Source organism: Streptomyces sp. NPDC090445 (genome assembly GCF_044769385.1).
Lineage (GTDB): Bacteria > Actinomycetota > Actinomycetes > Streptomycetales > Streptomycetaceae > Streptomyces.
In genome coordinates, this window is record NZ_JBIVXV010000004.1 from 357062 (window position 1) to 412201 (window position 55140).

Genomic DNA, 55140 nt, shown 5'->3' on the forward strand with positions numbered 1-55140 from the left:
GCCTGAAGATCCCCCAGGGCGGGACCCTCGCGCCGATCAAGGTGCTCGACATCGCCGAGGTCGTCGAGGATCTCGGCGGCGAGCAGCGCCGCCAGGAGACCAATCAGACGGTCATGATGGCGCTGCAGTCCGAGGTCCTCTTCCCGGAGAACAGCGCCGTCTTCAACGCCCAGGCCGCCGCCCGCATCCAGGCCATCGCGCAGGAGATCAACACCCAGAAGGCGACCCGCATCCGCGTCTTCGGTTTCACCGACGACCAGGGCAGTTACGAGCACGGCAAGGAGCTGTCGAAGCAGCGTGCCGACGCCGTGCAGGCGGAGCTCGCCAAGACCGTCAACGTCTCCGGCGTGGTGTACGACGTCCGCGGCTACAGCGAGGACTACCCGATCGCCGACAACAGCACGGAGGAAGGCCGGAAGAAGAACCGCCGGGTCGAGATCACCTTCCCGCGCGGCGCCGGAAACTAGCTAGCCGCCCGCCCCCGCCCAGGCCGTCCCCGCCGCCCGCATCAGGGCTGCCGCTGCCGCGCCTGCGCGGTGGGCCGGTTCCGGGCCGGGGGTGAGGGCGGCCACGGCCGTGGCGCCCTCGACCAGGATCAGGAGCTGGTCGGCCAGTTCCTCCCGCCCCGGCCCGGCAGCCTCCGCCAGCAGCGCCCGCAGCTCCGCCTTGTGCCGGCGTACGGTGTCGAGGACCCCGGCCGGGCCGGCCGCGCCGAGTTCCCCGTACGCGTTCATGAACGCGCACCCGCGGAATCCCGGCTCCGAGAACCACGCCGCCAGCCAGTCGAAGACGGCCCGCACCGGGTCGGAGGGGGCGGCCGACACCGCGTCCCGCAGGCTGCCGATCCACCGCCGGTCGCGCCGCTCCAGGTAGCCCGCGACCAGCGTCTCCTTGGCCGGGAAGACCTTGTAGAGCCGCTTGAGCGGTACGCCCGACTCCGCGCGGATGCGGTCCATGCCGACGGCCTGGATGCCCTCGGCGTAGAACAGTGTCTCCGCCGCGTCGAGCAGCCGGGTGCGGGCCTCTTCGTCGTCCATGGCGGCAGCGTAGCCCAGAACCCGCTTGCGTGGAGAACGGTCGTTCTCTAGGGTCGGTGCGTGAGGGGAGAACGATCGTTCTCCCACTCTCCGTCCTGCGCTCTCCGCTCGCTGCCGAAAGGTGTGCCTGTCATGACCTCACCCGCCGTACGTCCGCCCCTGCCGCCCTTCACCGAGGAGTCCGCCCGCGCCAAGGTGCAGGCCGCCGAGGACGCCTGGAACACCCGGGACCCCGATCGGGTGGCGCTCGCGTACACCGAGGACTCCGTCTGGCGCAATCGCGACCGCTTCCTCACCGGCCGCGCCGAGATCCGCGCCTTCCTCGCCGAGAAGTGGGAGCGCGAGCTCGACTACCGCCTCCGCAAGGAGCTGTGGGCGTACACCGGCAACCGCATCTCCGTCCGCTTCGAGTACGAGTGGCACGACGCTGCCGGCCAGTGGTGGCGCAGCCACGGCAACGAGCAGTGGGAGTTTGATGACAACGGGCTGATGCGCCGCCGCGAGGCCAGCATCAACGACGTCCCGATCGAGGAGGCCGACCGCCGTTTGTGCTGATCGCCCTGATCCGGACGTGTGGCGTTCGGCGCCGCCCGGCGTTCCTCGGCCGGTCGCGGCGCCGGACGGGAGGAGGCTCGGCGGCCCGGCCCCGTCGAGGCCCGCACCGCCCCGCCCCGCCCCGCACCACGCCGAGGAGGCAGGCCGCCATGACCGAACCGATCCCGTCCGCCGACTGGGAGACCCGCATCACCGCCCGGCCGCCGGCAGCGCAGTCCCGTGAGGACCCCGGGCATTCGTTCCCGCCGCGTCCCGTGGCCGCCGTCCACGTGACCCCCCTCCACCTCTCGGCCCTGGACCGGGAGATCTCTCACGAGCTCGACGGCTACCTGCCCGACGGTGTCGCGGTCCGCGCCGTCCCGCGCCCGGTGCCGCCGGAGCAGGTCCGCCCGCCGTTGTGGCGGCGGCCACCCGGCCGCGCGGGGGACGACGACCGGGGCGAGGGCACGGGCGTGTTCCGGCCGGACGACCGCTTCGAGTTCTCCGACACCTCGTTCCCGTGGCGTACGTGCGGCCGCGTCCAGACCCCGGCCGGCTGGGCGTCGGGGGTGATGGTCGGGCCCCGGCACATGCTGACCGCGAGCCATGCGGTGCCGTGGCTGGCGAGTGGCGGTGCGGACTGGATGACCTTCACGCCCGCCCAGTTCGACACGAGCACCCCGTTCGGCACCACCCACTCGACCCGCGTCTACTCCTGGCTTCGCGCCCACGGCGCCGACGGGATCGACTCCACCGAGGCCGCCTTCGACTACGTCGTCTGCGTGCTCAGCCGGCGCCTGGGCGACACCGTCGGCTGGATGGGCTCGCGGGCGTACTCCACTGACTGGGACGGCAAGCCGGTCTGGGGGCACGTCGGCTACCCCTTCGACATCGGCTCCGGGGCTCGCCCCGTCTACCACCCGCGCGGGGTGATGGACGGGACGGTGGGCGAGAGCGCGTCCGGCCGCACCTCGTTCCGGATCGTGCACCGCAACGACGCGGTGGCCGGCCAGTCCGGCGGCCCGTTCTTCGGCTGGTGGGACGGCGACCCCTGGCCGCGGGTCGTCGCCGGCCAGAGTGCCGAGAACTGGGGCAGGGAGGGCGGCCCCAACGCCGCGGGCGGCGGCTCCGCCCTCCCCGCCCTCATCGACTACGCCCGCTCGGTCGAGCCGTAACCCGCCCGCTCCGCGCCGTCAGCAGGTCGGCTCTCGCGTCGTCACGTATCGAACTCGCCCAGCCAGGAACGGTTCAAGAGGGCACTGGGCAGGTACTCGGACTCAACTTCGATGGAGAGGCCCGCGTCATGCGCGAGGCAGGCGATGGCGAGCGGACCGAGGGCCAGGAAGCCCGCGAGATCGTTCGCCTGCTCCGGCTTGCTCCAGTACGCCTTGTGGAGCTCCAAGGCCTCAACGAGCGCCTGGTGGAACCCGTCCGCGTTCCTCCGCAGGAACTGGTAAAAGAGATGGATCGGCGGGTACAGCACGCACTGCAGCAGATCGCGCGGCACTCCCGTGGCGGTGTCCGGGTGAGACTGCTGGATGGCGAGAGTCAGCTTCTCCAGCAAACCGGGCTGCTCCCGCCAATACGTCTGCAAGGCGTCCACCCAGTGGTAGACGTATTCCTCGGCTTCGACGCCGGATGCCTGTAGGAGTTCCAGGGGGATTTCGCACATCCGGTCCATGCGGGCCTGGTCTCGGCAGATGATGGCGAACCACAGCGTCGTAAGCCAGGTACCGGCGTTTGCGAAGAACTGTGGCCCAGTGGCCGTGACGGTCCGCATTTCATGCGCGATGCGTCCGTTGATCGAGCCCTCGGTGTGCGAGGCGGCATCGAATGCCGTCGCGCCGATCTGCATGGCGGAGACCGTCGCGTCCCATGTGGCGAAGCGGTTGCCGGTTGGATTCAGCGCCTGATTCACCTGTACTTGCAGGAGCGCCTCGTTCAAAGCCATGCCGATGATCGCGGGCGAGGCGTCCAAGTTTCGGACACTCTTCTCGAACTCCTCCGCCAGACGCTCTACGGTCTGCTCGTCGATCGTCGGAATCGGGTGCCGCTCCACAATCACCGTCAAGGACTACTCCTGTCAATATTCTCAAAGAAGAAATCTTCCTCTTTGAAGGTGCCGATGTCGAATCGAAGGCTCTTGAAGCCGCCGTGAGTCGGCCCGTCAGAAACGCCTTTGACGAGTCGCTCACTGCCTGCCTCCCGGCTGCTCGCGCAGGGCCTGCAGGTTCACGGCCCTGGCGGCGTCCTGAGCCTGCTTGGCCGACTCCAGGTCGCCTTCGATGTACTCGTTCGTCGCCTTCACCGCACCGAGCACGCAGGCCTCGATCCGGTCGGACACCGACTGGAACTCGGGCTTTCGTTTCGTCAGGTACTCACCCAGAGCGGCCGCCACAGGGCCCAGGGCCTTTGTCGACACGAACGCCTGACCGGCGGCCGGTGCCGCCCCCGGCGCCACGGGACCCCGCGGCCCCATCCCCGAAGCCGAGCCGGGAACGGCCGTCCCCGCCGCCTCTGCCGCTTCCGACATGGCGGTCATGAGTGTGCTCAAGGCCTTCTCCAGGTCGCCTGCGTTCCCGCCGACCGTCCTCAACTGCCCCTGCACACCTTGCGGCTTGATATCCCACGACGTCATACGCGTCCCGTCCCTCGTACACCCGGCTGTTCTGCATCGGCGGCCGGGCCGGGTCAGCCTGCGACGCCGACCCGGGCCTGCGCGTGCCGGGCCCTTCCGTTGTTCTTCGCCGGCGCCGAGCGCCGCAGCCGGATGCTGTTCTGAGCCTCGTCCGGGGCATTGCTCCGGCACTGCTCCGCGGCGTGGTATTGGTGCACCGCACCGTCCGCCCTGGAGTCCCGGCGGCGGCCTTGATCCGTCCGTCGTGTGCGGCGATGACGAGTTCCGCGTCGCGCTCCTTGGCGAGGTCGTCCACACCGACTCGAACGCAACCCGCCTCGGCTGTTGAACTCGCCTTCCGGTGACCGCACGTCGTTGATCAACTATCGGATCAGCGTCCCCAGGTCCCGTACGAGTTGCGGACATCGGACGTCAGGTTGGCCGGCACCTGTGCCCCCCGTGTCGAACTTCATTCCACTCCCCCGCAGGTGCGAACAGCCGTAGGTATGGGCGTTTTTGTGAACTTGCGTCACTCTGGCCGCTCGAGTCCGACATGCTGTTACGAATGCATGACAATCGGAAGGTGTGAATCAGACGCCCGAGTGCCGCGTGTTGCGCCGGAGTCCTCGGCTCATGCCGACACGGCCCGCTCGGCGCCTGCCGTTCTCAGCGGAAGCGGTGGGCGTGTTCCCGTGCCCAGGCGTCGAAGGAGCGGGGGCGGCGGCCGATGATCTCGTGGACGCTCGGCCGCTGGTCGAGGGTCCACTGCGTGAGTTCGGCGAGCTGGTCGCGGTACTCCTGGAGCGCGTACAGCGTGACGTCGATGCCGTCGTCGGGCCAGCCGCGCCCCCGCCACGTCTCGCGGCTCTCGCCGGGCGTCGTCTCGACGGCGGTGATGTCGCGGCCGACGGCCCTCGCGATGCTCGCCACGCGCGCGCGGGTGGAGATGGGCAGTCCGACCGCTTCGAGGATCCTGCCGGCGTGATCGCCGGTGCGCAGTGCTGCCGCGGCGACGGCCGCCAGGTCGTCCTCGTGGATGAAGGGGTAGTGGCCGCCGTCCGCGAACGCCTCCCGTACGACGCCTTCGGCCTTGATCGTGTCGGCCCAGTCCGCGCCCGTCGCCGGGTAGGTGCCCTCGAAGACCGCGCCCATCACCGCCGACGGGCGGATGTGCGTCCAGTCCATGCCCGAACGCTCGACGGCCTGTTCGACGGCCAGCCAGAACCACGTCTCCGGCGGGTACGCCACCTCGTACTCCGGCCCGTGCGACGACAGCACCACGATCCGCCGCACCCCGGCGGTCCGGGCGGTGTCCAGCACCTCCCCGACCGTCTCCGGAACCGCGCCGGCGAGGAAGACCGACTCCACGCCGTCGAACGCCTCGGCGTATTCCAGCGGGGGCCGGCTGATGGAGCCCTCGACGACCTCGGTGCCGGCGGGCCAGTCGTGGAGCTGGTCGGATTCCGCGAGGACGCGCACACGGTCGCCTGCGGCCGACAGCTGCCGGGCCAGGTGGCGTCCGACGATTCCCGTGGGGCTGCAGCCCGCGCCCTTCCGGGGGCTGACGACGGTCAGCAGGTGCAGTCGGCTGCCGGACGTGTTCGTCGACGGCGTGATTCCGGGCATGGCAAGATCCTCCAACGCGACAGCGGAGATCTTGCGCCGCCCTCGGCAGGTGCCGACATGGACGGGTGCGGATCAGGAGCGCCAACCATACCAGCAGGAAAGAGAGTTCGGGAGAGGTGTGGGCGCCTCTCGCCGGACTTGATCTCCCGGGTGGGCTGATCCGTCCTCACCACAGGCGCAGGAAGTACCGGACGTCGTCGTAACCGTCCAGCGCCCGGCCATCGACCTCCGAAGGATCCGCCTCGGCGCGCGCCGCCAGCGACTCCACCAGCGCGAGGGCCTGGGGGCTGAGACGACCGAAGCGCCGGGCGGTGTGCCCCAGGCACAGGCCCGCCAGCCCGAGCAGCGGGCTGCCCGGCACGGCCCGCGTCCCGACCTCCATGCACCAGTGCTCGACGAACTCCCGGTCGTCGTCGTTCAGTGCACTCCCGACCAGGACGTTCGCGGCCTCGCCCTCCCACGAGCGGTCGCGCAAAGCCCGCTCCAGCGTCTCGGCCACCACGTCGTGGGGCAGCGCGGGCGGGTTGTGGAAACTGCGATGCGCATGCATCCCGCAAGCCTATGAACCCCGCGGCCTCGGCATCCATACGCACCGCGCACTCCCCACGGTTTGAGCGGCCAGGGGCAGACCTTTCGCTCCCCGGTCGCATCTACACCGCCCCTCGGGAGGGCCTCCGCGCGCCTGCCTACGGAAGCTTGAGTTCAGGGCTGCGGATGAGCGCGGCCGACCCTGAGATGCTGACAGCCGTGGAGTAACCGCCGCTCGTCGCATAGAAGTCGGGTGCGGTGTACCGCTGCTCGTAGATCCCACCGCTGGGGCACGGGTACGAGGCACGCGACACGATCGCCGAATCGCTCCAGCGGAAAGCGATGATGTTGATGGTGCATGCAGGGTGCCCCTGAGAGAGGGTGATGTAGGCGTCAGGGCGCCCGACCCCGTGGGAGGGAGCGGAGATGCAGGCCCTCATCCCATCCCACCATGTATGTCCGCCGTAGCCACTGCACCCGCCACCGCTGGCCGCGTTCGCGGGCGTGCTCAGCGCCCCAACGCTGGCCGCCACTGCGCCTGCTGCGACAAGTGCGCGAAGAAGCTTCTTCACGTGTTCCCCCTCTGTGCTCGGGTACGGGAACGCAAAGCGTGCCCACGTACCACTCCTTGATCAGCAGCCTCAACCTAGCGAGGCGCCCGGGGGTCGGATATTTGTTCGTGCTCTGTCTGTCACCTCGCCGGGGTGTCGACGATGCAGTGCCGCGCACGTGTGACTGCCCGGCCCACCAGATTGGGGACGTTGCCGACAACCCGATGCGGCGAGCGCCTGCATCCGCCGCAGGCTTCTGCAGCTGGCCTGAATCGCCGAGGCCGGCGGCGCGTCGATCGGTGGCGTACCCACCCGTCCAGGAGCCCACCGCGGTGCCGACCTCCCGGCAAGCTAGGTGCCGAGGAGGTGGTCGGCCTTGCCGGCCTTGATGTCCCGGATCAGCTGGCGCAGGGCTTCCCTGCTGTCGGTGATGTACGTGGCTTCCTGCCCGGCGACCGCGATGTAACTGTTCCCTTCGCGGTCCACGCCGATGCGGTAACAGGCGCTGCCTTCCGCGCAGAAGGCGTCTTCCCAGGTGATGTCGGCCATCGGTCCTCTCAAAGCTCGTGGGCGAGGTTGCGGATGAAGTCCCGTGACGCCGCCGGTGTCAGGCTGAGTTGCTCCATCCAGTCCAACTGGACTCGGTATTTCGCTAGTTGAGCCTCAGTGTGTAGGAAGTCAGGTCCGTGCGTGCTGTCGATCTGCACGGTGTCGAGCTGGGGAACCGGTCCCTCCAGGTAGTTGACCGTCTGCCCCGCTCCGGGGAACCCGCCGGCCTTGAACGGCTGGACGCGCAGTGTCACGTTGTCCCGCTCCGACATATTCAGCAGGTGTTCCAACTGTGCGCGTACAACCTTGGGGCCGCCGAACTCCATGCGGAGCGCCGCCTCGTGGACGACGGCAACGTACTCGGGTGCCGACTCGCCGTCCAGGACCTGCTGGCGCTCCAGCCGGTGTGCAAGGCGCAACGCCACCGCCGGCTCCGGAAGGGCGGGGACGGCGAACCTGAAGATGGCGAGGGCGTGGTCGCTGGTCTGCAGCAGGCCGGGGACGTGGACCGAGTGCCCGCACCGCATGCGCTGAGCGTGCTGTTCCAGCTCGGCGATGTCCAGTACAGCGGCTGGCAGCGAGCCCCGGTAGCGCTCCCACCAGCCGCGCTTGCCGGGCTGGGCCAGGGCGACGAGGGCGTCGATGTACTCCGCATCCGCGCAGTCGCAGTGGCAGGCCAACGACCGCAGCCGCTCTTCGCTGATGGTGCGGATCCCCTGCTCGATCGCGGAGACCTTCGAGCGGTCGATGCCGAGCAGCCCGGCCGCGGATTCGGCGGAGACGCCCGCCGCGAGTCGCATTCTCCGCACTTCGGCGCCCAAGCGCTTCTGCCGTTCCGTGGGTGTGGTCCTGGGTGGCATGCGTGCAGTCTGCCGTGCACGCCCACCCATTCACCACGAGGTGGGCCAATCACCGGGATCCGGTGGTGAATAGCCCACCCGAGCGGCTACAGTCCGTATCGCACCGCTCACGCAAGGCAGTTGAAGTGCATCCCCGGGCCGCGCCATGTCCTGCTTCGGGGGCGGAGTCACAGCTGCCCGGTATTGCGTAGCCATCCGTGCGCGTCGACCTCACCGCAGCCACGCCAGTGCCAACCGCCGTGTAGTGCTTGAGGAGTTCGAGATGTCCGTGCCGTCTTTCGCGTACCCGTCCGCCGACGACTTTGCCGCCTGCCCGACCTCCCGGGTCGAAGTCGGGTCCGGGCGGGGGCCGTTGCCCGACATGCTGGCCTGCAGTCTCAGCCTGCCGGGGGAGTCCTGGAGTGCGCAGATCGCGCGGTCCGCGGTGGAGGCGGCCCTGCACGCGCACGGGCTCGACCGGCTCGCGCCCGCCGCCGTGCAGGTGACCGGGGAGCTGCTGGCCGCGGCCTGGCGGCTGGACCCCGGCGGTCAGCTGTACCTGTCCGCCCGGTATCGCGATGACACCCTGCGGATCGCTGCGTACGACGGGCACCAGGCCCACGGCCACCCCAGGATCGCCGCGCACTGCGAGGCCCGGCGCCGGGCTGCGCTCCGGCTGCTGCGGGTGGTCGTGCGGGAGTGCGGCGGGGAGTGGGGGTTCGGGGACTCGCGGGAGCCGGGCGGCGGGACGCGGACCTGGGTGACGCTGCCCCGCGCCGGCGCCCTCGCCTACCTCCCCGGCTAGCCCGGTTCGGGTACGTGGCGCTCAGCTGGGCGCGCTGAACCAGGCCCAGGACTCCGGCTGCCTGACGCGGACCAGGACGAAGACCGCCGGCACCAGCCAGGCGAGCCCGAGGGCGGGGATGGGGATCAGCTGGTAGAGCACCCAGGTGAACGGCAGTGCGGTCCAGCCGTAGGCGGCGGCGGAGACGCGCAGGACGGCCTGGCGCGTGGGGAACTTGAGGGCGGTCACGATGCCCCAGGCGGCGAGCGCCAGCACGAGCAGACCGGCGAAGACGATGATCCCGGCGTGGTCCTCGCCCGGGGTGGTGCAGCACGGGGTCGAAGCGTCGCCTTCACCCCAGATGGCCGTGGCGACGGCAACGCTGTTGGTCACCAGGCCGAGTCCGACGACGGCCTGCACCCCGCCGAGGACCATCAGCAGCACCCGAAGGTTCCTGACCTGCGGCGGCATCATCCCGTCGGAGCTGCCCGGTGTGCTGCCGGAGCCGCCGGGGGCGCCGCCGGGTCTTGGATTGCCGCTTGCCCAGGGGCGGCCCTCCGGCACCCGGCCGCCCGGATCTTCCGCATCGCGACTCGTGCTCATCCGCCCCCCAGACACGGCTCACGCGTATACGCGCATGGTCCGGCGACCCGCACCCGTTGTCGAGCCCCTGTTCCGGCCGGATCGCCGCTCGCCGATCCGGCCGGGGCCCGGCCGGTCAGGAGCCGTGGTGGGCCTGGGTGATGAGGTCGATCGCGACCTCCAGGGCGGCCGCGCGGGTCTCCTCCGGGTCGCCCTCCACGTGTTGGAGGAACATCATGCCCGCGTGCAGCGTGAACAGGGCGCTGACGCAGCGGACCTGGTCCGTGAGCGGGCCGTCGTCGTTGCGCAGCACCTCGACCAGGTAGAACAGTCGCTGCTTGACCGTCTCGCCGATGCTGAGCTCCCGCATCGTCGCCTGGTTCTCCTGCATGAAGCGGTACAGCTGGGCGCCCGCCGCCATGGCCTCGCTGTAGCGGCGCAGCACCTCCCGCTTGGTCTCCAGGGTGCACGGCCGGGGCTGCTGCCGGGCCCAATCGATCAGCTCGTCGATGGGCCGCGTCACGTCCTCGAAGACGCTGATGATGATGTCTTCCTTGGTCTTGAAGTGGTAGTACAGCGCCGCCTTCGTGACCTCCAGCCGCTCCGCGATCTCGCGCAGCGACGTCTTCTCGTACCCCTGCTCGGCGAAGAGCTCCAGTGCGACGTCCTGGATGCGCTGGCGCGTGTTGCCACGTCGCCCCTGCGGACTGCTGCTGGACATGCATCTCCCCATGAACTTACTTGACGCCCGGCTAGTGACGGGTCTACCGTCCCCAGTGTAGTGAACTAGCCGGGCGTCAAGTAAGTGCCGAGAGGGTGCTGAAGTGCAGTCGCCCGGCGCCGAGTGATGTGCCAACGGGGAGCGGAATCATGGTCGACAGCGTCAGCAAGACGGTCGAGGCCTCGGGGGAGGTGAAGCCGCGCAGCGTACGGGTCGTCCTGATGGCCCTGATGATCGCGATGCTGCTGGCGATGCTCGACAACATGATCATCGGCACCGCGATGCCGACGATCGTCGGTGAGCTCGGCGGCCTGGAACACCTGTCCTGGGTGGTCACGGCCTACACCCTGGCCACCGCGGCCTCCACCCCCATCTGGGGCAAGATCGGCGACATGTACGGGCGGAAGGGCTCCTTCCTCACCTCCATCGTCATCTTCCTGATCGGCTCCGCGCTCAGCGGCATGGCCCAGGACATGGGCCAGCTCATCGGCTTCCGCGCCGTCCAGGGCCTCGGCGCCGGCGGTCTGATGGTCGGCGTCATGGCGATCATCGGCGACCTGATCCCGCCCCGCGACCGCGGCAAGTACCAGGGCATGATGGCCGGCGTGATGGCCCTCGCCATGATCGGCGGCCCGCTGGTCGGCGGCACCATCACCGACCACATGGGCTGGCGCTGGTCCTTCTACATCAACCTGCCGCTCGGCGCCGTCGCCCTCGCCATGGTCACCGCCGTCCTGCACCTGCCCAAGAAGAAGTCCCAGGGCAAGATCGACTACCTGGGTGCGGCGCTGCTGACGGTGGCCATCACCTCCACCGTGCTCGTCACCACCTGGGGCGGCACCGAGTACGCCTGGGGCTCCACCGAGATCCTCGGCCTGATCCTGCTGGGCGTCGTCTCCGTCGGCGCCTTCCTCTTCACCGAGACCAAGGCCGCCGAGCCGGTCATCCCGCTGCACATCTTCCGCAGCCGCAACTTCACCCTCATGTCGGTGATCGGCTTCCTCGTCGGCTTCGCGATGTTCGGCGGCGTCCTCTACCTCCCGCTGTTCCAGCAGACGGTCCAGGGCGCCTCCGCCACCAACTCCGGCCTGCTGCTGCTCCCGATGCTGCTGTCGATGATGGCCGTCTCGCTCGTCTCGGGCCGCATCACCACCAGCAGCGGCAAGTACAAGATCTTCCCGATCGTCGGCGGCGCGCTCATGGTCGTGGGCATGTACCTGCTGGCGACGATGGACACCGGCACCAGCCGCCTCGTCTCCGGCGTCTACATGGCCGTACTCGGCGCCGGACTCGGCTTCCTGATGCAGATCACCATGCTGGTCGCGCAGAACAGCGTCGAGATGAAGGACATGGGCGTCGCGTCCTCCTCGGCCACCCTCTTCCGTACGCTCGGCGGCTCGTTCGGCGTGGCCCTGATGGGCTCCCTGTTCACCAGCCGGGTCACCGACACCATGGTCGAGCGCCTCGGCCCGCAGGCCGGCGCCGCCGCCGGATCCGCCCAACTCGACGCGGCGAGCCTGGCCAAGCTGCCGGAGGCGGTGCGCGAGGCGTACCAGCACGCGGTCGCCGCCGGTACGCACTCCGCGTTCCTGCTCGGCGCGTTCGTGGCCGTACTGGGCTTCGCGGCTGCCTGGTTCGTCAAGGAGGTCCCGCTGCGGGGCGCCGGTCCGGCCCCGACCGAGGCCGGTGCGGGTGGCGCGGGCGGTGCGGCCGCCGCCGGGAAGTCGGCGGCAGCGGAGCCGGTCGCCCGCTGACGGACCCTCACCGGGCCCACCGGCCCCCCTTCTCACACAGGCCCCGGCCCCGGCGGAGCACCGCCGGGGCCGGGGTCTTCCGTGTGCGGTGAACATGTCGCCCACACGCCCCCACCTGCCGGTTTCGTCCCAGGTCAGGACTTTATTCCGGGAGGTCCAGGACCAAGGTCATCAACCGGTGCCAATGGGGAAATTGGTGGGAACCCGATCCCCGGCCTGCACGTCATGAACCTCAGAGCGCGGCAACGCGGAGAGGGGAGTGGACGGTTCATGGACTTCACGGCACGCATGCGCAGGCTGGGTACGCGTTCCCGGATCGCCATCGCGGCTTCGGCCGCTGCGGTGGCGGCGACGGTGTGGGGGGTGGCGACCCTCGTCGAGCCGAACGGCGCAGCAGACCAGAACCTCTCGCGCGAGCACGACGCACCGGCCCCCGGCAACACCGACGGCAGCACGGGCAACCCCGCCGGCGAGGGTGGCAAGAGCGACGGGAAGACCGACGGGAAGGCCGACGGGAAGGGAGGCGCCCCGGGCGGCAGCGGGCCGCAGATGCCCGAGTCCATAGCCCACTCCTCCGAGAGCGGCGGGAACGCCGTGAACATCACCATCGACGACGGCCCGGACCCCAACTGGACCCCGAAGGTCCTCGAAGTGCTGAAGAAGCACGACGTGAAGGCCACCTTCTGCATGGTCGGCCCGCGCGCCAAGGCCCACCCCGACCTGGTCAAGAAGGTCGTCGCGGACGGCCACCGGCTCTGCGACCACTCCATGGACCACGACACCACCATGGACAAGAAGCCCGTCGAGTACCAGGAGAAGCAGATACTCGACGCGAAGAAGCTGATCGAGGAGGCGGCGGGCGGCGGCGCCAAGGTCGAGTACTACCGCGCCCCCGGCGGCGCGTTCACCCCGGACAGCCGGCGCATAGCCGCCGCCAACGGCATGCGCCCGCTCGGCTGGAACATCGACACGAAGGACTTCCAGAAGCCGGGGACCGCCGCCATCGTCGACGCCGTCAAGCGGAACATAGGCAACGGCCCCACGATCTTGTTCCACGACGCCGGCGGCGACCGCCGGCAGAGCGTCGAAGCCCTCGACCGCGTCCTGGCCTGGCTGGACGAACAGGACCGCCCCACCGGCTTCCCGGTGCGCACCGACCCCGACACGCCCTGACACGCCTGCCACGCCTGACACGCCGTCCGGCGGCGAACGGGTGAGGGTCGGCGGCAACGCGCCCCGCCGGGTGTTCCCTGAACGTACGGGCGCACCAGCGCCCCCGCACCGAGGAACCGACCAGGAGCCCCTGTGACCATCGCCCCGAACAAACTGTCCGACCCGGCCGTCAGAGCCTTCGTCAACGCCGTCAACGCCCACGACGAGGAGGCCTTCTACGAGCTCCTCACACCCGACGCGACCATGTCCGACGACGGCTCCGACCGCGACCTGCGGGTCTGGGCCGACAAGGAGATCTTCTCCTCCGCCGGCCACATGGACGTCGTCACGGAGACGCAGGGCGGCCGGGGCCTCGTCGTCAACTACCGCAACGACACCTGGGGCGAGATGCGGACCGCCTGGAAGTTCACCGTCACCGACGGCGGCCACATCAGCCGCTTCGAAACCGGCCAGGCCTGACCACTCCGGCCCCGGCCCCGGCCCCGGGCCCCGCCCCCGCCAGGGGCCGGCCGGCCCGTGACCGAGACCAGCCCCGCGACTACAGGAGACCTATGGTCGCTCCATGGCCCATACGACGATCCAGGTGACGAAGCAGACGCGCGACCACCTCGCCGCGCTCGCCGAAGAGCGCGGGCTGAGCATCGGGCAGTCGGCCGACGCGCTGGCGGCCGCGCACCCCACCGCCGCGCAGCGGGCCGAGCGGGTCGCCGCGGCGCGGGCGCATGCGCGTGAGGTGATCGGCGTCGACGTCAGCGACGAGGAGTTCGCCTCCCTCGATGTGCTCGGCAACCTGCGGCGCATCGCCGCGCAGAAGGCCCTCGCCAGGCCCGGCAGGAACGCCACGTGATCACGAGAACCGCTACCCGCCCGGCATCCTCGCCATCGGCATCGACACCCCCGGCATGCTCGGCTTTCACTGACCCGGGCCTCGGCGGCGAGCTGCGGCCCGGACCTTCGGGTGGGACGGGCGCTGCGGACCCATCACCTGGGTGGGCGCGGACCCACCGAGAAAGGGCAGTCTGATCACCGGGCCGCGGCCGCGTTCAGGACCGCGGCCGTCAGGGGCTCGTTCTCCGGGGCCGCGCCGCCCGGGAAGGCGTACCGGCGGCGCACGTACCCGTACGCGATCCCCGTCGCCGGGTCCGCCCAGCCCAGGCCGCCCGCCGCGCCGCTGTGCCCGAACGCCCGCGGGCCGACCGTCGGCTGCTGCTCGAAGCCCAGCCCGAAGTGGTCCGACTGCGGGGTGACCCGGTCCTCGCCCGGGGTGTGCAGCCGCGCCCACTCGGCCGCCGTCCCCGGCTCCAGCAGCGCCGGGCGGCCTTCCGCCGCGCCGATCGCCGCCGCGTACAGGCCCGCCACGCCGCGCGCCGTGCCCATGCCGCCCGCCGAGGCCGGGCCCAGCTCCCGCACCCTCGGGTGGTTGGCGAACACCACCAGGTCCATCGGCGGCTCCCGGTGCGCGTTGAACGCCACCGGCAGCAGCTCCGGCAGCGCCGCCCCGCCCTCGGCCGCCGCCGCCAGCTGCTCGGGTGTGGCGCGCATCTCCAGCACCGGCTTCCAGCGGCCCTCCAGCTCCCGCGGCAGCCCCAGGTACAGGTCCAGCCCGTACGGGGCGCGGATCCGCTCCTCGTACACCTCCTGCAGGGACCGCCCGGTCACCCGCCGCACCAGCTCGCCGGTCAGCGCGCCGATGACGAACGCGTGGTAGCCGTACGCGGTCCCCGGCTCCCAGTACGGCCGCGCCGCCGCCAGCCGGGCCGCGATCAGCGCGTCGTCGGCGATCTCGTCGTAGTCGAAGCCCTCCTCGGTGTTGACCAGGCCCGACCGGTGCGCGACCAGCTGCCGCACCGTCAGCCGCTCCTTGCCGTGCCCGGTGAACTCCGGCCAGTACGCCGACACCGGCCGCTCCAGCTCCAGCAGCCCGTCCTGCACCAGCAGCGCCACCACCAGGTGCGCCGCGCCCTTGCTGATCGAGTACACGCCGGTCAGGGTGTCGGGGCCGGTGTCCTCGCCGGCCCACAGGTCGACCACGCGGCGGCCGCCGTGGTGCACCGCCAGCTGCGCCTCGGGGGAGTGCTCCGCGGCCGCGGCGAAGGCGGCGAACGCCTCACGCACCGGCTCCCAGCCCGCCGCCACCGTCCCGTGCACCTGCGTGCCCATTCCGACTCCCTTGCTGTCGCGTGCAGTTGGTCGGCACCCGAAACGGAAGGCGATCATGGGATATTCCGGGGTGCTCCCCGTACGGGTGAAAGCCGGCCACGTCTCGTTCCGGCCCGCCGCGGCCCCCGTTGGACCGGGCATGAAGCGCACCCGCACCGCCGCTCTCGCCCTCGCCGCCGCCGCGGCCGCCCTCACCCCCGTCCTCGGTCAGGCCGCCGCCGCCACCGCCGCGGAGGGCCCGTACCTGCAGGACCCGGGCGGCGGCGAGAAGACGATGAAGTCGATGTGGACCGAGGACGACATGCACAAGGTGGAGGCGCAGCTGCGCTTCCACCCCGGCATCCGGTACAAGACGGTGTCCCGCCCCGGGCACCCCGACGCCCCGGACTACCCGCGCCGGACCGGCGACCCGAAGACCCTGGCCTGGCACCCCGACTTCGACTTCGGCTGGGCGGTGTCGGACTCGATGCTGGTGAAGAAGGCCGTGACGACGAAGGACGGCCGGCACCCGATCGTCGTGCACGCCGTGCTCCGCTCGCCGCGGCACGGCAAGGTGCTGGAGGTGCACAAGGAGCTGGCGGACCAGCCGGCGAAGGGGCGCGCCAAGGTCCCCGGCAACAAGCGGATCGCCTGCGACTCGGGGGACTACACGGTCGAGTGGTCGGTCACCCGCACCGGCTACGGGACGCTCACCGGCTCGATGCCCTGGAACGCGAGCTGCGAGAACCACCGGACGGCCTTCTCGGCCGGAGCCGGAGCCGGAGCCGGAGCCGGGGCCGGCAACGGCTAGCGCGGCGAAGGCGGGGCGGTGGAGGAGGGCCGGCCGTCACGCGCACCTTGTGGGCGCGCCGCGGGCGGCTGGCCGGCGGCCTCGGATCAAGGGCCGCGGCAGTCATTCTGGCGCACGGGACGGCGTGCGGCAGAGGCGTAGATCGTTTTTCGGTCACGGTTCCCCCGGACGGAGGACGAACGGGACCACGGGACAGGCGCCGGCTGCCATGCCGCTCAGCGCTGTTTGCCGGCCTGCTTCGCCTTCGCGGCGATCTCGTCCAGGACGGCCTTGGGGTCGCCGCCCGGCTCGACGGCGCGGCCGACGGTGCGCTTGATGGTGTCGCTGACCTCCACCCACGACGGGTCGTTCACCGGGTAGAGCCGTGCGCCGCGCAAGGCGGTCAGGAACAGCTCGTCGTTCTTGTCCAGGCCGCCGGCCGGGTTGCGGGAGGCCGAGACGGTCGAAGGCAGCAGGTGGTAGCGGCCCGCGAAGTCGGCCAGGTTCTCGTCCCGGTAGACGAAGTCCAGGAACGCCCCGATCTGCTCCTGCCTGCCGTGCTGCCTGAACGCCATCATCCAGTCGGCGACACCGACCGCCGGCGGGGTCTCCCCGGCGCCCATCGTGTCCGAGACCGGCATGGACACGGTGCCCACGCCGATCCCCCTGGCGCGCGCCTCGTGCCAGGATCAGGTCAGCCGGATCGTGCGGTCAGTCGGCGAACTCGCCCGCGTACGGGTCGGGGTCCCCCGTCTCGGGGTTGCGGCCCTCCTGCCAGCGGCGCTGGGCCTTGCGCCAGTGCACGAAGCTGAGCCGCCCGCCGTCCCAGAAGGTGATGCCGACAGGGCTCACGTCGAACTCGTCGGAGCACAGCCGCAGCAGGAACTCCGCCATGCCGTACGGGTACACGGCGAAGGTGTCGGCCGTGTGCCGGCCGATCACCAGGACCGGCCAGCGGTCCGGATCGGGGTCGGCCGCCAGCCAGCACAGGATGTCGGAGCCGCCGGTGACGCCCCAGGCGATGATCGACCCCGGGTCCGTGTCGAAGGCGGCCCGGCCGCCCTCCTCCTCCCACCGCTTGCGGGCGTTGGCGGTCTCCTCGGCCATCTCGGCCGGATCCCACTGGAGTCCGGCCTTGGGCAGCGGCAGCAGCACGCTGGCCTCGCCGTTGATGGAGCCCGCACCGAAGCGGCCCATGAAGGCCACGAAATCGGACGGGAAACGGGTGCCCCAGACGGCCTCGGCCGCCCGCCAGTCGATGTCCTCATCAGCGCCGTGGGTCGCGGGCATGATCTGCTCCAGTGCCCTGACCCGCGCGTTCTCCGTCATCCGCCGCTCCCCTGCCACCCCGGCTCAACCGCCCCAACCTACCGCCGGGCGGGCCCACCGCCCAGTGCGGGATGAGACGGTCCGGCCATCGACACCCGCACGCCGGCCCGGATCCCCCAGCCCGCCATCGCCCCCGCCTCGGCCTCCAGCACGTGCCGGGACCGCAGCCGGGGCAGCCCCAGCCGGCCCGGGGCCATCGTGGTCAGGGCGATCACGCGCAGGTCCCGGTCCAGGTACGCCACGTCGATGGCGAACCGCATCCCGAAGGTGTGCACGCTCCCGGCCGGGGTCAGCAGCAGGGCGCCGGCGATCCCGTCCCGGCCCAGCAGGCCGCGGGTACGGGCCCGGTACGAGGCCGCGATCTCCAGCGGCACCGGCACGCCGTCCGCGCTCGCCCGCAGCACGCCGCCCTCGCCGTCCGTCCACCGCCGCCCCCGACCCATGGCCGACACCTTAGGCGCTCCGCGGGGTGCCGCGACGTGCCTGCCGGTCCGGTGGTCGGCTGCGGGCGCGGTGTGGCCGGTCGCGCAGTTCCCCGCGCCCCTTCGGGGCACGGGCCCGTGCCCCCGCGGTGTGTCGGTGGTCCGGTGGTCGGCTGCGGGCGCGGTGTGGCCGGTCGCGCAGTTCCCCGGGCCCCTTGGTTGGGTCCACGGGCCCGTGCCGGGCGGGGCGCTGCCGCCTACCGTCGGCGGATGGCCGTGGTCGTGATCATCCTTGCCGCCGGGTACGGCGTCGCCGCAGGGCTGCTGCTGCCGCGCGCCGCCTACCGCCTCTCCGTCGAGCCGGACGCCCCCTGGCGCGGCCACTGCCCCGAGGGGCACCCGCTGCGCGGCTGGTGGGGGCCTGCGCGCTGTCCCGGTGCCTCCGGCCACCGCTACGGGCCCCGGAGTGGCGGGATCGCGGTGTTCACGGGTGTTGTCTGCGCCGCGCTGGCCTGGGCTGCCGGGCCGCGGCCCGAGGCGGCCGTCTTCGCCGGGCTGGCGCCCGTACTCGTCCTGCTCGCCCTCGTCGACCTCGCCGTGCACCGCCTGCCGGACGTGCTGACCCTGCCCCTGGCCGCCGCCGCGGCCGCCGCCCTGGGCGCCGCCGCCCTCGTGCCCGGTGCCGCCGGCTCCTGGCGGCTCGCGCTGCTCGGCGGGGCCGCGCTGGGCGCCGCGTACCTCCTGCTGTTCCTGATCAACCCAGCCGGGATGGGTTTCGGGGACGTCAAGCTGGCGCTCGCCCTGGGGGTCGCTCTTGGGTGGTACGGGTGGGGGGTATGGCTCTTCGGGGCCTTCCTCGGCTTCCTCTACGGGGCCGTCTACGGCCTCGGAGTGGCCCTGCGCAGCCCCAATGGGCGGAAGCAGGCGTTCCCCTTCGGCCCTTTCATGGCGGCCGGCGCCCTCACCGGAGTGCTCCTGGGTGGTTTCGGAGCGTAATCATTTGGCGCCGATGCACGCATAACGCTTTACGAAGGGTTATGGTGGAACCCCCCCCTCGGGCCGGTCCGTATCCCCCCCACGGACCGGCCCGTTTTCTTTTTTGCCGTTCTCACGCGTTCCCCTCGACAAAAGCGCAGGTCAGCCGCGCTGGGCCCAGAGGTTGGTGCCCGGGGTGGAGACCGCGAAGGAGTCGATCTCCTTCAGTTCCTCCTCCGTCAGGGGCGAACCGCTGAGCGCGGCCACGTTCTCCTCCAGCTGCCGGACGCTCGACGCGCCGATCAGGGCCGAGGTCATCCGCTCGTCCCGCAGCACCCAGGACAGCGCCAGCTGCGCCAGCGACTGCCCGCGCCGGGCCGCGATCTCGTTCAGGCCCTCCAGGCGGCGCTGCACCTCCGGCGAGAGCATGCCCGGGTCGAGGGACTTGCCCGCCGCGGCGCGCGAGCCCTCCGGGATGCCGCCCCCGAGGTACTTGCCGGTCAGCAGGCCCTGCGCCAGCGGCGCGAAGGAGATGCAGCCCATGCCGGCCTCCTCCAGGGTGTCCAGCAGCCGGTCGTCCTCCGTCCAGCGGTTGATCATGGAGTACGAGGGCTGGTGGATCAGCGGCCGCACGCCCATGCCGCGCAGGATCCGCGCCGCCTCCGCCGTCTGCTCCGCGGTGTAGGAGGAGATGCCGGCGTAGAGCGCCTTGCCCTGCTGGACCGCGGACGCCAGGGCGCCCATCGTCTCCTCCAGCGGGGTCTCCGGGTCGAAGCGGTGCGAGTAGAAGATGTCGACGTAGTCGAGGCCCATCCGCTTCAGCGAGGCGTCCAGGGAGCCGAGCAGGTACTTCCGGCTGCCCCACTCGCCGTACGGGCCGGGGTGCATCAGGTACCCGGCCTTGGTGGAGATGATCAGCTCGTCGCGGTACGCCGCGAAGTCCTCGGCGAAGATCTTGCCGAAGTTCAGCTCGGCCGAGCCGGGGGGCGGGCCGTAGTTGTTCGCCAGGTCGAAGTGGGTCACGCCGAGGTCGAAGGCACGGCGCAGGATGGCCCTCTGGGACTCCAGCGACTTGTCGTCGCCGAAGTTGTGCCAGAGGCCGAGGGAGATCGCGGGAAGCTTGAGGCCGCTGAGGCCGCTGCGACGGTACTCCATCGCGTCGTAGCGGGCGGACTCTGCCCGATAGGGATTGTTATCAGTCACGTTGTCCTCTCTATCACGGACCTGTGACAGGCCGAGTTGGGTACCGGATCCCACCGCGCAGTAATGTGGCGGACCGGGGGACGGACCGCATTTCGCACGGGGGCACTGCACGGAGGGGCTCGAAGATCGTGAAGCTGCGCGACCTGGTGTACAGGCTGTACGCACGCCGGGTGGAAGGCCGCCTCGACCATGCCGCGTCGCCCAAGCACATCGGTGTGATCCTGGACGGCAACCGGCGCTGGGCGAAGGCGTCCGGAGGCACCACCGAACAGGGCCACCAGGCCGGGGCCGACAAGATTTCCGAAATGCTGGGCTGGTGCACCGAGACGGACGTCGAGGTCGTCACCCTGTGGATGCTCTCCACGGACAACCTGGACCGGCCGGAGGACGAGCTCCGCCCGCTGCTCAACATCATCGAGAACACCGTCCGGGGCCTCGCCGCGGACGGCCGCTGGCGCGTCCACCACGTCGGCAACCTCGACATCCTGCCCGCGCGGACCCAGACCGTGCTCAAGGAGGCCGAGCAGGCCACGCACGACGTCAAGGGGATAGTCGTCAACGTCGCCGTGGGCTACGGCGGCCGGCAGGAGATCACCGACGCGGTCCGCTCGCTGCTGCTGGAGCACGCCGCCAAGGGCACCTCCATCGAGGAGCTCGCCGAGATCCTCGACATCGACCACATCGCCGAGCACCTCTACACGCGCGGCCAGCCCGACCCGGACCTCGTCATCCGCACCAGCGGCGAGCAGCGCCTGTCCGGATTCATGCTGTGGCAGAGCGCGCACTCCGAGTACTACTTCTGCGAGGTGTTCTGGCCGGCCTTCCGCAAGGTCGACTTCCTGCGCGCGCTGCGCGACTACGCGGCCCGCCACCGCCGCTACGGGGTCTGAGGGCGGGGGCGTCTGACGCCCCCTCGGCCCCCTCCACCCCCTCCCGCCCCCCGGGTCACCACCGCAAGCCTTTCACCTGGGGTTCACCGAGCGTCCGTCATATGCCAAGGCATGGCCGAGCCTGTTCGGGGAATATCCCTTTCAGGTCGATGCCCGATCCACGGGTGTCGAGTCTCAGCGGACGGCATGGGGCCGTCCGCCCGGGAGGCCCTTTGCACCAGGACGCACGTGCGGTTCGCACGGACGAAACGGGAGGGCCGGAATTCGGCCCTCGCAGGGGTGCCGATGACCGGTCCGGTCTTCAAGGCCCGACCTCTTACGAGGGGGTACGTCCTTCCGTGGTGACCAGCACTAAGCGCCGCCTGCCCGACAGGCGGACCTACGTCCTCGACACCAGCGTCCTGCTGGCAGACCCCAACGCCATCACCCGCTTCGACGAGCACGAGGTCGTGCTCCCGATCGTGGTGATCACGGAGTTGGAGGCCAAGCGCCACCATCCCGAACTCGGCTACTTCGCCCGCCAGGCCCTGCGCCTGCTGGACGACTACCGGGTCCGCAACGGCCGGCTCGACGCCCCCATCCCGATCGGCGAGCTCGGCGGCAGCCTGCGTGTCGAACTCAACCACTCCGACCCCGGCGTCCTGCCCGCAGGCTTCCGGCTGGGGGACAACGACTCGCGGATCCTCGCGGTCGCCCGCAACCTCCAGGCCGAGGGCTACGACGTCACGGTCGTCTCGAAGGATCTCCCGCTGCGCATCAAGGCCTCCTCCGTGGGGCTGCTCGCCGAGGAGTACCGCGCGGAGCTCGCGATCACCGACGCCGGCTGGACCGGCATGACCGAGCTCGCGCTCTCCGCGGAGCAGATCGACCTCCTCTACTCCGAGGAGCGGCTCTACGTCCCGGATGCCGCCGAACTGCCCGTGCACACGGGACTGATCCTCCAGTCCGAACGCGGCAAGGCCCTGGGCCGGGTCACGGCCGACGGCAACGTCCGGCTCGTCCGCGGCGACCGCGAGGCCTTCGGGCTGCACGGCCGCAGCGCCGAGCAGCGCATCGCGCTCGACCTGCTGCTCGACCCCGAGATCGGGATCATCTCCATGGGCGGCCGGGCCGGCACCGGCAAGTCGGCGCTGGCGCTGTGCGCGGGCCTGGAGGCCGTACTGGAGCGCCGGCAGCACCAGAAGGTGATGGTCTTCCGGCCGCTGTACGCGGTGGGCGGGCAGGAGCTGGGCTACCTGCCCGGGGACCAGTCCGAGAAGATGAGCCCCTGGGCGCAGGCGGTCTTCGACACCCTCTCGGCGGTGGCCGGGCGGGAGGTCATCGAGGAGGTGCTGAACCGGGGGATGCTGGAGGTCCTGCCGCTCACCCACATCCGCGGCCGCTCGCTGCACGACGCGTTCGTCATCGTCGACGAGGCCCAGTCCCTGGAGCGCAATGTCCTTCTGACCGTTCTGTCCCGGATCGGGGCGAATTCGCGGGTGGTTCTGACCCACGACGTCGCCCAGCGCGACAACCTCCGGGTCGGCCGGTACGACGGAGTGGTCGCCGTCGTCGAGAAACTGAAGGGGCATCCGCTCTTCGCCCACGTCACGCTGACCCGATCCGAGCGCTCGCCGATCGCGGCGCTGGTGACGGAGATGCTGGAGAACCTGTAGGAGCGAACGGGGTGAAAACCCCATAGCGGGACAGTTGGTTGACGCCGCCCGGCAAAGGTCCAAGAGCCTAGCCGGGCGGCGTCGTGCTGCACAGGCCTTCGGTGAAACACGGGGCGACATGCCGGGTGTGACCTTTCCCACGCAACACAGAATTGCCTTGCGGTGGCGGGGTCCGGCAGAGTCTGTTTTCCGTCAGGCCCCGCATACGGCACAGTTGTATCTCCCGTGAGATGCGTGCACCACCACAACTCCACAGACGTTCGCCGTATGTCGCCCGAGCATCACGCGGCAGCCCCCGCAAGGGAGTTGCCCACGGGCCCGCGCCTCCAGTGACAGAAGTTCCACGGAGGCCAGCGTCAGGGGCACTCTTGCGCCCGCCCGGTCACTGCGGACGCTGCTGGAAGGACATCGTGTGAGCCGGATCTCGGTCCGGGGGTTCGCAGTGGCGTCGGCCACCGCGGTCACCACCGTGGGCGCAGTCGTGGGCGTCGCCGCAGGCGACCCCTCCGCGAACGACCTGGAGACCACCGCGTCCGGGGCCACCCTCCTGACCGACGTTCCGGTCGGCGAGCAGGTCGAGGTCCAGAGCGGCTCCCTGGCACAGCAGGCCGACACCATCGCGCAGGGCGCCGACGCCGAGGCCCGCCGTTCGGCCGAGGAGGCCGCCCGGCTCCAGGCCGCCGAGGACGCCAAGGCCAAGAAGGCCGAGGCCCAGAAGGCAGCGGACGAGAAGCTGAAGAAGGAGCGCGAGGCGCAGGAGGAGATCGCCAGCCGCTCCGCCACGCGCAGCGCCTCCGACTTCGCGCCCCAGAGCTCCTACACGGTCGCGCAGGTCAAGGAAATCGCCCGGCAGATCGTCCCGAGCGGCCAGTTCCAGTGCTTCTCCAACATCATCAACCAGGAATCCACCTGGAACTACAAGGCCGTGAACTCGTCTTCGGGCGCGTACGGCCTGGTCCAGGCGCTTCCCGGGTCGAAGATGTCCTCGGTCGCCTCCGACTGGCGCACCAACCCGGCCACCCAGATCCAGTGGGGCCTGAACTACATGAACGAACGCTACAAAAGCCCCTGCGGAGCCTGGAGCTTCCACCAGGCCAACGGCTGGTACTAGACCCGGCCCGAGCCGCAGCCGCTCGACTCCGGGAAGCCCCGCACCGTCCGACGGTGCGGGGCTTCCCGCGTGTACGGTCTGTCGGAGTGTGTCCGCAGGTGGGGGGGGAAGGAACGAGATGGCGAACAGGGCAGGCTGGCTCGGCCGGCTCGCGAACAGGCTGAGCCGGATGGAGGCCGGACTGGCCGCCCGGCGCGCCGTGGTCGAGTCCGAGGGGGAAGGCGGGAGTGAGGGGGAGGGCAAGGGCGGGGGCCCGGCCCGGCCCGCCGCCGGGCCGCCCACCCCGGCGCCCGGCACCTCCGCCGAGCACCCGGACCGCCCGGGGCACCCCGGCCGCACCGCGGACCCGGCCCCGACCGCGCTGCCCGAGCGCCCCGACCCGGCGAGCGTGCTCCCCTGGGGCATGCGGGTCGCCGCCGAGGCCAGCTGGCGGCTGCTGCTGCTCGCGGGCATGCTCTGGGTCCTGATGAAGGTGATCAGCGAAGTCCGGCTGGTCGTCCTCGCGTTCGCCGCGGCCATGCTGGTCACCGCGCTGCTCCAGCCCTTCGTGGTCCGGCTGCGCCGGCTCGGCCTGCCGCGCGGGCTCGCCACCGCCGTCACCGCCGTCCTCGGCTTCGTGATCATCGGCCTGGTCGGCTGGTTCGTGGTCTGGCAGGTCATGGAGAACCTCGACGACCTCTCCGCCCGCGTCCGCGACGGCATCAACGAGCTCAAACTCTGGGCACTGGACAGTCCGTTCCACGTGACCGAGAAGCAGATCAACGACATCGCGAAGAACCTCAGCGAGACCATCGGCACCAACACCGAGCAGATCACCTCCGCCGGCCTCCAGGGCGTGACCGTCCTGGTCGAGGTGCTCACCGGGATGCTGCTCGCGATGTTCTCGACGCTGTTCCTGCTCTACGACGGCGCGCGCATCTGGGGCTGGGCGCTGGGCCTGGTCCCGGCCGGCGCCCGCCGGGGCGTGGCCGGCGCCGGCCCGCGCGCCTGGCGGACCCTGACGGCGTACGTGCGCGGCACCGTCCTCGTCGCGCTCATCGACGCCATCTTCATCGGCCTGGGCATCTACTTCCTCAACGTGCCGATGGCGGTGCCGCTGGCCGTGTTCATCTTCCTGTTCGCCTTCATCCCGCTGGTCGGCGCGGTGGTCTCCGGCGCCCTCGCCGTGGTCGTCGCCCTGGTGACGCAGGGGCCGGTCTCCGCCCTGCTGGTGCTGGCCGTGGTGCTGGCGGTGCAGCAGATCGAGGGGCACGTCCTCCAGCCGTTCATCCTCGGCCGGGCGGTACGGGTGCACCCGCTCGCGGTGGTGCTGGTGGTGGCCGCGGGCGGCATGATCGCGGGCATCGGCGGGGCGGTGGTCGCCGTGCCGCTGGTCGCCGTCACCAACACCGTCGTCGGCTACCTGAAGGCCTACTCGCGCGACCAGCTCCTGCACGGGGCCGCGCCCATCGGTCCCGGCCCGCACGGGGCCACCGCACTGGAGTCGGCCGCGCGGGAGGCCGGCCATGATCACCGAGCCTGAGCTGGAGGGCGGCTGGGAGGACGACCGGCCCGCCGCGCCGCCGCAGCAGGGCGGTGCGGAGGGCACCGTGCGCAGGCCGCGGGCGCCGTGGCGGTGGGCACTGGGCGGGGCCGTGCTGGCCTCGGCGGTGTGGACGGCCTTACCGGTGCTGCAGGACCGTTCCTTCGGGGCGCCGAGCGTCGCGTACCGGCACACCGAGGACCTCTGCAAGGAGACCCGGCTCGACACCCTCGTGAAGACCACCGCGCCCGTCATGTCGAACCACCGGGCCCACCGGGAGAGCCCGGCCCTGGACTGGTCCCACTGCGAGTACTTCACGGAGTGGGAGGAGAAGGGCACCTCGTACCAGATGCAGATCATGGTCGAGCTGCACAAGAGGACCGACCCGGCGCCGGAGTTCGGGGTCGCCCCGGGCCCCTTCCGGGAGTCGCTGTCGAACACCGGCGAGACGGAGCAGGTGCCGGCGCTCGGCGAGCGGGCCCTGATGAGCGGCAAGTCCCCGTACACCTCGGGCCCCCGGCTCCAGGTGCTCGACGGCGGGGCGGTGTTCACGCTGTCCGTCGGCTGGCTCGGGGACACCGACGAGACGGGCGCCGAGGGCCCGCAGCCCGACGAGGACGCCGTCAAGGCGGCGATGATCGAGGACATGCGGATCCTGATGGCCCGGCTGAAGAAGTAGCGGCGGAAGCCGCGGAAAAGCAAGGGGCCCCGCTGCCGTGACGGCAGCGGGGCCCCTTCCCCGTACGGGCCGTTACCCGGCGAGGGCGGCCTCGGCGTCGAGGGTCACCGCGACGGCCTGGATCACCGAAGCGATCTTGAAGGCCTCCTGGATGGTGTCGCGCTCGACACCGGCCTTGCGCAGGACCTGCTCGTGCGAGTCGAGGCACTGGCCGCAGCCGTTGATCGCGGAGACCGCGAGCGACCACAGCTCGAAGTCGACCTTCTCCACGCCCGGGTTGCCGATGACGTTCATCCGCAGGCCCGCCCGCAGCGTGCCGTACTCCGGGTCGGAGAGCAGGTGGCGGGTGCGGTAGAAGACGTTGTTCATCGCCATGATCGCGGCGGCCGACTTGGCGGCCGTGTACGCCTCCGGCGACAGGGCCGCCTTCGCCTCGGGCTCCAGCTCACGCAGGACGCGCGGGGAGCGGGCGGCGATCGCGCAGGACAGGACCGTGCCCCACAGCTGCTGCTGCGACAGGGTGTCCTGGTTGCCGATGACCGACCCGAGGTTCAGCTTCAGGTCCTTGGCGAAGTCCGGTATCGAGGACTTGAGGGAGTCGAGGGACATCCGTCACTCACCGGCCAGCAGGGCGCCGGCGTCCAGGGTGTCCTCGCCCTTGGTCCAGTTGCAGGGGCACAGCTCGTCCGTCTGCAGGGCGTCGAGGACCCGCAGGACCTCCTTGGGGTTACGGCCGACGGAGCCGGCGGTCACCATCGAGAACTGGATCTCGTTGTTCGGGTCGACGATGAAGACGGCGCGCTGCGCGAAGCCGTCCGCACCCTGCACGCCGCAGGCCTGCATCAGCTCGTGCTTGGAGTCGGCCAGCATCGGGAAGGGCAGGTCACGCAGGTCGGCGTGGTCCTTGCGCCAGGCGTGGTGGACGAACTCCGAGTCGCCGGAGACGCCGAGGATCTGGGCGTCGCGGTCGGCGAACTCGTCGTTCAGCTTGCCGAAGGCGGCGATCTCGGTCGGGCACACGAAGGTGAAGTCCTTCGGCCAGAAGAACACCACGCGCCACTTGCCCTCGTAGGTCTTGTGGTCGATCTGCGCGAACTCCTTGCCGGCTTCCAGCGAGACGCAGGCGGTCAGATCGTACGTGGGGAACTTGTCACCGACAGTGAGCACGTGCTCTCCTTGCGAGAGAAAACCGCCCTGATTGGGCGCTTTTCGAGGGGTTGGACGTGTCTCACATGCTGGCACAGCCAGCATTGATTACGGAAATAGCTAGTCTTGCAGTGGGTGATCGGAGGTACTTATCAGTGGCTGTCGGTAATAGAGGAGCGAAGCAGGCGACGCTCGCACAACTGCGCGCGTTCGCCGCCGTCGCCGAACACCTGCACTTCCGCGATGCCGCCGCCGCCATCGGAATGAGCCAGCCCGCGCTCTCCGGCGCCGTCTCCGCACTGGAGGAGGCCCTCGGTGTGCAGCTGCTGGAGCGCACCACCCGCAAGGTGCTGCTCTCCCCGGCCGGCGAGCGGATCGCCGTCCGCGCCCGGGCCGTCCTCGACGCCATGGGCGCCCTGCTGGAGGAGGCCGAGGCGGTACGGGCCCCCTTCACCGGGGCCCTGCGGCTCGGGGTGATCCCCACGGTCGCCCCCTACCTGCTGCCGACCGTGCTCGGCCTGTTCCACCGCCGCTATCCGGGCATGGACCTCCAGGTGCACGAGGAGCAGACGTCCTCCCTGCTGGAGGGGCTCGCCGCCGGCCGGCTCGACCTGCTGCTGCTCGCCGTGCCGCTCGGCGTCCCCGGCGTCACCGAACTCCCGCTGTTCGACGAGGACTTCGTCCTCCTCGCCCCCCGCGAGCACCCGCTCGCCGGGCGCCGGGACATCCCGCGCGAGGAACTGCGCGGCCTGCAGCTGCTGCTGCTGGACGAGGGCCACTGCCTGCGCGACCAGGCCCTGGACATCTGCCGGGAGGCCGGGCGCACCGACGGCGCCGACGTCACCACCACCGCCGCCGGGCTGTCCACCCTCGTCCAGCTGGTCGCGGGCGGGCTGGGCGTCACCCTGCTGCCGCGCACCGCACTGCGGCTGGAGACCGCCCGCAACGAGTACCTGGCCACCGGGTACTTCGCCGAGCCCGCCCCCACCCGGCGGATCGCCCTCGCCATGCGCACCGGCACCGCCCGGCAGGAGGAGTTCCGCGCCATTGCGGGCGCCCTGCGCGAAGCCGTACGCCCGCTCCCCGTGTGGCCCGCCGCGTAGGCGGACCACCGGGAACGGGCGTACGGGAGTGCGTTGCGCACGGACGTGCGCACGGGCGTGCGTACGGCGCCGGGCGGCGCGTGCGTCACTCGGTGCGCAGGCCGTCCGGGCGCATCATGCGCAGCAGCGGCGGCAGGCTGAGCAGGGTCACCACGGCGACCACGCCCCCGCCGATGCCGGCCATCGCCGCGACCGAGGCCCAGTCGATGCGGACGGGCACGTTGGTCATCCGCATCAGGACCGCGCCGAGGGCGAGGCCGATGCCGGTGGCCAGGGCCAGGCCGAGCAGGATCGGCAGGGCCGTCTGCCACAGCACCGACAGGCCGAGCGTCGAGCGCTTGGTGCCGAAGGCGACCAGGGCGGCCAGGAGCCTGCGGCGCTCGCGCAGCTGCTCCAGCTGGGACACCAGCAGGCTGGTGCCGATCAGGACGAGCACCAGGGTGGCGCCGATGAACAGGCCGGTCCGGATGGAGCCGAACTCGCCTGCCGTACGGGTCGACCGGAGGGTCATGACGGTGGCGAGCGGATCGGCCTTGTAGGCCGCCGTCCGGGCCCGCTCCATCGCGTCCGGCACGTTCGGGTCCAGCTGGACGAACACCTGGGCCGAGCCGTAGCCGACCGCGCTCTTCGGGGCGGCCGCCGGGGTGACCAGCAGGCCGCTGCGCAGCCGGCCGGTCGGGTCCTTGCGGGCCTGTGCCGGGCGGGCCGAGGCGGGTACGGTCCAGGCGACGGGAGCCGGTCCGTCCGGGTCGTGGACGTTGCCCGTGAGCAGCTTCTCGCCGGGCGCCGCGACGCCGTCCCGGCCGTGCCCGGCGGCGCCGCCGGTCAGGACGAAGGCGTCGCCGTCCTGGCAGGACGGCAGTTCGGCGACCTCGCGCAGGGCCGTGCACGTGCCGATGGTCAGCTCGATCGTGTCCCCCTCCGCCTTCCCCGCCGGGCCGTGGGAGGCCGCCCTCGTGGCCAGCACATCGGCCCTGGCGACGCCCTTGGCACCGGATACCGTCGACCCGAGAGCCGCGAGCCGCTCGTCGGTGCCGGAGCGCTTGAGGATCGACAGCGAGGCCCGGACGGGGTCGTGGTCGGTCTGCTCGGTGTACTCGCTCTCGACGCCCGCGAAGACCATCTGCAGGGCGATCGCCCCGGCGACCGCGACCGCGATGCCGCCGACCAGCCGGGCCGCGGTACCGCTGGTGAGCTGCAGGCGGCGCACGGCCAGCTGCCAGGAGACCGGTCCGGCCCCGCCGAGCAGGCCGGCCATCCGCTCCAGCAGCCAGGGCAGCAGGGCGATGACGCCGATGAGGAGCAGCACCACACCGGCGGAGACCTGCCACCCGTTGAACGGGCCGTCGTTCTTGACGCGGCCCATCATCGGGACCAGCAGGGCCAGACCGGCCGGCGGCAGCAGCAGCCGCCACCAGATGCGGCGCCTGACGGGGGCGGCCGAGCGCACCACGCCCAGCGGCTCGATGATCGCGTTGCGCAGCGCGAACAGGGTCACCAGGACGGCCGCGGCCGGGACGGCGACCGCGACGATCAGGGCCAGCGGCCGGTCCGGGGCGAGGTCCTCGGGGAAGAGGCTGCGGCCCTGGATGCTGACGTACGGGGTGAACCGGCGGGCCGCCAGGAAGAACCCGGCGCCGAGGACCAGGCCGATCAGCGAGCCGGCGAGTGCCTCTCCGGCGGCGATCCGGCGGGTCATCCTGCCGTCCGCGCCGACCAGGCGCAGGGCGGCGAGCCGCTGGTCGCGGCGGTCCCCGCCGAAGCGGACGGCGGCCGCGACGAACACCGCGACCGGCACCAGCAGGACGGTGAACATGACCAGCACGAGGAGCGTCAGGACCGCGTCGAGGGGCGGGGAGTCGAGGTCGCTCTCGAAGGCGGTGATCCGCTCGACGGAGCGGCCGTCCGGCTCCTTGGACAGCCGGTCGGTGCCCGCGTAGTAGTACAGCTCACCCGGCCCGGTGAGGCCGGCGTCGCCGATGACCGCCGTGATCCGCCCGTCGAGGCGCTCGCGCAGCAGCCTGCCCTCGTCGCTCTTCAGCAGCCGGTCCAGGGCGGGGGAGACGGCGAGCTCGCCCGGGCCCGGGTACTTCTTCAGCCCGGGCGCGAGCGGCGCGTCGGGGCCCTCGGGCTCGACCAGGCGCCCGCTCACGTCGGTCGAGTGGTAGGTCATGTTCGCGCGGGCGGTCAGCAGGGTGTTCCGCCCCGGCGCGTCGGCGGTGGGCGAGGTGATCGTCTCGCGGGCCGCGCCGCGTGCGTCGCGGGCGGCCAGCGCGTTGGGCAGGCCGGTGGTGCCCAGCAGCAGGGCGACGCCGAGGCCGACGCCCACGCCGGTCAGAAGGGTGCGTATCCAGCCCTCGCGGCCGCCGGCGACGGCGAACCGGACGCCCATGGCCAGGTCGCGGGCCCAGGTCCGGAGCATGTTCATACGATCCGCTCCGTGTCGCGGGACCTGCCGTCGCGCACGACGATCTCGCGGTCGGAGTACGCGGCCACCCGGGCCTCGTGCGTGACGAGGACGACGGCGGTGTTGGCGGACCGGGCGGACTCGGTCAGCAGCTGCATCACGAGCTCGCCGTTGAGGGAGTCGAGGGCGCCGGTGGGCTCGTCGGCGAAGATCACCCGCGGTCCGGTGACCAGGGAGCGGGCCACGGCCACGCGCTGGCCCTGGCCGCCGCTGACCTCGCCGGGGCGCTTGCCCGCCAGGTCGTCGACCTGGAGCTGCTCCATCCAGTGCAGGGCGGTCCGCTCGGCCACCTTGCGTTTGACGCCGGTCAGCCGCAGCGGCAGGGCGACGTTCTCCACGCAGGTCAGCTCGGGTACGAGCCGGCCGAACTGGAAGACGAAGCCGAAGTCCGAGCGGCGCAGGGCGCTGCGCGCGGTGTCGTTCATGGCGGTCAGCTCGCGGCCCGCGTAGGTGATGGTGCCGGAGTCGGGTACGACGATCCCGGCCAGGCAGTGCAGCAGGGTCGACTTGCCGGAGCCGGAGGGCCCCATGACGGCGACGACCTCGCCGGGGTGGATGGAGAAGTCGGCGTCGTCCAGGGCGTACGTGGACCCGTACGCCTTGTGGAGGCCGGTGGCGGACAGCAGGGTGCCGGCCGGAGTCATCCGCGGACCTCCTCGGAGAGCCGGCCGAGGCGGGCGGCGGTGAGCTCCAGCCACCGCAGGTCGGCCTCCAGGTGGAACAGGGCGTGGTCGCAGACGAGCTGGTCGGCGAGGTCCCCCTTGCGCTTGCGCTGGGTCAGGACGCGCATGAGCCGCAGGTGTTCGGCGCGCTGGGTGTCCAGCAGGTCGGCGGCGCTGCGGCCGGTCAGGAGGGCGAGGACGACCTTGGTGTAGAGGGTCGACTGGAGGTAGGGCTCGGGCTTCTCGGGCTGGGCGAGCCAGGCGGAGACGTCGGTGACACCGGCGTCGGTGATGGCGTACCGCTTGCGCTCGGGTCCGCCGCCGGCCTCGATCCCGTCGACCTCGACGAGGCCGTTCTTCAGGAGGCGGGACATGGTCGAGTAGACCTGCCCGTAGGCGAGGGGGCGGTCGTGGCCGAACTTCTCGTCGAAGGCGCGCTTGAGGTCGTAGCCGTGCCGGGGGCCGGCCTCCAGGAGGCCGAGGAGCGTGTGACCGATGGACATGATCAGGACTATACACACGATGTATACCCGCCGTGTATACATGCCGTGCATACGCGTGCCGGAGGGGTGGGTGCGCGGTTCTGCGGCCATTCGAAGGGACTTGGGGGCCGGAAGCGGCGGCTCGGTGCGGCGGTCGGGGGCGGCTGGCACTTTGTGGGCATTGGCCCCGATTTTCAGTGGTCCCGACTTCCGAAAGGCGCGCCATGCACGCACCTCCCGCGGACACCCCCGCGCTCCCGCCGCAGCAGTCCGCCACCCCGGCGCGGACGGACGGCCGGCCGGCGCCGGCCGCCCCGCCCGACGGCCGGTCCGCGCCCCCGTGGTGGATGTGGGCCGCGGTCTCGGGGCTCTTCCTCGTCTACGCGACGCTGTCCCTGCGCACCCACGAGCGGCTGCTCTCGCACAGCTTCGACCTGGCGATCTTCGAGCAGGCCGTCCGCTCGTACGCGGAAGGGCACCTGCCGGTCTCCGAGGTCAAAGGGCCCGGTTTCCCCCTGCTCGGTGACCACTTCTCCCCGGTACTGGCCCTGCTGGCCCCGCTCTACTGGATCTGGCCGTCGGCCCGCACCCTGCTGCTGGCGCAGGCGGCCCTCGTCGCGGTGAGCGCGCTGCCGCTGATGCGGTGGGCGCACCGGGCGCTGGGCACCGCCGCGGCCGTGGTGCTCGGGCTCGCCTACGGGCTCTCCTGGGGCCTCGCGAGCGGGATCGGCTTCGACTTCCACGAATGGGCCTTCGCCGTCCCGCTGCTGGCGTGCTCACTGGCCGCGCTGGGCCAGGGGCGGCTGCGGGCGGCCGTGCTGTGGGCGCTGCCGCTGCTGCTGGTGAAGGAGGACATGGGGCTCACCGTGGCCGCGATCGGCCTGCTGGCCGCCTGGCGCGCCGGCAAGGGCGGGCGCCGGCTCGGGATCGCGGCAGCCGTGGCCGGGGTGGCGTGGATGGTGCTGGCGATGCTGGTGGTGCTGCCGGCGCTCAACCCGAGCGGCTCGTACTTCTACGCCGACTTCCTGGGCGGCGGGGACGGGGGCGGGGGCGGTGCCGGCGGAGGCCTCGGGCAGCTGCTCCACAAGGCCACCATCGGGCTCGTCACGCCCGAGACCAAAGTGGCGACGCTGGTGATGCTGCTGGCGCCGACCCTGTTCCTGGCCCTGCGCTCGCCGCTGGTCCTGGTCGCGGTGCCGACCCTGCTGTGGCGGGGGGTCTCCGACTACGCGTCCCACTGGGGGACCGGCTTCCACTACTCCCTCACCCTGATGCCGATCCTCTTCGCTGCATTCACCGACGCCCTCCACCGGCGCGGCACCACCGCCGCGGGACTGCGCCGCTACCTGCTGGGCGCGGCCGGTGTGTGCCTGGTGCTGCTGCCGAGCCACTCGCTGGGGCAGCTGCTCCAGCCGCCCTTCTGGAAGACCGATCCCCGGGTCGCGGTCGCGCACCACGTGCTGGACCGGATCCCGGACGGCGCCACCGTCCAGGCCTCCGACTACCTCGTGCCGCACCTGGTCCACCGGACGAGCGTCAGCCTGTTCGGCTGGGCCGACAGCCGGCCCGACCCGGAGTGGATCGTGGTGGACACCCGGGTGGTGCCCGAGCTGCGCTGGCCGCTGAACGCGCTGGACGAGTCCATCGCGCTCGCCGGGGCCAAGAGCCGCGGCTACCGCACCGTGGCCGAGGAGTCCGGCTTCGTCCTGCTCGGCCGCACCCGCTGAGCGCGGCAGCAGGCGCACGGGCCCGGGGCCGGCGTGCGGGCGCGGGGGCCGGCGTACGGGCGCAGGGGCCGCAGTCGGCGTACGGGCGCGGGGCCGCGGTCGGCGGCTCGGGCCTCGGCCCCGGGCCGGGTCCTCAGGGGCCCGGCCCCGACCGGGGCCGGCCGCGCGGCGGGATCGGGGCCGCCCCGCCCGGGAGCCGGCCGGTCTCGGCCAGGGCCCGCCGCAGCAGGAACTCGATCTGGGCGTTGGCGCTGCGCAGTTCCTCGCCGGCCCAGCGCGCGAGGGCCTCGTACACCTGCGGGTCGAGCCGCAGCAGCACCTGCTTGCGCGCCTGCCGACCGGCGCGCGCGGCCCGCTTCGGCTCGGGCGCGCGCTCCGGGTCCTCCGCCTCACCGGAAGGGCTCACTGGTAGAGGGTGCCCGTGTTGACGACGGGCTGGGCCGCGCGGTCCCCGCAGAGGACCACCATCAGGTTGGAGACCATGGCGGCCTTGCGCTCGGGGTCCAGCTCCACGATGTCCTCTTCCTGCAGGCGGGTCAGGGCCAGTTCCACCATGCCGACCGCCCCTTCGACGATCTGCTTGCGGGCCGCCACGACCGCGCCCGCCTGCTGGCGCTGGAGCATCGCGGAGGCGATCTCCGGAGCGTACGCGAGATGCGTGAAGCGGGACTCGATGATCTCGACGCCGGCCGCGTCCACCCGGGCGGCGAGCTCCAGGGCCAGCTTCTCGGTGATCTCCTCGGCGTTGCCGCGCAGCGACAGCCCGCCCTCGTCGTGGGCGTCGTAGGGGTATTCGATTGCGATGTGCCGGACCGCCGCCTCGGCCTGGGTCTCCACGAACTCGGCGAAGTCCTCCACCTCGAAGGTGGCGCGCGCGGTGTCCGCGACCCGCCACACCACGACCGCGGCCAGCTCGATCGGGTTGCCGTACGCGTCGTTGACCTTCATGACGGCCGTCTCGTGGTTGCGCACGCGGGTGGAGATCTTCTCCCGCGAGGTGAGCGGGTTGACCCAGCGCAGGCCGTCGGTGCGGAGGGTCCCGCGGTAGCGGCCGAAGAGCTGCACCACCCGCGCCTCGCCCGGCGCCACCGTGTTCAGTCCGCTCATCGCCAGCAGCGAGAGGAGCGCCAGCAGTACCCCGGGCAGGATCAGGCCGAGGAGCCGGGTCCCGGATGCGCCGCCGGCGCCGAAGACGATCAGCAGCACCCCGGCCGTGAACCCCATCAGGCCGCCCAGCAGGGCGAGTCCACCGCCGACGCTGTGCGCGGGGAACTCCCGTACGCCCGTCTCGGCCTGTGTCGTGTCTGTCATGGCATGCCCCCGTTTCGGCTGGTCCGCTCGATCGGACGCCCTAGCAAAGTGATATCACTTTTCGAGGTAACCGCAACCCTTGGGTGCGTACGTGCGTCGGTTCCCTTGACGTGGGTGCTGATTCTCACGTCCGAATTGAACGGTTTTGTTCACGACTGGCAGATCTTTGCCACAACCTGCGGTGTTAGCTTTTTCAGCTGACGTCGGGGGGGAATTCGAGCGGAGCGGGAGCGATGGGCCGAGCAGAAGCGCGTAAAGCGCAGCAGCAGCGCAGCGCGCGGCGGGCGCCGCGCGAGCGCGCCACCGGAAAGGGCCAGGCCGGCAAGCGCACCGGCATACGCCGCTTCTTCACCTGGAAGACGATCCTCGGGACGCTCTTCGGGATGATGCTGCTCGGCATGGCGGCGCTCGTCGGCCTGTACTTCTACGTGGACCCGCCGAACCCGAACGCCACGGCGACCCAGCAGAGCAACACGTACAAGTACGCCGACGGCAGCCTCATGGCCCGCGTCGGTGAGATGAACCGCGAGAACGTCCCGATCGAGAAGGTCCCGAAGGAGATCCAGACGGCGTTCATCGCCATCGAGAACAAGTCCTTCTACCAGGACCGCGGCGTCGACTTCATGGGCGTGGCCCGCGGCCTGGTCCGCACGGCCACCGGCAGGGGCGCCGCGGGCGGTTCGACGATCACTCAGCAGTACGTCAAGAACTTCTACCTGACACAGGACCAGACTCCCACGCGCAAGCTCAAGGAGCTGGTGATCTCCCTCAAGGTCGACCGGAAGCTGACCAAGGAGCAGGTCCTTGAGGGCTACCTGAACACCAGCTACTTCGGGCGCGGCGCGTACGGCATCCAGGCCGCTGCTCAGGCCTACTACGGCGTCGACGTCGAGAAGCTGACGCTGGAACAGGGCGCGTACCTCGCGGCCCTCCTCCAGGCCCCCAGCGACTACGACTGGGCGACCGCCGGCCCGAAGGGCAAGGAACTCGTCACCATCCGCTTCAACGGCGTCTTCCAGAACATGGTCGAGATGGGCGCGCTCGACGAGGCCAAGCGCCAGACGCTGAAGTTCCAGCAGCCGATCCAGCCCAAGCCCGCCCCGGGCCTGGAGGGCCAGAAAGGCTACCTGAAGCAGGCCGCGGACGCCGAGCTGCGCCGCCAGACCAACATGACCGCGGCCGAACTCCAGGCGGGCGGCTGGGAGATCCAGCTCAACATCGACCCCAAGAAGCAGGCGGCGCTGGAGAAGGCCGTCCAGGACGAGCTGGAGTCCCAGCTCGACCGCAAGAGCCGGCCCGTCGACGCCGCCGTGCAGGCCGGCGCCACCTCCGTCGACCCCAAGACCGGCGGCATCGTCGCCATGTACGGCGGCACCGGCCTGGCCGACCACTGGGCGAGCAACGCGCTGCGCAGCGACTTCCAGCCGGGCTCGACGTTCAAGCCGGTCGTGCTGGCCTCCGCCCTGGAGAACAAGGCGACCACGCAGGACAAGAAGCCGATCACGCCGAACGCGCTGTACGACGGCACCAGCAAGCGCGCCGTCGTCGGCAGCAAGATCCCGTTCAACCCGCAGAACCAGGACGACAAGGACTACGGCACCCCGCTGATGTCGGTGGCGGAGGCCACCAACTTCTCGGTGAACTCCGTGTACGCCCAGATGATCGTCGACGTGAAGCCGCCGAACGCGAAGAAGACGGCCCTCGAACTCGGCATGAAGGACCGCCAGGGCTGGCCCGAGGACAAGCCGGCCATGTCGCTCGGCACCATGAGCGCCAACACCGTCGAGATGGCCGCCGTCTACGCGACCCTCGACAACCACGGCAAGAAGGTCGTCCCCTCGATCATCAAGTCGGCCGAGCACGCCGAGCGCGAGTTCAAGAAGCCCGAGTCCGGCCAGCAGGTCATCACCCGCGAGACCGCGGACACCGTGACCAAGGTCCTCACCGGCGTCGTCAACGAGGGCTCCGGCAAGGCTGTGCGGAGCTCCGCGTACGAGGCCGCCGGCAAGACCGGTACCACCGAGTCCAACGTGGCCGCCTGGTTCACCGCGTACACGCCCGAACTCGTGACCGTCGTCGCGATGTTCGGTGAGGAGCCGGGAACGGGCAAGCAGACCACCCTGACCGGTACCGCGGGCGGCGGACGCGCCGGCGGCTCCAGCTTCCCCGCGGAGATCTGGAAGGCGTACACGCTGGCCGCGCTCAAGGGCGTGAACACGGCGCAGTTCGACCTGTCCGAGGCGGACATGGGCCCCGTGCAGGCCCCGTCGCGCAGCGCCTCCCCGTCGGCCTCCGCGGCCACGACCAGCCCGTCGCCGAGCTCCAGCCAGACCTCGCCCAGCCCGGACCCGAGCAAGGTCTCGCCGAACCCGAACCCGAGCAAGAGCACGGGCAAGCCGGACCCGACCAAGAGCAACTCGCCGAAGCCGGACCCGACCAAGAGCGGCGCGACCCCGCCGATCCCGCCGCCGATCAACAACCAGAGCCAGTAGACCCGGAGGTCGGACGGGCCACGAACGAGGACCGCCGCCCCGCAGCTCACGAGCTGCGGGGCGGCGGTCCTTTTCGGTGCGGGCGGCGTCCGGCGGGCACGAAGGGGCTGTGCGGGCGCTCAGCGGCGGCCGTGGCCCCTCAACGGCGGTCGGGGGCCCCCGGCGGCGGCCGTGGGCCTCAACGGCGGCCCCGTGGGCCCTCAGTGGCGGTCGTGGGTCCTCAGCGGCGGTCGTGGACGCCCGGCAGCGGGAGCTCGAACCAGACGACCTTGCCGCTGCTGAGCCGGGTCGCACCCCAGCGGCGGGCCATCCGGTTGACCAGGAACAGGCCGCGCCCGCCCTCGTCGGTCTCCCGGGCCCGGCGCTGCCGCGGCAGCTGCGGGGAGTCGTCGCCGACCTCGCAGCGCAGCACGTCCGTCCGCAGCAGCCGCAGGGTCACCGGCCGCTCGGCGTACCGGACGGCATTGGTGACCACCTCGCTGACCAGCAGCTCCACCGAGTCCTCAAGCTCCTCCAGGCCCCACCGCGCCAGCGCCCGGCGGGCGAACCGGCGGGCCCGCCCCGGGGCGGTCTCCTCCGGGTCGAGGAACCAGTACGCGACGTCGCTGGGCGCGATCCCGTCGAAGCGGGCCGCGAGCAGCGCGATGTCGTCGTCCCGGTCGCCGGGGCCCAGCATGTCGAGGACGTCGTCGCAGAGGGCCTCCAGCGGCGGCGGGTGGTCCAGCCCGGTCAGCTGGGCCGTGGTGGCCAGCCGCTCGCGGAGCTGCTCGATGCCGGTCCACACGTCCCGCAGCCGGGACTCCACCAGCCCGTCGGTGTACAGCAGCAGCGTGGCCCCGGCCGGGGCGTCCAGCTCCACGGCCTCGAAGTCGACGCCGCCGACACCGATGGGTGCGCCCGGGGGCACCCGGAGCACCTCCGCCCGGCCGCCCAGGTGCAGCAGCACCGGCGGCGGGTGGCCGGCGTTGGCGATGGTGATCCGGTGCGACACCGGGTCGTACACGGCGTACATGCAGGTCGCCATGCGGTCGGAGCCCAGCCGCTGCGCCTGCTCGTCCAGGTGGTGCAGCACCTCGGCGGGCGGCAGGTCCAGCTGGGCCAGGGTCTGCGCGGTGGTCCGCAGCTGGCCCATGATCGCGGCGGAGGTCATGGAGTGGCCCATGACGTCGCCGACGACCAGCGCGACCCGGCTGCCGGGCAGGGGTATGGCGTCGTACCAGTCCCCGCCCACCCGGGCCGTCTCGGCCGCAGGCAGGTAGCGCGAGGCCAGCCTGACCCCCGTGGGCTGGGGGAGGCTGTGCGGGAGCATCGTGCGCTGCAGCTCGTCGGCGATGTACGCCTCACGGCCGTACAGGACGGCCTTGTCGATGCCGAGCGCGGTGTGCGTGGCCAACTGGGCGGCGACCAGCAGGTCGTTCTGCTCGAACGCGGGCCGCTCGGGGCTGCGCAGGAACACCGCGGCACCGATCACCCGGCGCCGGCCGCGCAGCGGCGCGAGGACGGCCCTCCGGCCGCGCGGAACCGGGTGCTCCGCGCCCAGCAGCTCCGGCAGCGCCTCCTGCGCGCCCTCGGAGGACGCGAAGACGGGCCGTACGCCGCGCAGCACCTCGGCGAGCGCCCCGCCGGGCAGGATCTCGCACAGCTCGGCCGCGGGCAGGTCGCCCTGCGGGCCGACCATCGGCAACTGGCTGAAGTCGAGCTCCCCGGCGCCCCCCGCGGCACCGGCGCCCTCGGCTCCGGTCAGGTCGTCGATCGGCCGGAGCCGGTCGGTACGTCGCAGCCTTAAAACGACCGAGCCGACGGGGCGTTCGTCGCCCACCGGGAGGGGGTCGCGCAGGTACACGAGGATGGCGTCGGAGAACGTCGGCACGGTGGCCCGGCACAGCCCGAGCACGATCTCGTCCAGGTCGATGCCGCGGGCGATGCGGCGCGTGGCGGCGCCGACAAACCGCAGCCGGTCGCCTTCGCGGCGCGCGAGCGCCCCCTCGACGGTGCCGGTCGAGACCACGGTGCCGACCGCTGCCGCCGCCGCTGCCTCCGCCGTGGTGGTGTCGTGGCCGTCGGGCGCGCCGGGCGGCGGGGTGCCGTCCGGGTCGGCCGGATCGACCGGGTCGACCAGGTCGACGGGGTCGAGTCCGGCACACAGGGAGCCGGCGGCGGGGCCGGCTGCGGCGGTGTCCGTGCCGCCGTCGTCGGCCGCGCGGCGGCGTACCGGGGCCGGTATGGCGTCACCGGCCGTTGTCGCTGCTGCTGCCGATGTCGCGTCCGTCGGTGCCTGAGCGGCCGACTGGTCCGCCTCGCGCCCCTCGCGGGCCGCCGCGGCGCCCCGGGCGGCCTCGGCGTCCCGGGTACGGCCGCGCCGGCGCCGGGAGGCCCGCGGCGCGGCCTGCGCCGCCGGGCGGCCCTCCTCGTGGGCGGGTGCGGCCGCGGGGCCCTGACCGGGGGCCGCCTCGCCGTCGCGCGGGCGCGGGACGTCCGGGCCGCGGCCGGCGGAGTCCGCGTGCGCCCGTACCGGGTCGGCGCCGGGCCCGGCCGCACCGCGTACGCCCTCGGCGGCCGGGGCGGGAGCCTTCCCGTGGCCCAGCTCCTCCGCGCACCCGCCGGAGACCGAGGCGCGGGCGCGCCCGTCCGCGGCGCCGGCGGCGGAGGAGGGCAGGCCGGGGCCGCCCTGGGCCGGTGCCGCGGCGGCTGCGGCAGGCTGCGGGCCCTCCTGCGGGGTGGGGTACTCCGTCACGCGTGGCATTCCGTCCGTTTGCGCTCGATGTGCGCTGCACTCAACTCGGTCAGTCGCGGTATACCCGCTCAGCGGCGGGGACACCATCGCCCCGCGGTTCCTCCCCCTGCTTCGTCCGGAGGGGACACCCGCCCCGGCTTCGTCGGCGGGGAGCCCCACCCGCACGTTACCCTCTCGCCCCGGCGTTGACCTCCAGTCAAGTTCCGCGTCCGGCACGACATTTACGGACGTGCGGCCGGGTGCGGCAACCGCACGCGACCTTGCGGAGGGAGATATTACGGTTCAACCCCGGGGGCGCATCAAGGGTCTCATGAGGTCATATGCGCCGGAGTGCGGTCCCAGTCATCGGGCAGGGCCGGAACACCCCAGGCCGGATCGGGCCGCCAGTCCTCCCACCCGTCCGAGAACGGAGCCCCCCACGCCTTGACGACGCCCAGGGCGTCCTGCCCGGCCTGCTGCACCCGCAGGGCCTGTCCGGCGTCCATCAGCCCGGACCGCTGCGCCTGCGCGAACTCGTCCTCGTCGCGCCACTTCCACGTACGGTCCGGGTAGACGGAGATGTCCAGGAAGTGGTCGACGGAGTCGACCCCGCCCGCCCAGCGCGACTGCGGCTCCTCCAGGTTGACGTACCAGCTCTTGAACTGCCAGCCGTGCTCCCAGAACAGCCACACCGACCACGGGTCCCCGGGCCGGGCCAGCTTCAGCACGCCCGCGCCGAACCAGCGGGAGCGCACGGTGGTGCGGGGCGCGGTGTAACGGGTGGCGAGCGGCTCGGCGTGCACCGGTGTGCCGTCGGCGAGCACCGGCTTGACGCACTCGGTGCCGGGCGCCATCCACACCGCCAGCACGTCCGCGGTGTCCTGCACCACGGTCACCGGGCGGCAGATGTGGACCGCGCCCGTCAGATCCGGGGCGTGGTCGCGGTATCGCCAGAGGATCTGCTCCCCCGGCTGCCAGCGGTTGCCCTGTGCTTCGCCGCCCCCGCGGCCTCCGGTACCTGTCATGCGCAGATACTAGGGCGGGGGCCCGTACGCTCGCTGCGGTGCAGGTCACGGTGGGGTTCGGGGGCGGGAAACGACCGGATCCGGCCCCTGGCCGGAACCGTTTTCAGGGCCGGGTCATGCGCAGGACGTCGAGGGCCTCGTCGAGCTGTTCCAGGGTCAGGTCGCCCCGGTCGACGTAGCCGGACTCCAGGACGACCTCCCTGATCGTCTTCCGCTCGGCGAGGGACCGCTTGGCGACCTTGGCGGCCTCCTCATAGCCGATGTACCGGTTGAGCGGGGTGACGACGGAGGGGGAGGACTCCGCGTACTCCCTGGCCCGGGCGGAGTTGGCGGTGATGCCGTCGACGGTGCGGTCGGCCAGCAGGCGGCTCGCGGAGGACAGCAGGCGGATCGATTCGAGCAGGTTCCGGGCCATCACGGGGAGCATCACATTGAGCTCGAAATTGCCGGCGGCGCCCGCCACCGCGACCGCGGTGTCGTTTCCGGTCACCTGCGCGGCGATCATCAGCACGGCCTCGGGGACGACCGGGTTGACCTTCCCGGGCATGATCGAGGACCCCGGCTGGAGATCCGGGAGATTGATTTCGGCCAATCCGGTGCGCGGCCCGGAAGCCATCCAGCGCAGGTCGTTGCAGATCTTGGTGAGCGAGACCGCGATCGTGCGGAGCATCCCCGAGGTCTCCACCAGCGCGTCCCGGGCGCCCTGGGCCTCGAAGTGGTTGCGGGCCTCCGTCAGCGGCAGCCCGGTCGCGGCGGCCACCTCGGCGATCACGTCCGCGGAGAAGCCCGCCGGGGTGTTGATCCCGGTGCCCACGGCCGTCCCGCCCAGCGGCAGTTCGGCCAGCCGGGGCAGGACCGCCTCCAGCCGCTCGACACCGTAGCGGACCTGGGCGGCGTACCCGCCGAACTCCTGGCCCAGGGTGACCGGCGTGGCGTCCATGAGGTGGGTCCGGCCGGCCTTGACGACCGCGGCGAAGGCGGCGGCCTTGCGCTCCAGGGCGAGTTCGAGGTGGCGCAGGGCCGGGACGAGATCGTGGGTGACGGCGGCGGTCGCGGCGATGTGGATGGACGACGGGAACACGTCGTTGGAGCTCTGCGAGGCGTTGACGTGGTCGTTGGGGTGCACGTCGCGGCCGAGCCGCTCGGTGGCCAGGGTGGCGATCACCTCATTGGTGTTCATGTTGGACGAGGTCCCGGAGCCGGTCTGGAACACGTCCACGGGGAAGTGGTCGTCCCAGCGGCCCTCGGCCACCTCGGCGGCGGCCGCGACGACGGCCTCGGCGAGGTCGCGGTCGAGCACCCCGAGATTCGCGTTGACCGTCGCGGCCGCGGCCTTGATCCGGGCGAGCGCCTCGATGTGGGCGCGCTCCAGGCGCTGCCCGGAGAGCGGGAAGTTCTCCACCGCGCGCTGGGTCTGGGCCCGCCACTTGGCGTGGACGGGGACCTTCACCTCGCCCATCGAGTCGTGCTCGATGCGGTGCGGCCCGGTCTGGCCGCCGGGGTCTTGCTGATCGTTCGTCATGTTCGTGGCCTCCTCGGAAAGGTGAGCAATCGTCGTGTCGGACGTGTTCCCGTCTCCCCTGCCGAGCGGTGCATGCCGGCGGTGACACCGAACTCGGGGAGGCGTACATGACACGCGTAGGCAGGACACCCAGGCTTCAGATGTACCGTCGCCGCCGCCCCGGCGTTCGCGGCCGCCTCGGGGGCGTCACCGCCGTCACCCCCCTGGCCCACTCCGGGCGGCCGAGGGCCCCCTCCGACTCCGGCCCTGCCACGGCTCCACGAACCGGCGCTTCGCCTGACCGCCACTCCCCGCGCACGACCCGAACACCCGGCCGGATGACCGGGCCGGGTGTTCACATGCGGGGAGCGGAGGCGCGGAGGCGCGGGCCGCGGGCCGCGGGCAGTGCAGGGGACGTGTGTGCTCAGTTGCTCAGTTGCTCAGTTGCGCAGTGGCGGCAGCGGGGCGGAGGCCACCTTGAAGCCGCCCTCGGTCACCGTCGTGAACGGCGCCGGCGCCATGCAGGTGCCGACGGGGGCGAGGGCCGTGGCGCCGCCCGGATTCAGGTTGGCAGTGCCCCAGGAGAAGCCCAGCCGGTCGGGCGCGCCGTGCCGGCCGTCCTGCACGCTGATACCGATCCGGTTTCCCACCGTACCGACGTTCGACTTCGTCACGATCGCCGTGACGGTGGCCACCCCGTCGCCGGTGATCAGGCAGTCGACCTCGGCCTCCGACGTCCCCACGCCGCCGTCGACCGACCGCTTGTGGTAGACGGTGACCTTCCCCTTCGCGTCCACGGACGTCCCCGGCAGCGGGGTCCCCTCGATCGTGACGGGCCGGGTGTACGGTGCCGAGTCGGCGTCCACACTGAACCGGATCACGTCGCCGTCCGGCGCGTACGCGAACATCACCCGCGCCGCCCCGTGCACGGCCGCGGTGCGCGGCGCGGAGGCCGGCGCGGGCGCGGCCGCCACCAGCGCGCCGACGGTGCCGAGCGCGGCGGCGGACAGGACCATGCTGCGGATCTTCATCTGAACTCCCTTGACCAGGTGCTCCGTTCGGTTACGGAACAAGCCTGGCCCGGGCCCCGGCCGACATCCATCTGCCGATCGGCCCGACCCCGGCGGCCGCCGTATGCCGATCGGCAGAGCCGAGGGGGAGGGAGGGGATCAGCGGGCGTCGATGTACTCCCGCACCTCGCGCGGCCGGTTGGTGATGATCGTCTCCACCCCGAGCCGCAGGCACAGCTCGACGTCCTCGAACTCGTCCACGGTCCACACCCGCACCCGCAGCCCCTTGGCCCTCAGCCGCGCCACCAGCCCCGGATCCCGGCGCACCAGGTCGATCCCCGGCCCGGCATGCCCCGCGAACGGCGGCCGCGGCGGCCGCACGGCCCGCTCGATCAGATAGACGGCGGGCAGCCCGGGCGCGAGCCGGTTCAGCCTGACCAGCGCGTTCCGCGAGAAGCTCATCACCTCGATGCGGCCGTCGGCCCCGTCGGCCAGCCCGTGGTCCTTCAGCACCCGCACCAGCTCGGCCTCCAGCCGGCCGCCGGCCCGGGTGGGGTGCTTGGTCTCGACGGCCAGCCCGACGGGCCGGTCCGCGGCCAGCGCCTCCTTCAGCAGGTCCTCGAAGAGCAGCACCTGCGCCCCCCGGTGCTCCTCGCCCTTCCAGCGGCCGAAGTCGAGCGCGGCGAGCTGCTCGTACGTCATCGCGGAGACGACCCCGCGCCCGTCCGAGGTGCGCTCCACCGTCCGGTCGTGCACACACACCAGCCGCCCGTCCGCGGTCAGCCGCACATCGCACTCCAGCGCGTCCGCGCCGTCGGCGATCGCCTGCCGGTACGCGGCGAGGGTGTGCTCGGGGTGCTCGTGGGAGGCACCGCGGTGGGCGATGACCCGCACGTCGCGGGCGGTGGGGAGCAGCTGTGTCATAGGGGAGACGTTAACCGGCTGCGACGGACCCACCGGTACCGCACCATCCACACGCGACCGAACACCTGATGACACTCCACTGCGGCCCCTGCTCCTCCTGCCGACACGAGGCGTGCCACCACGGCCTCGACGCAACCCCGGTCGAGGCGGAACTGCTGCACGCCCTGGCAGCCCGAGACTGATCCGGGTGGTGCGGCCCGCGGGCAGGGTCATTTCGGGCGCTGATCCTGAGCTTCCTTCAACAGCTGCGTGAACGGTGTCTGGGACATCGAACCACTCACGAGTTTCAGACCGTATCGTTCATTGGCCTGCCGTTGCTCAGTGGGATCTTTGATATTGAAGCGCTTCTTTTCGCCGGGCCTCGAAATGTCCGCATAGACGGCCGGCCAGCGACTGTAAACCCACCACACGGTCACGCGCTCCCGGCCGCGAGTCACATTCAGGAGCTCGCTGCTGTTGGAGATGTAGGCCTGATACCTGAAGTACTCCCTGTCGGTCGGCGGCGGTGCCTGGGGGTCGTCGTCCTTGCCTTCTTTCACGAGTTTACCCCGCCACTTTCCGGACTCCTTGTAGTCGGCGGATATTTTCATTCTGTCCTGCCTGATCACCCACGCCTCGACCCGGGCCGTGAGCGCTTCGTAGGTCATTTTCGCGGGGTCTTTGATCTCGACGACCACATCCTCGGAGATTTCCTCCTCCGGGCCCAACTCCCGTCCCGGCGGCTTGACCAGCTCACCGGGTTTGAGCAGTTTGTACTTGTCTCTCGGGTCGCTCGCGAGCTTGGCGTGGATCCAGTAGATGCTGCCGATGATGTGGACCGGAACCTGACCGGCATTCTTGAGGCGCAAGCGGACCCGCAGGTACATTTCCTTTGAATTGTGGTCAATGCTCGGCTTTCCCAGCTCCGCGGAAGCCTGCACCAACGGACGCGATATGGAGGGAAGGTAGACCTGTGTGTATGCCAAGTTGGTGATGACGATCAGAGTGGAGCCGATCGCCCCGATCGCAATTCGCCCGGGATAGCGCAGCACCTTCCACACCCGGCGGCGGATCAGTACGACCAGAGAGTACACGGCGCAGGCCATGATGACTGCCCAGATCGGCAGGTGCGGCGTGAATGACCAGCCCCTGTATTTGAAGTGCATCCAGAGCAGCACCGCACCGACAAGAAATTCGACCGATGCTCCGAGCAGGAGGGCAGGGCCCGAGGCCCTCATTTTCCGCTTGCGCCAATAGTCGAAAACGGCTGCGAAGGCGACCGCTTCCACGATGGCCATGACCAGGAAGAGGAATCCCGTGACCCGGCCGGAGAAGCTGAGGGCGTCAAACGTGTCGTGAAAGCCTATCCAGCCGCAAACGACGGCCGTCACCATGAACCCAACCGCCATGATGGTGCCGTTCATCCGGCGTCCCCATTTTTGAGCCGGCCAGACGGTGATGTCCCCGCCGCGCCATTCGATGCAGAACCTGGGTCCCACACCGGCACTGTTCAGGACTTTCTGCAGTTCGTGGGGGCACCACACGTAGCCTTCGGTCTTGCCGTCGATCACAACTTTCCGCAAGCCGATGTCATCCGGTGGCCCTACGACGACTACCGCGGGCTTGTCATCCATGGCGCCAGGCTGCCCCCGCACTTGCGCGAACGCCTCCGGAACGCGCGTCCCGGCGGTGTCCCGCTTGCAACGACGGGGAACACGGCCATCACCCGAATGGAGTAACACGGCGCGTGCCTCGACATGGTGCGGGGCGAAGCTGGTGAGGGCCGTGCCGCCGTCCTTGTCGGAGGTCCCGATGCGTACACGATTTATCGGATTCATCGCCGCCGCCATATTGGCTGCTTTTGGCGCCGTGGCCCCCGTTGCGCAGGCTGCTGTGCCCGCCGTCGACGGGCAGATGTGCATTGAAGGCCGGGGAACCGTGGAGTACGAGTCCACCACAGGTTCTTGGATCTGCGTCGGCGGCAGGCATGACGGCCAACCGATCGACTGACGGGTTACGGGCCGGCCGTCGGCGCAGCCCGCCGATCGCGGGGGCCACGCGGCCTTGATCTGCTCCACCGCGGAGCCGATCGGCGGACATGCGCGGACGGCGACGAGAGCCCCCGGCGGGTGCCGGGAGCTCTCGGCGGGTGTGAGGGTGCCGGGTTACGCCAGACCGGGACCGCGTACCGGGATGCTGGTGAACGTCGGCTGCTCGGGTTCACGCGAGGTGAAGAAGTCGTTGCCCTTGTCGTCGACGACGATGAACGCCGGGAAGTCCTCGACCTCGATCTTCCAGACCGCCTCCATGCCGAGCTCCTCGTACTCGACGACCTCGACCTTCTTGATGCAGTCCTGCGCGAGGCGGGCGGCGGGGCCGCCGATCGAGCCGAGGTAGAAGCCGCCGTGCGTGCCGCAGGCGCTGGTCACCTGCTGCGAGCGGTTGCCCTTGGCCAGCATGACCTTGGAGCCGCCCGCCGCCTGGAACTGCTCGACGTACGAGTCCATGCGGCCGGCCGTGGTCGGGCCGAAGGAGCCGGAGGCGTAGCCCTCGGGGGTCTTGGCCGGGCCGGCGTAGTAGACCGGGTGGTCCTTGAGGTACTGCGGCATGTCCTCGCCCGCGTCCAGCCGCTCCTTGATCTTCGCGTGGGCGATGTCGCGCGCCACGACCAGCGGGCCGGTGAGGGAGAGGCGGGTCTTGACCGGGTGCTTGGTCAGCTCGGCCAGGATGTCGTCCATCGGCCGGTTGAGGTCGACGGTCACGACCTCGCCGTTCGAGAGACCCGCGGCGGAGCCGCCGGTGAGTTCGGTATCGGTGGTGTCCGGGAGGAAGCGGGCCGGGTCGCGCTCCAGCTGCTCCAGGAAGACGCCCTCGGCGGTGATCTTCGCGACGGCCTGGCGGTCGGCGGAGCAGGAGACCGCGATGGCGACCGGGCAGGACGCGCCGTGGCGGGGGAGGCGGACCACGCGGACGTCGTGGCAGAAGTACTTGCCGCCGAACTGGGCGCCGATGCCGAGCTTCTGCGTCAGCTCGAAGACCTTCTCCTCCAGGTCGGTGTCGCGGAAGCCGTGGCCGAGCGGGGAGCCCTCGGTGGGGAGCTCGTCCAGGTAGTGCGCGGAGGCGTACTTGGCGGTCTTCAGCGCGTGCTCGGCCGAGGTGCCGCCGACGACGATCGCCAGGTGGTACGGCGGGCAGGCCGCCGTGCCGAGCGAGCGGATCTTCTCCTCCAGGAACTTCATCATGGAGGCCTCGTTGAGGACCGCCTTGGTCTCCTGGAAGAGATAGGACTTGTTGGCGGAGCCGCCGCCCTTGGCCATGAAGAGGAACTTGTACGCGCCGCCGTCGGTCGCGTACAGCTCGATCTGCGCGGGCAGGTTCGAGCCGGTGTTCTTCTCGTCCCACATGGTCAGCGGGGCCATCTGCGAGTAGCGCAGGTTGAGCCTGGTGTACGCGTCGTAGATGCCGCGGGAGAGCGCTTCCTCGTCACCGCCCGACGTGAGGACGTTCTGGCCGCGCTTGCCCATGACGATCGCCGTGCCCGTGTCCTGGCACATGGGCAGGACGCCGGCCGCCGCGATGTTCGCGTTCTTGAGGAGGTCCAGGGCCACGAACTTGTCGTTCGCGGAGGCCTCGGGGTCGTCGATGATCCGCCGCAGCTGCGCGAGGTGGGCCGGGCGCAGGAAGTGCTGGATGTCGTGGATGGCCTCCTCGGCGAGCTTGCGCAGCGCCTCCGGCTCGACCTTGAGGAACGTACGGCCGTCGGCCTCGAAGGTCGAGACGCCCTCGGAGGTCACCAGCCGGTACGGGGTGGTGTCCTCGCCCAGGGGCAGCAGGTCGGTGTACGCAAACTCTGGCATGACGGCAGTCATCCTCACTCGGGCGGACAGCGCTGACGACCGATTTGGCAGCGCGGTCAACCAGCCTAGGACCTCCTTGTGGGGATGTGTCTGTGAGGTAAGGCTCACCAGCGACTATCGCGATCTATCGTGTCTCGCTATGCTGGTCGACGTGGACATGGAAAAGCACCCCGCAGGCCCTGCCGCTCCCGCCGCTCCCGCTGCCCCTGCCGCCGGCGGGCTGCGGGCCTCCGACGCCGACCGCGACCGGATCGCGCAGATCCTGTCCGACGCGCTCGCCGAGGGCCGGCTGACCCCGGACGAGCACTCCGAGCGCCTGGACTCCCTGTACACCCGGAAGACCGTCGCCGAACTGGACGTTCTGGTACGGGACCTGCCCGCGCCCGGCGGCGCCCCGGCGTCGTCCGCGTACGCGCCGGGCGCCGCGGGCCACGCCCCGGCGGGACCGGCCGGCCTGCCCGGCGCCGCCGAGACGGTGGTCGCCGTGTGCAGCAGCTCCGCCCGCAAGGGGCGGTGGCGGCCGGCGGCGCAGACCCGCGCGGTCTCCGTCATGGGCGACATCACCATCGACCTCACCGAGGCCGTCTTCGAACAGCAGGTCACCGAGATCAACGTGGCGTGCGTGCTCGGGAACGTGGAGATCCTGGTCCCGGAGAACGTCACCTTGCGCGGCCACGGCAGCGGCGTCCTCGGCAACTTCGAGGTCCACGGCGAGGGGCGGCCGGGTACGGACCCGAACGCCCCGGTGGTGATCATTCGCGGCTTCGCCCTGCTGGGCAACATCGAGGCCCGCCCCAAGCTCGGCGCCCGCCTGGTCGACCTGGCCCACAGGCTGCACAAGCGCCTGCACGGATAGCCGCGGCCGGCCGCGCCGCCCCCGGGTGCGCGGCGGCCGCGTTCCTGCGTCGGATTTCGGTCGAGTTTTCCCCGGGCCCCGGGCGCGCCGCACGCAGTGCATAGGGCCGCGTACAGCGGGTAGGGACAGGTGCATCGTCTCTCGCTTGCGTATCCGTCGTCAGGAGTAGACCGTGCAGCATCCGCCGCATCAGTCCCTGCAGGTAGCCGCCGTACAGACCCTTCAGGCACGTCCGGCCGCCGTGCCGAAGGCGCGGGTGCCTGCTCGGGAGGATGACGGCCCATGGCATGCGGAGGCGGTGTGCCGGCGGGACGAGGCGGGACTGTTCTTCGCGCCGTCCAAGGAGCCCACGGCGGCCCGGCTGTCCCGCGAGGAGGCCGCCAAACGGGTCTGCGCCCGCTGTCCCGTGATGGTCGCCTGCCGCGAGCACGCCCTGCTCCAGCCCGAGCCGTACGGGGTGTGGGGCGGGCTCACCGCGGCCGAGCGCCGGGTGGTGCTGGCCCGGCGCCGGCGCAGGGCGGCGGAATTGCGCCAGGCGGCGCCGGGAGCCGGGCCGATAGCCGCCGCGGGCTGAGGCCCGTACGCGCGCATGCGAGAGGGGCGGTCCCGCCGCACACGGGAACCGCCCCTCTCGCTGTGCCGGCACGGTCGCCGGCGGGGTGCGCTCGCACCCGGCGCCCGGACCCAGGCGGGCCCGGACCCAGGCGGGCCCGGGTCCGGGCGGGCCGGACTCCTACTTCGCGCGGTCGAAGTCGATGGCGCTGTACGCGCGCAGCTTCGACAGGCGGTGGGTGGAGTCGATCTGCCGGATCGTGCCGGACTTCGAGCGCATGACCAGGGAGGACGTGGTCGCGGTCTCCGAGCGGTAGCGGATGCCGCGCAGCAGCTCGCCGTCCGTGATGCCGGTGGCGACGAAGAAGACGTTGTCGCCGGACACCAGGTCGTTGGTGTGCAGGACCCGGTCCAGGTCGTGGCCCGCGTCGAGGGCCTTCTGCCGCTCGGCGTCGTCCTTCGGCCACAGCTTGCCCTGGATGACACCGCCCAGGCACTTTATGGCGCAGGCCGAGATGATGCCCTCCGGGGTGCCGCCGATTCCCATCAGCATGTCCACGCCGGTACCCTCGCGCACCGCCATGACCGAGCCGGCGACGTCGCCGTCGGAGATGAACTTGATCCGGGCGCCGGTCTCGCGGATCTCCTTGACGATGCCCTCGTGGCGGGGGCGGTCCAGGATGACCACGGTGACGTCCTCGACCGCCATGGACTTGGCCTTGGCGACGCGGCGGATGTTGACCGACACGGGGGCGTTGATGTCGACGAAGTCGGCGGCCTCGGGGCCGGTGACCAGCTTGTCCATGTAGAAGACCGCGGAGGGGTCGAACATGGTGCCGCGGTCGGCGGCGGCCAGGACGGCGATGGCGTTCGGCATGCCCTTGGCGTTCAGGGTGGTGCCGTCGATCGGGTCCACGGCGATGTCGACCTCGGCGCCGGTGCCGTCGCCGACCCGCTCGCCGTTGTAGAGCATCGGGGCTTCGTCCTTCTCTCCCTCGCCGATGACGACGACGCCGTTCATCGAGACGGTGGAGATCAGGGTCCGCATCGCATTGACCGCGGCGCCGTCGGCGCCGATCTTGTCCCCGCGTCCGACCCACCGGCCCGCGGCCAGGGCCGCGGCCTCGGTCACCCGGACGAGTTCCAGGGCGAGGTTGCGGTCGGGTGCCTCGGGGGCGACTTCGAGCTGGGGCGGCAGGTTGTGCTCGGTCATCGGAGCGCACCTTTCTGTACGACGACGGCCGGGAAGGTGAGGGTGCTGGAACTCTATCCCTACATCGACAAACTGAGCAGGGCGGGGCACGTATGAGCGGATTATCGGTCAGGGGGTTGTCCTGAGCGAACGTCTTGCGGAGGGCTCGCGGAGGCGGTGCGGAGGGCGTGCGGAGGCCTCGGGGACGGGCCCGCGCGCGCCGCGCCCACCCCGGCGGTGATCGCCCGGGGCCATGGGGGACGATGGTGGCGTGGCAGGTATGAAGGGCAAGCAGACGGTCTGGGACATGGTCCGGTCACTGGCGGTGATCGGCGTCGTCGTCGCGGGCATCTACATTTTCGTCCCGCATGACGACAAGGCCGATCCCACGCACGTGGTGGACTACCGCGTGGAGACGATCACGGCGCGGCGCGCGGCGCCGTACCCGGTCGGGGCGCCGGTGGGGCTGCCGGCCGAGTGGCGGGCGACGTCCGTCACCTTCGACCGCAGGGACGCCAACGCCTGGCACCTGGGCTTCCTGGACCCGAACGGCCAGTACGTGGCCATCGAGCAGTCCAGCGACGTCTCGGGCAAGTACCTCTCCAGGGTCACCCAGAGGGCGGCGGCCACCGGGGAGACGCAGCAGGTCGGCGACGTGGCGTGGGAGCGCTGGGACGGCGCGAAGTACGACGCCCTCGTGCGGCGCGAGCAGGGCCACGTCACGGTGGTGACCGGGACGGCCCCGTTCGAGGACCTCGGCAGGATGGCGGCGGCCCTGGAGTTCAAGCACGGGTAGCAAGCCCCGGCGCATCCCGTGTACCCCGCGCATCCCGTGTACCCCGCGCATCCCGTGTACCCCGCGCATCCCGTGTACCCCGCGCACCCGCATCCCGCGCAGCTCGCGCATCACCGCATCACACGGAACGGTGAAAAGGCCGTGCATCCCGGAATTCCGGGGCGCACGGCCTTTCTGCGTTCCGCGTGGCGCTGCGGCGGCCGTCCGAGGGGGGCTCGGGGCGCTCGGGGCTCAGACGGTGGTGATGACCTCGTCGGCGGTCAGGCGCGGGCCGCGGGGGTGCGGGACGTCGCCCTCGGCCTTGCCGATGTTGATGACCATCAGCGGGGTGTGGTCGTCGTCCAGGAACTCCTTCTGGATGCCGGCGTGGTCGAAGCCGCCCATCGGGCCCGCGGCCAGGCCCGCGGCACGGACGCCCACGATGAAGTAGGCGGCCTGCATGGCGGAGTTCATCAGCGCGGCCCGCTCGCGGGCCGGGCGCTCGCTGAAGAAGGCGTCCTTGGCCTGCGGGAAGTGCGGCAGCAGGGTCGGCAGCTCCTCGTGGAACTCGTTGTCCGCGGAGAGGATCGCGACCAGCGGCGCGGCGGCGGTCTTGGCCTGGTTGCCCTGGTCCATCAGCTCCACGAGGCGCTCGCGGGCCTCGGGGGAGCGGACCAGGGTGACGCGCAGAGGCGTCGAGTTGAAGGCGGTGGGGCCGAGCTTGACCAGGTCGTAGATCGCCTGGACCTGCGCCTCGGTCACCGGCTCGTCCGAGAACGCGCTGGTGGTGCGGGCCTCGCGGAACAGCAGGTCCTGGGCGGCGGTGTCGAGAACGAGGGACATCGGAAAGCCTTCTTCCATACGGGGGTGGAGCGTCGCCACCGACTCTACGGCCAGTTTGGTCAAACTTTCAACTAAATCCGGCCGTGAGTGGCGTGCATCACTCCCCCCGGCCCCTACTCCTCGGACGCCGCCGCCTCGCGGGCCGCGAGTGCCGAGTCCAGGCGGGCGCGGGCGCCCTCCAGCCAGTGCCGGCAGACCTTCGCGAGCTCCTCGCCCCGCTCCCAGAGCGCGAGCGACTCCTCCAGGGAGGTGCCGCCGGCCTCCAGCTTCCGGACGACCTCGATGAGCTCGTCGCGGGCTTGCTCGTACCCCAACGAGGTATCGGTTTCCGTCATTCCTGTACCGCCTCCGGTCTCGTGCCCGCCAGTGCAACGGGAAGATGTGTCATGTCCGCTCGGTGGCCGACTCGGTGGCCAGCTCGGTGGCCGGATCGGTGACCCGAACCGCGAACTCGCCCTCGGCCACCCGTGCCCGCAGCACCTCGTCCGGAGCCACGTCCTGCGGCGAGCGCACCACGTGCCCGTCCGCGCGCTGCAGGACCGCGTACCCCCGCTCCAGCGTCGCCGCCGGCGACAGCGCGACCACCCGGGCCAGGGTGTGCGCGAGCTCCGAGTCCGCCCGGTCCAGCAGGTGCCCCAGCGTGCGCCGGCTGCGCCCCAGCAGGGCCTCCAGCTCGTCCTCCCGGGTCTCCACCATCCGCTGCGGATGGACGAACACCGGCCGCGCCAGCGCGTGCGCGAGCCCCCGCTCCTCCCGGTCGAGCAGGGCGCGCACCGCGCGCAGCCCCCGCTCCTGGAACTGGCGCACCCGCTCCAGCTCCTCCCCGACGTCCGGGACGACCTTCTTCGCCGCGTCCGTCGGGGTGGAGGCGCGCAGGTCCGCGACGAGGTCCAGCAGCGGCGAGTCCGGCTCGTGCCCGATCGCCGAGACCACCGGCGTACGGGCCGCCGCGACCGTCCGGACGACCTCCTCGTCGGAGAACGGCAGCAGGTCCTCCACGCTGCCGCCGCCGCGCGCCACGATGATCACGTCGACCTCGTCCAGGGCGTCGAGCTCCTTGACCGCCTGGATCACCTGGGGCACCGCGTGCACGCCCTGCACGGCGACGTTGCGCACCTCGAAGCGGACCGCCGGCCAGCGGCGCCGGGCGTTCTCCAGGACGTCCCGCTCGGCCGCCGACGCCCGCCCCACCACCAGCCCGATCAGCTGCGGCAGGAACGGCAGCGACTTCTTGCGGTCCGGCGCGAACAGCCCCTCGGCGGCCAGCGACCGCTTGAGCCGCTCCAGCCGGGCGAGCAGCTCGCCGATGCCGACCGGCCGTATCTCGGTGGCCCGCAGCGACAGCTGGCCGCGCGGCGCGTACCACTCGGGCTTGGCCAGCAGGACGACCCGCGAGCCCTCCGTGACGGCGTCCGCGACCTCCTCGTAGACCTGCCGGAAGCAGGTCACGCTCAGCGAGATGTCGTGCGAGGGATCGCGCAGCGTCAGGAAGACCACGCCCGCCCCCGGCCGCCGCGAGAGCTGCGTGATCTGCCCCTCCACCCAGACCTGGCCGAGCCGGTCGATCCAGCCCCCGATGAGCCGGGACACCTGACCGACTGGCAGCGGCGCGTCGGCCGACGTATTCAGACCCATGCAGGCAGGCTAGCCGCCGGGACCGACAGCGTCTGCGGGGCCGCCCCGATCACGCCCGCCGGGACGTCCGGGCGGTCACCGCGACGGCCGCCACCGCGCCCGGAACCGGAATCCGTCGTTACCGCCGTCGTCCCTGCGGGGGACACCCGGAACGGACGCACAACACGGACACACGACGCACAACACGGACACACGACACGGACGCCCGGCGCGGCCCCGGCGGCCGGGCCGAACGGGCGGCGTACGGCCTCGCCGGGCCCCCGTACGATGGACCGCATGAGTGCTGCCGCCGCCCCTGGTCCTGCTTCCCGCCGCGTCCTGCTCGCCGCCCCCCGCGGCTACTGCGCGGGCGTCGACCGAGCCGTGATCGCTGTCGAGAAGGCCCTCGAACAGTACGGTGCGCCGGTCTACGTCCGGCACGAGATCGTGCACAACAAGTACGTCGTCCAGACGCTGCAGAAGAAGGGCGCCATCTTCGTCGAGAAGACGGAGGAGGTCCCCCCGGGCAACATCGTCATGTTCTCCGCCCACGGCGTGGCCCCGGTCGTGCACGAGGAGGCGGAGCGCGGCCGGCTCGCGACGATCGACGCGACCTGCCCGCTGGTCACCAAGGTCCACAAGGAGGCCATCCGGTACGCGAAGGAGGACTTCGACATCCTCCTGATCGGCCACGAGGGCCACGAGGAGGTCATCGGCACCTCCGGCGAGGCCCCGGACCACATCACGATCGTCGACGGCCCGGACGACGTCGACAAGGTCACCGTCCGCGACGAGTCCAAGGTCGTCTGGCTCTCGCAGACCACGCTGTCGGTCGACGAGACCATGGAGACCGTCGACGCGCTCAAGACGAAGTTCCCGCTGCTCGTCTCCCCGCCCAG

The 55140-nt window shown here is 71.5% G+C and carries 54 protein-coding genes (2 of these 54 only partly in view); 22 read left to right on the forward strand and 32 right to left on the reverse strand.

Annotation, left to right across the window (positions count from 1 at the left end):
- On the forward strand, positions 1-467 hold the 3' portion of the coding sequence (locus ACIQUT_RS12525; protein WP_403562222.1) for an OmpA family protein. Its footprint begins 172 nt before the window's first position; the window shows 467 of its 639 coding nt (coding positions 173-639); its start codon lies off the left edge, out of view; its stop codon occupies positions 465-467.
- On the opposite strand, the gene ACIQUT_RS12530 is transcribed toward ACIQUT_RS12525, so the two are convergent.
- Positions 468-1037 carry a TetR/AcrR family transcriptional regulator gene (locus ACIQUT_RS12530; RefSeq protein ID WP_403562224.1) on the reverse strand — a complete coding sequence of 190 codons (570 nt, stop codon included), beginning with the start codon at positions 1035-1037 and terminating at the stop codon, positions 468-470.
- Between the two features lie 132 nt (positions 1038-1169).
- Here ACIQUT_RS12530 and ACIQUT_RS12535 point away from each other — a divergent pair, with 132 nt between their 5' ends.
- Complete coding sequence (locus ACIQUT_RS12535; protein ID WP_403562226.1) at positions 1170-1592, forward strand: nuclear transport factor 2 family protein; 423 nt, start codon at positions 1170-1172, stop codon at positions 1590-1592.
- A gap of 149 nt (positions 1593-1741) precedes the next feature.
- Positions 1742-2746 (forward strand): trypsin-like serine peptidase, encoded by a 1005-nt coding sequence (locus tag ACIQUT_RS12540; RefSeq protein WP_403562227.1) that lies wholly within the window; start codon positions 1742-1744, stop codon positions 2744-2746.
- Positions 2747-2787: 41 nt separating this feature from the next.
- Here ACIQUT_RS12540 and ACIQUT_RS12545 read toward each other — a convergent pair whose 3' ends face one another.
- From ACIQUT_RS12545 to ACIQUT_RS12570, 6 genes are all read right to left on the reverse strand, one after another.
- On the reverse strand, positions 2788-3636 hold the full coding sequence (locus tag ACIQUT_RS12545) for an immunity 49 family protein (protein WP_403562510.1): 849 nt from the start codon (positions 3634-3636) through the stop codon (positions 2788-2790).
- Positions 3637-3762: 126 nt separating this feature from the next.
- Positions 3763-4209 carry a DUF6507 family protein gene (locus ACIQUT_RS12550; RefSeq protein ID WP_403562229.1) on the reverse strand — a complete coding sequence of 149 codons (447 nt, stop codon included), beginning with the start codon at positions 4207-4209 and terminating at the stop codon, positions 3763-3765.
- Between the two features lie 645 nt (positions 4210-4854).
- A complete protein-coding gene (locus ACIQUT_RS12555) occupies positions 4855-5814 on the reverse strand; it encodes an NAD(P)H-binding protein (RefSeq protein WP_403562231.1) in 960 nt (319 codons plus the stop codon).
- 166 nt (positions 5815-5980) lie between these two features.
- Positions 5981-6364 carry a hypothetical protein gene (locus tag ACIQUT_RS12560; RefSeq protein WP_403562233.1) on the reverse strand — a complete coding sequence of 128 codons (384 nt, stop codon included), beginning with the start codon at positions 6362-6364 and terminating at the stop codon, positions 5981-5983.
- Positions 6365-7244: 880 nt separating this feature from the next.
- Positions 7245-7442, reverse strand: coding sequence for a hypothetical protein (locus ACIQUT_RS12565; protein ID WP_403562235.1), 198 nt, complete (start codon positions 7440-7442; stop codon positions 7245-7247).
- Positions 7443-7450: 8 nt separating this feature from the next.
- Positions 7451-8302 (reverse strand): helix-turn-helix domain-containing protein, encoded by an 852-nt coding sequence (locus ACIQUT_RS12570; protein WP_403562237.1) that lies wholly within the window; start codon positions 8300-8302, stop codon positions 7451-7453.
- 262 nt (positions 8303-8564) lie between these two features.
- On the opposite strand from ACIQUT_RS12570, the gene ACIQUT_RS12575 reads away from it, so the two are divergent.
- Positions 8565-9086, forward strand: a complete 522-nt coding sequence (locus tag ACIQUT_RS12575) for an ATP-binding protein (protein ID WP_403562239.1) — start codon at positions 8565-8567, stop codon at positions 9084-9086.
- 21 nt (positions 9087-9107) lie between these two features.
- Here the strand turns inward: ACIQUT_RS12575 and ACIQUT_RS12580 are convergent, their stop codons facing one another.
- Positions 9108-9668 carry a hypothetical protein gene (locus ACIQUT_RS12580; RefSeq protein ID WP_403562241.1) on the reverse strand — a complete coding sequence of 187 codons (561 nt, stop codon included), beginning with the start codon at positions 9666-9668 and terminating at the stop codon, positions 9108-9110.
- Between the two features lie 115 nt (positions 9669-9783).
- Positions 9784-10368, reverse strand: a complete 585-nt coding sequence (locus tag ACIQUT_RS12585; protein ID WP_403562243.1) for a TetR/AcrR family transcriptional regulator — start codon at positions 10366-10368, stop codon at positions 9784-9786.
- 149 nt (positions 10369-10517) lie between these two features.
- Here ACIQUT_RS12585 and ACIQUT_RS12590 point away from each other — a divergent pair, with 149 nt between their 5' ends.
- From ACIQUT_RS12590 to ACIQUT_RS12605, 4 genes are all read left to right on the forward strand, one after another.
- Entirely contained in the window at positions 10518-12122 is a 1605-nt protein-coding gene (locus tag ACIQUT_RS12590; RefSeq protein WP_403562245.1) for an MDR family MFS transporter, read from the forward strand.
- A gap of 270 nt (positions 12123-12392) precedes the next feature.
- Positions 12393-13295, forward strand: coding sequence for a polysaccharide deacetylase family protein (locus tag ACIQUT_RS12595; RefSeq protein WP_403562247.1), 903 nt, complete (start codon positions 12393-12395; stop codon positions 13293-13295).
- Positions 13296-13427: 132 nt separating this feature from the next.
- Complete coding sequence (locus tag ACIQUT_RS12600; RefSeq protein WP_403562249.1) at positions 13428-13754, forward strand: nuclear transport factor 2 family protein; 327 nt, start codon at positions 13428-13430, stop codon at positions 13752-13754.
- A 103-nt stretch (positions 13755-13857) separates the two neighbouring features.
- Positions 13858-14142, forward strand: a complete 285-nt coding sequence (locus ACIQUT_RS12605) for a hypothetical protein (RefSeq protein ID WP_403562251.1) — start codon at positions 13858-13860, stop codon at positions 14140-14142.
- Positions 14143-14318: 176 nt separating this feature from the next.
- On the opposite strand, the gene ACIQUT_RS12610 is transcribed toward ACIQUT_RS12605, so the two are convergent.
- Complete coding sequence (locus tag ACIQUT_RS12610; protein WP_403562253.1) at positions 14319-15455, reverse strand: serine hydrolase domain-containing protein; 1137 nt, start codon at positions 15453-15455, stop codon at positions 14319-14321.
- Between the two features lie 55 nt (positions 15456-15510).
- On the opposite strand from ACIQUT_RS12610, the gene ACIQUT_RS12615 reads away from it, so the two are divergent.
- Complete coding sequence (locus ACIQUT_RS12615) at positions 15511-16245, forward strand: hypothetical protein (RefSeq protein WP_403562254.1); 735 nt, start codon at positions 15511-15513, stop codon at positions 16243-16245.
- 215 nt (positions 16246-16460) lie between these two features.
- Here ACIQUT_RS12615 and ACIQUT_RS12620 read toward each other — a convergent pair whose 3' ends face one another.
- Genes ACIQUT_RS12620 through ACIQUT_RS12630 form a run of 3 tightly spaced genes read right to left on the reverse strand, consistent with a single transcriptional unit; the run spans position 16461 to position 17996 of the window.
- On the reverse strand, positions 16461-16880 hold the full coding sequence (locus tag ACIQUT_RS12620) for a hypothetical protein (RefSeq protein ID WP_403562256.1): 420 nt from the start codon (positions 16878-16880) through the stop codon (positions 16461-16463).
- Between the two features lie 55 nt (positions 16881-16935).
- Positions 16936-17553: an SMI1/KNR4 family protein gene (locus ACIQUT_RS12625; RefSeq protein WP_403562259.1), complete on the reverse strand. Its 618-nt coding sequence runs from the start codon at positions 17551-17553 to the stop codon at positions 16936-16938.
- Positions 17554-17591: 38 nt separating this feature from the next.
- A complete protein-coding gene (locus tag ACIQUT_RS12630; protein ID WP_403562261.1) occupies positions 17592-17996 on the reverse strand; it encodes a DUF192 domain-containing protein in 405 nt (134 codons plus the stop codon).
- A 249-nt stretch (positions 17997-18245) separates the two neighbouring features.
- Here ACIQUT_RS12630 and ACIQUT_RS12635 point away from each other — a divergent pair, with 249 nt between their 5' ends.
- Entirely contained in the window at positions 18246-18971 is a 726-nt protein-coding gene (locus ACIQUT_RS12635) for a prepilin peptidase (protein WP_403562263.1), read from the forward strand.
- Positions 18972-19112: 141 nt separating this feature from the next.
- Here ACIQUT_RS12635 and mgrA read toward each other — a convergent pair whose 3' ends face one another.
- Positions 19113-20153 (reverse strand): L-glyceraldehyde 3-phosphate reductase, encoded by a 1041-nt coding sequence (gene mgrA / locus ACIQUT_RS12640; RefSeq protein WP_403562265.1) that lies wholly within the window; start codon positions 20151-20153, stop codon positions 19113-19115.
- A 128-nt stretch (positions 20154-20281) separates the two neighbouring features.
- On the opposite strand from mgrA, the gene ACIQUT_RS12645 reads away from it, so the two are divergent.
- The 5 genes from ACIQUT_RS12645 to ACIQUT_RS12665 all read left to right on the forward strand — a co-directional run bounded on the left by ACIQUT_RS12645 (position 20282) and on the right by ACIQUT_RS12665 (position 26010).
- The gene (locus ACIQUT_RS12645) at positions 20282-21043 is read left to right on the forward strand and encodes an isoprenyl transferase (RefSeq protein ID WP_403562267.1); all 762 of its coding nucleotides are present in this window, start codon (positions 20282-20284) and stop codon (positions 21041-21043) included.
- A 338-nt stretch (positions 21044-21381) separates the two neighbouring features.
- Positions 21382-22698: a PhoH family protein gene (locus tag ACIQUT_RS12650; RefSeq protein WP_403562269.1), complete on the forward strand. Its 1317-nt coding sequence runs from the start codon at positions 21382-21384 to the stop codon at positions 22696-22698.
- Positions 22699-23110: 412 nt separating this feature from the next.
- Positions 23111-23809 (forward strand): transglycosylase SLT domain-containing protein, encoded by a 699-nt coding sequence (locus tag ACIQUT_RS12655; RefSeq protein ID WP_403562271.1) that lies wholly within the window; start codon positions 23111-23113, stop codon positions 23807-23809.
- A 118-nt stretch (positions 23810-23927) separates the two neighbouring features.
- Complete coding sequence (locus ACIQUT_RS12660) at positions 23928-25331, forward strand: AI-2E family transporter (RefSeq protein WP_403562273.1); 1404 nt, start codon at positions 23928-23930, stop codon at positions 25329-25331.
- Positions 25315-26010, forward strand: a complete 696-nt coding sequence (locus tag ACIQUT_RS12665; protein ID WP_403562275.1) for a hypothetical protein — start codon at positions 25315-25317, stop codon at positions 26008-26010. The genes ACIQUT_RS12660 and ACIQUT_RS12665 overlap by 17 nt, the downstream gene beginning before the upstream one ends.
- Before the next feature lie 72 nt (positions 26011-26082).
- Here ACIQUT_RS12665 and ACIQUT_RS12670 read toward each other — a convergent pair whose 3' ends face one another.
- Positions 26083-26619: an alkyl hydroperoxide reductase gene (locus ACIQUT_RS12670; RefSeq protein ID WP_403562277.1), complete on the reverse strand. Its 537-nt coding sequence runs from the start codon at positions 26617-26619 to the stop codon at positions 26083-26085.
- Positions 26620-26622: 3 nt separating this feature from the next.
- Positions 26623-27177 carry a peroxiredoxin gene (locus ACIQUT_RS12675; RefSeq protein WP_403562279.1) on the reverse strand — a complete coding sequence of 185 codons (555 nt, stop codon included), beginning with the start codon at positions 27175-27177 and terminating at the stop codon, positions 26623-26625.
- 134 nt (positions 27178-27311) lie between these two features.
- On the opposite strand from ACIQUT_RS12675, the gene ACIQUT_RS12680 reads away from it, so the two are divergent.
- Positions 27312-28259: a hydrogen peroxide-inducible genes activator gene (locus ACIQUT_RS12680; RefSeq protein WP_403562281.1), complete on the forward strand. Its 948-nt coding sequence runs from the start codon at positions 27312-27314 to the stop codon at positions 28257-28259.
- An 85-nt stretch (positions 28260-28344) separates the two neighbouring features.
- Here ACIQUT_RS12680 and ACIQUT_RS12685 read toward each other — a convergent pair whose 3' ends face one another.
- From ACIQUT_RS12685 to ACIQUT_RS12695, 3 genes are read right to left on the reverse strand one after another with little or no spacing between them, the layout of a single operon-like run.
- Positions 28345-30687, reverse strand: a complete 2343-nt coding sequence (locus ACIQUT_RS12685) for an FtsX-like permease family protein (RefSeq protein ID WP_403562283.1) — start codon at positions 30685-30687, stop codon at positions 28345-28347.
- Positions 30684-31370 carry an ABC transporter ATP-binding protein gene (locus ACIQUT_RS12690; RefSeq protein WP_403562285.1) on the reverse strand — a complete coding sequence of 229 codons (687 nt, stop codon included), beginning with the start codon at positions 31368-31370 and terminating at the stop codon, positions 30684-30686. Before ACIQUT_RS12690 ends, ACIQUT_RS12685 begins: the two co-directional genes overlap by 4 nt.
- Complete coding sequence (locus ACIQUT_RS12695; protein WP_403562287.1) at positions 31367-31891, reverse strand: PadR family transcriptional regulator; 525 nt, start codon at positions 31889-31891, stop codon at positions 31367-31369. The genes ACIQUT_RS12690 and ACIQUT_RS12695 overlap by 4 nt, the downstream gene beginning before the upstream one ends.
- A 203-nt stretch (positions 31892-32094) precedes the next feature.
- Here ACIQUT_RS12695 and ACIQUT_RS12700 point away from each other — a divergent pair, with 203 nt between their 5' ends.
- A complete protein-coding gene (locus ACIQUT_RS12700; protein WP_403562289.1) occupies positions 32095-33597 on the forward strand; it encodes a DUF2079 domain-containing protein in 1503 nt (500 codons plus the stop codon).
- Positions 33598-33730: 133 nt separating this feature from the next.
- Here ACIQUT_RS12700 and ACIQUT_RS12705 read toward each other — a convergent pair whose 3' ends face one another.
- Together ACIQUT_RS12705 and ACIQUT_RS12710 are read right to left on the reverse strand one after the other, a co-directional pair.
- Complete coding sequence (locus ACIQUT_RS12705; protein WP_403562291.1) at positions 33731-34003, reverse strand: hypothetical protein; 273 nt, start codon at positions 34001-34003, stop codon at positions 33731-33733.
- On the reverse strand, positions 34000-34908 hold the full coding sequence (locus ACIQUT_RS12710) for an SPFH domain-containing protein (RefSeq protein ID WP_403562293.1): 909 nt from the start codon (positions 34906-34908) through the stop codon (positions 34000-34002). The genes ACIQUT_RS12705 and ACIQUT_RS12710 overlap by 4 nt, the downstream gene beginning before the upstream one ends.
- 233 nt (positions 34909-35141) lie before the next feature.
- Here ACIQUT_RS12710 and ACIQUT_RS12715 point away from each other — a divergent pair, with 233 nt between their 5' ends.
- Entirely contained in the window at positions 35142-37400 is a 2259-nt protein-coding gene (locus ACIQUT_RS12715; RefSeq protein ID WP_403562294.1) for a transglycosylase domain-containing protein, read from the forward strand.
- 220 nt (positions 37401-37620) lie between these two features.
- Here the strand turns inward: ACIQUT_RS12715 and ACIQUT_RS12720 are convergent, their stop codons facing one another.
- The 7 genes from ACIQUT_RS12720 to ACIQUT_RS12750 form a co-directional block, all read right to left on the reverse strand.
- Positions 37621-39519 carry a SpoIIE family protein phosphatase gene (locus tag ACIQUT_RS12720; RefSeq protein WP_403562512.1) on the reverse strand — a complete coding sequence of 633 codons (1899 nt, stop codon included), beginning with the start codon at positions 39517-39519 and terminating at the stop codon, positions 37621-37623.
- A gap of 923 nt (positions 39520-40442) precedes the next feature.
- A complete protein-coding gene (locus tag ACIQUT_RS12725) occupies positions 40443-41138 on the reverse strand; it encodes a DUF402 domain-containing protein (RefSeq protein WP_403562296.1) in 696 nt (231 codons plus the stop codon).
- Positions 41139-41241: 103 nt separating this feature from the next.
- Positions 41242-42660 (reverse strand): class II fumarate hydratase, encoded by a 1419-nt coding sequence (locus tag ACIQUT_RS12730; RefSeq protein WP_403562297.1) that lies wholly within the window; start codon positions 42658-42660, stop codon positions 41242-41244.
- A 419-nt stretch (positions 42661-43079) separates the two neighbouring features.
- Positions 43080-43670, reverse strand: coding sequence for a hypothetical protein (locus ACIQUT_RS12735; protein WP_403562299.1), 591 nt, complete (start codon positions 43668-43670; stop codon positions 43080-43082).
- A gap of 138 nt (positions 43671-43808) precedes the next feature.
- Positions 43809-44573, reverse strand: coding sequence for a glycerophosphodiester phosphodiesterase (locus ACIQUT_RS12740; protein ID WP_403562301.1), 765 nt, complete (start codon positions 44571-44573; stop codon positions 43809-43811).
- Between the two features lie 209 nt (positions 44574-44782).
- Positions 44783-46630 carry a hypothetical protein gene (locus tag ACIQUT_RS12745; protein ID WP_403562303.1) on the reverse strand — a complete coding sequence of 616 codons (1848 nt, stop codon included), beginning with the start codon at positions 46628-46630 and terminating at the stop codon, positions 44783-44785.
- 87 nt (positions 46631-46717) lie between these two features.
- Entirely contained in the window at positions 46718-48409 is a 1692-nt protein-coding gene (locus ACIQUT_RS12750; protein WP_403562305.1) for a fumarate hydratase, read from the reverse strand.
- Positions 48410-48560: 151 nt separating this feature from the next.
- Between ACIQUT_RS12750 and ACIQUT_RS12755 the strand changes: the two genes are divergently transcribed.
- Together ACIQUT_RS12755 and ACIQUT_RS12760 are read left to right on the forward strand one after the other, a co-directional pair.
- Positions 48561-49265: a DUF1707 domain-containing protein gene (locus ACIQUT_RS12755; RefSeq protein ID WP_403562307.1), complete on the forward strand. Its 705-nt coding sequence runs from the start codon at positions 48561-48563 to the stop codon at positions 49263-49265.
- Between the two features lie 172 nt (positions 49266-49437).
- A complete protein-coding gene (locus ACIQUT_RS12760; protein ID WP_385422903.1) occupies positions 49438-49839 on the forward strand; it encodes a WhiB family transcriptional regulator in 402 nt (133 codons plus the stop codon).
- Between the two features lie 159 nt (positions 49840-49998).
- Here ACIQUT_RS12760 and glpX read toward each other — a convergent pair whose 3' ends face one another.
- A complete protein-coding gene (gene glpX, locus ACIQUT_RS12765) occupies positions 49999-51030 on the reverse strand; it encodes a class II fructose-bisphosphatase (RefSeq protein WP_403562309.1) in 1032 nt (343 codons plus the stop codon).
- A 259-nt stretch (positions 51031-51289) separates the two neighbouring features.
- Here glpX and ACIQUT_RS12770 point away from each other — a divergent pair, with 259 nt between their 5' ends.
- The gene (locus tag ACIQUT_RS12770) at positions 51290-51805 is read left to right on the forward strand and encodes a DUF4245 domain-containing protein (protein ID WP_403562514.1); all 516 of its coding nucleotides are present in this window, start codon (positions 51290-51292) and stop codon (positions 51803-51805) included.
- A gap of 231 nt (positions 51806-52036) precedes the next feature.
- Here the strand turns inward: ACIQUT_RS12770 and ACIQUT_RS12775 are convergent, their stop codons facing one another.
- The 3 genes from ACIQUT_RS12775 to xseA all read right to left on the reverse strand — a co-directional run bounded on the left by ACIQUT_RS12775 (position 52037) and on the right by xseA (position 54262).
- Positions 52037-52627 (reverse strand): malonic semialdehyde reductase, encoded by a 591-nt coding sequence (locus ACIQUT_RS12775; protein ID WP_403562311.1) that lies wholly within the window; start codon positions 52625-52627, stop codon positions 52037-52039.
- A 113-nt stretch (positions 52628-52740) separates the two neighbouring features.
- Positions 52741-52962, reverse strand: coding sequence for an exodeoxyribonuclease VII small subunit (locus ACIQUT_RS12780; RefSeq protein WP_403562313.1), 222 nt, complete (start codon positions 52960-52962; stop codon positions 52741-52743).
- A gap of 49 nt (positions 52963-53011) precedes the next feature.
- A complete protein-coding gene (gene xseA, locus ACIQUT_RS12785; protein WP_403562315.1) occupies positions 53012-54262 on the reverse strand; it encodes an exodeoxyribonuclease VII large subunit in 1251 nt (416 codons plus the stop codon).
- Positions 54263-54529: 267 nt separating this feature from the next.
- Here xseA and ACIQUT_RS12790 point away from each other — a divergent pair, with 267 nt between their 5' ends.
- Positions 54530-55140, forward strand: partial view of a 4-hydroxy-3-methylbut-2-enyl diphosphate reductase gene (locus ACIQUT_RS12790; protein WP_403562317.1) — the 5' portion only. Its footprint extends 397 nt past the window's final position; the window shows 611 of its 1008 coding nt (coding positions 1-611); its start codon is at positions 54530-54532; the stop codon falls past the right edge of the window.

What these genes read in the sequence shown, in the direction of transcription:
- ACIQUT_RS12530 (WP_403562224.1), bottom strand. Translation starts at nt 1,037, where the DNA reads ATGGACGACGAAGAGGCCCGCACCCGGCTGCTCGACGCGGCGGAGACA.
- ACIQUT_RS12535 (WP_403562226.1), top strand. Translation starts at nt 1,170, where the DNA reads ATGACCTCACCCGCCGTACGTCCGCCCCTGCCGCCCTTCACCGAGGAG.
- ACIQUT_RS12540 (WP_403562227.1), top strand. Translation starts at nt 1,742, where the DNA reads ATGACCGAACCGATCCCGTCCGCCGACTGGGAGACCCGCATCACCGCC.
- ACIQUT_RS12550 (WP_403562229.1), bottom strand. Translation starts at nt 4,209, where the DNA reads ATGACGTCGTGGGATATCAAGCCGCAAGGTGTGCAGGGGCAGTTGAGG.
- ACIQUT_RS12555 (WP_403562231.1), bottom strand. Translation starts at nt 5,814, where the DNA reads ATGCCCGGAATCACGCCGTCGACGAACACGTCCGGCAGCCGACTGCAC.
- ACIQUT_RS12560 (WP_403562233.1), bottom strand. Translation starts at nt 6,364, where the DNA reads ATGCATGCGCATCGCAGTTTCCACAACCCGCCCGCGCTGCCCCACGAC.
- ACIQUT_RS12565 (WP_403562235.1), bottom strand. Translation starts at nt 7,442, where the DNA reads ATGGCCGACATCACCTGGGAAGACGCCTTCTGCGCGGAAGGCAGCGCC.
- ACIQUT_RS12570 (WP_403562237.1), bottom strand. Translation starts at nt 8,302, where the DNA reads ATGCCACCCAGGACCACACCCACGGAACGGCAGAAGCGCTTGGGCGCC.
- ACIQUT_RS12575 (WP_403562239.1), top strand. Translation starts at nt 8,565, where the DNA reads ATGTCCGTGCCGTCTTTCGCGTACCCGTCCGCCGACGACTTTGCCGCC.
- ACIQUT_RS12580 (WP_403562241.1), bottom strand. Translation starts at nt 9,668, where the DNA reads ATGAGCACGAGTCGCGATGCGGAAGATCCGGGCGGCCGGGTGCCGGAG.
- ACIQUT_RS12585 (WP_403562243.1), bottom strand. Translation starts at nt 10,368, where the DNA reads ATGTCCAGCAGCAGTCCGCAGGGGCGACGTGGCAACACGCGCCAGCGC.
- ACIQUT_RS12590 (WP_403562245.1), top strand. Translation starts at nt 10,518, where the DNA reads ATGGTCGACAGCGTCAGCAAGACGGTCGAGGCCTCGGGGGAGGTGAAG.
- ACIQUT_RS12595 (WP_403562247.1), top strand. Translation starts at nt 12,393, where the DNA reads ATGGACTTCACGGCACGCATGCGCAGGCTGGGTACGCGTTCCCGGATC.
- ACIQUT_RS12605 (WP_403562251.1), top strand. Translation starts at nt 13,858, where the DNA reads ATGGCCCATACGACGATCCAGGTGACGAAGCAGACGCGCGACCACCTC.
- ACIQUT_RS12610 (WP_403562253.1), bottom strand. Translation starts at nt 15,455, where the DNA reads ATGGGCACGCAGGTGCACGGGACGGTGGCGGCGGGCTGGGAGCCGGTG.
- ACIQUT_RS12615 (WP_403562254.1), top strand. Translation starts at nt 15,511, where the DNA reads ATGGGATATTCCGGGGTGCTCCCCGTACGGGTGAAAGCCGGCCACGTC.
- ACIQUT_RS12625 (WP_403562259.1), bottom strand. Translation starts at nt 17,553, where the DNA reads ATGACGGAGAACGCGCGGGTCAGGGCACTGGAGCAGATCATGCCCGCG.
- ACIQUT_RS12630 (WP_403562261.1), bottom strand. Translation starts at nt 17,996, where the DNA reads ATGGGTCGGGGGCGGCGGTGGACGGACGGCGAGGGCGGCGTGCTGCGG.
- ACIQUT_RS12635 (WP_403562263.1), top strand. Translation starts at nt 18,246, where the DNA reads ATGGCCGTGGTCGTGATCATCCTTGCCGCCGGGTACGGCGTCGCCGCA.
- ACIQUT_RS12660 (WP_403562273.1), top strand. Translation starts at nt 23,928, where the DNA reads ATGGCGAACAGGGCAGGCTGGCTCGGCCGGCTCGCGAACAGGCTGAGC.
- ACIQUT_RS12665 (WP_403562275.1), top strand. Translation starts at nt 25,315, where the DNA reads ATGATCACCGAGCCTGAGCTGGAGGGCGGCTGGGAGGACGACCGGCCC.
- ACIQUT_RS12670 (WP_403562277.1), bottom strand. Translation starts at nt 26,619, where the DNA reads ATGTCCCTCGACTCCCTCAAGTCCTCGATACCGGACTTCGCCAAGGAC.
- ACIQUT_RS12685 (WP_403562283.1), bottom strand. Translation starts at nt 30,687, where the DNA reads ATGAACATGCTCCGGACCTGGGCCCGCGACCTGGCCATGGGCGTCCGG.
- ACIQUT_RS12690 (WP_403562285.1), bottom strand. Translation starts at nt 31,370, where the DNA reads ATGACTCCGGCCGGCACCCTGCTGTCCGCCACCGGCCTCCACAAGGCG.
- ACIQUT_RS12695 (WP_403562287.1), bottom strand. Translation starts at nt 31,891, where the DNA reads ATGTCCATCGGTCACACGCTCCTCGGCCTCCTGGAGGCCGGCCCCCGG.
- ACIQUT_RS12700 (WP_403562289.1), top strand. Translation starts at nt 32,095, where the DNA reads ATGCACGCACCTCCCGCGGACACCCCCGCGCTCCCGCCGCAGCAGTCC.
- ACIQUT_RS12710 (WP_403562293.1), bottom strand. Translation starts at nt 34,908, where the DNA reads ATGACAGACACGACACAGGCCGAGACGGGCGTACGGGAGTTCCCCGCG.
- ACIQUT_RS12715 (WP_403562294.1), top strand. Translation starts at nt 35,142, where the DNA reads ATGGGCCGAGCAGAAGCGCGTAAAGCGCAGCAGCAGCGCAGCGCGCGG.
- ACIQUT_RS12725 (WP_403562296.1), bottom strand. Translation starts at nt 41,138, where the DNA reads ATGACAGGTACCGGAGGCCGCGGGGGCGGCGAAGCACAGGGCAACCGC.
- ACIQUT_RS12730 (WP_403562297.1), bottom strand. Translation starts at nt 42,660, where the DNA reads ATGACGAACGATCAGCAAGACCCCGGCGGCCAGACCGGGCCGCACCGC.
- ACIQUT_RS12735 (WP_403562299.1), bottom strand. Translation starts at nt 43,670, where the DNA reads ATGAAGATCCGCAGCATGGTCCTGTCCGCCGCCGCGCTCGGCACCGTC.
- ACIQUT_RS12740 (WP_403562301.1), bottom strand. Translation starts at nt 44,573, where the DNA reads ATGACACAGCTGCTCCCCACCGCCCGCGACGTGCGGGTCATCGCCCAC.
- ACIQUT_RS12750 (WP_403562305.1), bottom strand. Translation starts at nt 48,409, where the DNA reads ATGCCAGAGTTTGCGTACACCGACCTGCTGCCCCTGGGCGAGGACACC.
- glpX (WP_403562309.1), bottom strand. Translation starts at nt 51,030, where the DNA reads ATGACCGAGCACAACCTGCCGCCCCAGCTCGAAGTCGCCCCCGAGGCA.
- ACIQUT_RS12770 (WP_403562514.1), top strand. Translation starts at nt 51,290, where the DNA reads ATGAAGGGCAAGCAGACGGTCTGGGACATGGTCCGGTCACTGGCGGTG.
- ACIQUT_RS12775 (WP_403562311.1), bottom strand. Translation starts at nt 52,627, where the DNA reads ATGTCCCTCGTTCTCGACACCGCCGCCCAGGACCTGCTGTTCCGCGAG.
- ACIQUT_RS12780 (WP_403562313.1), bottom strand. Translation starts at nt 52,962, where the DNA reads ATGACGGAAACCGATACCTCGTTGGGGTACGAGCAAGCCCGCGACGAG.
- xseA (WP_403562315.1), bottom strand. Translation starts at nt 54,262, where the DNA reads ATGGGTCTGAATACGTCGGCCGACGCGCCGCTGCCAGTCGGTCAGGTG.